The organism is Pectobacterium versatile (assembly GCF_020166435.1).
Classification (GTDB): domain Bacteria; phylum Pseudomonadota; class Gammaproteobacteria; order Enterobacterales; family Enterobacteriaceae; genus Pectobacterium; species Pectobacterium versatile.
The window spans coordinates 1-57,671 of sequence record NZ_JAINZP010000020.1; the positions used below are offsets into that span (position 1 = coordinate 1).

The window sequence follows — 57,671 nt, forward strand, 5'->3', positions numbered from 1 at the left end:
AGGCGAGCGCTGGTTCTATCGTTATGACCCGTTCGGGCGGCGCACCGGCAAGCGCTGTGAGCAGACACAGGAGGAACTCCGTACCCTGTGGGACGGCGACCAGATAGCCGACGTGCGTCACTACCGCAACGGTGAACGCGTTGCCCGCCGACACTGGGTACACAACGGCTGGGAGCTGCTGGTTCAGCAACGGCAGAATACCGACAGACGCTGGGAAACCGACTTTGTCACCAGCAGCCAGAACGGTGAACCCCAGGCCTAGGCTGTGTCCCATAACTATTTTTTGTACAATACGAAGCATAGTTTAACCACAAAAAGTCCTTCAATTTGGCTCGTTACGATTTCCCTGATGATGCATGGTTGCTGATTGCCGCCACCTGAGAACGGTTCTGCTAAAGGAGGTCGGCCTTATCTTGCGCACAGGCGTGTCATGAATGGCATATTTTGGGTTCTTTGTTCTGGAGCACCGTGGAGGGATTTACCCGAACGCTATGGTCACTGGATAAACGATTTACAACCGCTTTAATCGATGGTCAAAAACTGGAATAATGAACAGCCTTTTCAATAAGCCACTTCAAATTCTGGATGAAAAATCACTGATTGACTGGGATGTCATCGCGCTTGATGGCAGTAATATTCGAACCCTGAAAGCCGCGGCGGGAGCCAAAAAAACATCCCGATGAACTCGACGATCATGGGCTGGGTCGCTCTCGCGGCAGCTTTGGCACCAAAATCCATCTGGCGACAGATGGCACCGGATTGCCATTAAATTTCTGTCTGAGTGGTGGGCAAGCCCACGAAAGTCAGTATGCAAAAGATTTGCTCAACCGAGTTGGTGTTATTCGTAAAAGTGGGTGCCTGAAATCGCGTCCAAAAGCGATACTGGATACTCAGGGAAAAGTCTTCTTATTTATTTGAAGATTAAGGGAATAAAGCCAGTCAGGATAAACGCAGAAAACTCAATACACGGTTGTACAAAAAACGTAATGTTGTGGAGCGCTGCTTTGCGGGATTAAAAGAAAATCGTCGCATCGCTACACGCTCAGAAAAAACAGCAAAAAATTATCTGAGTATGCTTAAACTGGGGGAGATCCGGTTATTTTTGAAAAGGCTGTTAAGTTAAGGGACACAGCCTAGAGTAAAATTACCTGATGAGAGAGTCCCAAACAAACCTCGTATAGTAAGCAAAACGCCAAAAGGGAAATGTAAGTCATGATAGATGAGTTGAAAATAAAATGGATTGACAATAAATTACCAGGCCTAGATTTAGTCATTTTTGAATCTGGAATTGTACAATATATAAATATATATTTTATTGAAAATGATTCGTTATTACATTCCTTTAAGAAAGAATATTTTATATCATATGGTGAAAGATTAACCTTCAATGAGCTTGTTAGTAGTCACGATGAAATATGGTCTGAAGTTCAAATTAACAATAGACTATCAGTCAATGAAAATAATATTTTTCTCTGTGGAGAGGGAGAAATGGGAAATGAAGGATTTATTGTTAAAACAGATGTAAATAACAATATAAAAATGATAATTCACTCAACAACATCTAACCCATTCATAGAAATAAGAAGAATAAAAGACAGCATTTACTTTAAATCAACGGCAAATTTTCATGTTGTTGTTGATTTGTTATCTGATGATATCAAGATCTGCAATGAAGATATTTAATGTCATTAAAAGTCATATCACCTTGCTATCAAACATATCGTTTGATATTGGATTTAATACTAAATACAAAGTCTACTCACGTTACTGGTCTTAAACTCATATACGGGCAGGATATTGAATTTTTTTGACGTTCTAATTAATTGAAAAGAAACTGTCGATATTAGTTAAAGATAAAGCTGGAAGTGATCGTAAAACGATCACTTCCAGCTTTATTTTATCGACCCTGTAAATAATTCTGTGTAACTGCCACCGTATTTTTGTCATGTGAATCTCCTCTGTTACTGAGTTTACTCACTTAGCCACGTCTCCACTATTGCTAGGTAGGAGCAGACAACAACGGCTTTAGCTCAAATCCACGTCTTTAGTGCCAAACAGCCAAGTGATTATAAACCCAGCCAGGTACGAAATAACAATCCCGACCACGTACACCACCATGCCAGCAAATATCCCCTGCTGGGATGTCATCAAAGGAATGGAGACCAGACCTGACGGGCCAAAGACGGTATTCAGACCGACCGGCAGCCCCATCCATGCGACCAAACCGATAAAGAAGCCGCCCACTCCACCACCGATGCAGGCCGTGACGAACGGCTTCAGGCGCGGCAGCGTCACGCCATAAATCAGCGGCTCACCAATTCCCAGCAGGCCAGGAATGATCGCTCCTTTAATTTGCGTTCGCAGCACCGACCCTTTTGGCGAGCGCACAAACAGCGCCAGCGCAGCGCCCACCTGCCCTGCTCCAGCCATTGCCAAAATCGGGAACAGGGAGTTAAAACCCTGCGCATCCATCAACGCGAAATAGACCGGTACAAAACCCTGGTGAATGCCGAACACCACGGCAATCAGGAACAATCCTGCCAGAATGGCGGTGCCAAACGGATTACCGTTGAGATGCAGGAACAGCCAGGACATGCCTTTAAACAGCTCGCCACCCACTGGCATAATCACCACAAAGGTGATCGCCCCAGTAATAAGTAACGTAAGGGTCGAGGTGAGGATCATATCCAGATTATCCGGAACGATCTTACGCACCTGGCGCTCGATCCACGCGCCGAGAATACAGGCCAGTAGCACACCGATAATGTTCCCGCGTGGGTCGATAGACAACCCGAAGAAGGTATCCATGCCCGCGTAGTACCCTCCCGTGCCCTCCGGCACATAGCGCAGGATAAACAGCGATGCGATGATTGCACCGTTCACCCCTGTGCCGCCAAACGCTTTCTGGGTATTAAAGCCGATAAGAATGCTCAGGAAGGTAAACAGACCGATGCTGAACACCTTCATATAAGCGATGAGCTGCGTCAGCCAGACCGCGGGGGCAACGCCCTCCACCACCAGCGTTTGTTGCAGCAACGTGGCAATCCCCAGCATCAAACCCGCGGCGATAAAACCCGGAATCAGCGGCGTAAAAATGGTGGCAAATTTAGTCAGGAAGCTATGCACCGCGCTGTTCTGTTTCGCCTTCATCTGCTGCTTGTTCTGACTGGCAAGTTTACTCAGATCGGCATTTTCATCCGTCTGCGGCATGGCCTGTTCACCGGCTGTCAGCATCACGTTCATCAGTTCGCTGGCAGTTTGCGCCTTGCCTGGGCCAAGAATGATTTGTAGCTGATCTTCGCTGTTGACGACCCCCATTACCACAGGGATTTTCTTGAGCTCCTCATGCTGCACGCGCTCACGGTCTTTAAGCGTCAAACGCAGGCGTGTCATACAGTTGCCGCACACTAGGATGTTTCCACTCCCACCGGTAAGACGCAAAATCTGTTCGATGGTCGAGCCGGTGATTTTTGCCATAGCTAACTCTTTATCTCTTGTAGCGCTTCACGAATAAATCCCTGATTTTTGCTTAACAGCGCGCCCGCATCTGCCGCAGAAAGACCGCTAAGTATCATCAGAATGGCTGTTTTACAGTGACGATTGCAGGCATCTAGCGCCTGTGCCGCTTCTTCCAGGCTGCAATCCGTTGCCTCAACCACAATGTTTAACTGCCGCTGGAGCAGTTTGGCGTTAGTCGCTTCCACATCCACCATCAGGTTGCCAAATACTTTTCCGCTGCGAATCATGGCACCAGTAGTAATCATATTAAGAACGAGCTTTTGCGCCGTGCCCGCCTTCATACGCGAGGACCCAGTCACGACTTCCGCGCCGACAAGCAGTTCAATGGCAATATCCGCAGCCTGGCTCATTTCACTGTTCGGGTTACACGAGATAGCCGCAACGGTTGAGCCAAGGCTTTTCGCATAGGCCATTGCGCCCAGCACATACGGCGTGCGTCCGCTGGCAGCAATGCCCACGAGTACGTCGCGCGAGTTGAAATTAATATTGCGTAGATCCTGCTCACCCATTTCGCAGTTGTCTTCAGCGTTTTCCACTGCCTGCAAAATGGCTGGGTGGCCGCCAGCAATCAGACCAACCACCTGCTCACGTGGTGTGCCATAAGTTGGCGGGCATTCGCTGGCATCCAGAATCCCGAGTCGCCCCGACGTACCCGCACCGCAGTAAATCAGCCGTCCACCGCAGGCAAACACCTGTACCACCCGATCGACAACCTGCGCGATTTGCACCAGCGTGGCCTCCACCGCCTCCGGCACTTTTTTATCTTCACGGTTTATCACAGCAAGCATGTCGAGCGTTGGCAGAACATCGATTTCCTCGCTGGCTGGGTTGCGGCTTTCGGTAACCAACTGACTTAAAATAATCTCCATCGGGGCTTCCATTTCGTTGTGTTATCAACAATGTTAAGGCGTTATTTATTCAAGAAATGTGATAATTATCACGAGAAATTGTATTCCAGCTCAGTCAAGGCGCTGGAATAAGTGCAAAAAAAAACCACCAAGGAAACAATTAAAATAATTAAATACAATAAATTACCAAAATCGAATCGCCCCCCCTACACTGGAATAATATATTCCCCTCAATGGAGAATTTTTGATGTCTGTCCTTAACGAAATCACCTGGTTACTGCCAGAGTTGGCTGAAAACCAGCAAAAGATAGCCAGATATATTCTGAATAATCCCGAAAAAATTCTGGCATTATCCTCTTCTCACTTTGCAGAAGAGATCGGCGTTAGCCAGTCTTCGGTGGTGAAGTTTAGCCAGAAGATAGGCATGAAAGGTTATCCGGCTCTGAAGCTGGCAATCAGTGAAGACCTGGGTCGCAATGATCTCTACAAAACTTTTCCTCACAAAGCCCTGCATAACGCCATCTCTTCAGAAGACACCTTAATGGTGATGGCACACAAGTTAGCTCATGAGAAAACGGCAGCAATAACCGAAACCACACAGCGATTAAACTTCCCGGTTTTTAAAAAAGTGGTTGAGCTGATCAATACAGCACACCGTGTGCAAATAGTCGGCATCTGGGGTTCGGGTCTGACAGCCAAAGATCTGAGCTATAAATTACAAAAAATCGGTATTCTCAGCCTCGCCGAAGCCGATCTACACGTTCAAATCGCCACCGCCATGACCCTGACACCTAACGATGTGCAAATTGTTATCTCCTTCAGCGGGGCAAGAAAAGATATGCGTATTGCCGCCACGATGGCGAAATCTCAGGGAGCAAAGATCATCGTCATTACCGGCGATAAAAGCACGTCGTTGGCAAAACTGGCGGATTATGTGCTGGAAAGTATCTCCGAGGAGAACCAATGGCGCAGCTCGTCTATTTCTTCACGTACCGCGCAGAACACCGTGACTGATTTAATCTTCCTTGCACTGATGCAGCAGCGAAAAGAAATCGCTAGACCGAAAACGTTAAATGTAAGTATGACGATAAACAATCTAGATGACTAATATCATTATCAGGATAATTCTTACGAAAAAACTATCGATAAAATAATTAGATAACAAAATCCTTCAGCTATTATTCTCGATAAAGAAAGAATTATTCCTGTTAAAAGTCTTTATAAATAAGGCTAAGTAGATTTTTGGCTTCCTATGGAGTGCGCTACTATTCCTGAAATAGAAAAAATGACGAATCATTTATCTGTGATAATTATCACTTTACCATCCAAAATGAAACGTACAATTCGAAAAAGTATTATTCACGGAGACGAAAATGAAAAAGACACTGCCCTTGTTATTATTATTAAGCAGCAGTAGTTTCGCTGCTACATTTACCGACGCACAGCTAAAAAACCTCTGGCAATTCCCTAAAGAAAATGCAGAAAAGCTGGTGGCGGGAATGAGTTTTGAAGAAATGCTCGGACAAATGTTAATGATCGACATTCGTTCATGGAATGAAAATAACGAGTCTGAGAAAAAAAATTTTATCGAGATGAATAACACTGTCAGTAAAATGGTGAATGAGTTTCATCTAGGCTCGGTGATTCTGTTCCGAGAAAACCTCATCACTACGCCGCAGACCGTGGCGTTAATCAATAACCTGCAGGCCGCGCGCAGCAATTTACCGTTGTTTATCAGTACCGACCAAGAAGGCGGATATGTGACTCGCTTGCAGGTCGGCACCGAGATGCCAGGTAATATGGCGCTGGGTGCAACAGGCTCTACGAAAATGGCCGAACAAGCTGGCAGCACACACGGTGCGGAGTTATCCAGCCTGGGGTTCAATTTCAACTTCGGCCCGGTAGTGGATGTGAACAACAACCAGAATAATCCTGTGATTGGCGTACGTTCCTATTCGGACGATCCACTGCTGGTAGGAACGCTGGCGCGTTCCTACATCAAGGGCATTCACCAGTACCCAGTGCTGACCTCGCTTAAACACTTCCCTGGCCACGGCAACGTAACATCCGACACGCACTTTGCGCTGCCAAGCGTGAATACCAATAAAGCCTCATGGCATCAGACAGAATTAAAACCTTTTGTCGAAGTGATGCCATATTCCGATGCGATCATGACCGCGCACGTTGTGGTTCCCTCACTGGATGACGCTCAATTGATCAGCACCAGTGGCGAAAAAATTGGCACCCCGGCCACGCTTTCCACACCTATTCTCACCGGCATCTTACGCGAGCAGCTTCATTACAATGGTCTGATCCTGACGGATGCAATGGATATGGGGGCGATTGCTGGGAACTTCGATAAATCGTGGTCCATCAAACAGGCCATTCGCGCGGGTAATGATATCATCCTGATGCCACTTGAGATTAAAGACAGCGCGAGCATTCAAAAGCTTGGCGAGCTGTATGACTATTTGAAGGCTGAAGCAGATAAAGATCCACAGCTAAAAAAACGTATTCAAGAATCCGCCGAGCGAGTAGTTTATACCAAGCTAAACAAGCGTATTTCTGCAACACCACAAAACGCCGCCAGCGCTGAAAAAATTGTCGCGTCACCTGCGCATAAACAGCTTGAAAACACAATTTCCGAGCAGGCTATTACCTTAATTAAAAATGATAATGTGTTACCGTACGCGCTAACTCAGAACAGCCAGATCATAGTTTATTCAGATGAAAAACCGCGTAATGAACTGATAAAAAAGCATCTAAGGCAGATTGCGTATGAATTAAAAATTAATTTATCCGTTAAAGACGAGGTGGTTAAATTAGACAAAGACACGTTATCTGAACAGGAAATTAAAAATCAGCTCGCCGGAAAACAGTTTATTATCCTCACAACTTACAACCTGAAACATAACCCTATAAATGCGCAGCGCATAATAGATGTCGCTTACCAGACAAGCATTCCCCTGGTCGTTATCTCATCGAGAAACCCGTATGACATTGCTTATTTAAACGGTGTGAGTGCCAATATTGCCATTTACGGAATTACAGGATTCGATGTCACGAATAACGTGCGTAACAGCCTGGAAACCAATATTCGCAGCGGCTTACGCACCCTATTCCAAGGACCTTCTGGTAAATCTGACGTACTTGCGAGGCCGAATGGTAAATTACCTGTCGATATTAGAACACCTGACAACAGCCAGATTTTATACCCACGCGGCTATGGCCTGACTACATTATAAAAAGAATAGGGTGGTTAAGAAATGAAGATGATTACAAGGGTAGTGCTGTGCGGAGTCATCGGTCTCACCGGGCCAGCTATGGCCGACGAATATGAAAATGGCTATGACCAAGAGATTATTCGCCTTAACGAAAGAATCAGACAAATAGAAAAGGAAAAAAAAGAGAGTGAGGACAAACTCCAGTCAAAAGTATGGAATGTCGAAACCTATCTAGGCACCGAGCAGGAGATCGACAGCGACCATAACTGGAAATTTACCAAAGGGAGTATGGCGACCTCGCCGTATGTCGGCGCTTGGATATACCAGAATGATTCTTTGTGGCTGTATGACATGCAGTTTTTAAAAACATATCTGGATAACAACAAAGAGTATAACCGCACGCGCTGGCAGGCTGGGGTGACGCGCACGTTTCCTTTCATCATCGATGGTAAAACGGGTAATACCAAGCTGCGTCTTGGTTACCGTAATGACAACTGGCACTTCGCCTCAATAGATAACCCCGCTTTGGCTGCGCCAACCTATCAGGGCGATATTCGCAAGGGCGAAGAACGGCATGAATTCTGGATCCGCCCGCAGGCTTACTACAAATATTCAGACAGCGTGAGCTTTAATGCCAGTCTGTCGTTCCGCCTAATTGACCGCAAGCTCGATTACGCTCGCGCACACGGTGATTACGGTGTTTATAAGCGTGACAGGAGCCAAATTAACGAACATTTCGCTGGGGCGAATTTCGTCTTCACGCCGAAAAAATCGCTGTGGCTAAACTACCTTTATATCGACGAACAGCTAGTGAATACGCTCTATAACAAAGAGCATTTCCTGTGGGCCATTTATCGCAATAAATTCGATAACGGTTTGCTGTTAATGCCTTATACGCGCCTGGCATTAACTAAAGGGACACAAAGCTTCCGCAATTCGAGAAACGAAGAAATTGTTTATAAAGAAAAGGATCGCAGCCGTTATGGATTCCAGGCGATATATCCGTTCACCAAACAGACCTCCATTTTTGCCGACATTTATTATCGTCCAGAGCTAACCTGGATGAACGGCGATCGCACCCGCAATAACTTCTGGTTCTGGGCGCTTGAACTGCGCCATAATTTCTGACCTACAGCAACAAATATCGGGAGAAACAGGAAATGAAGCATTTCTTGCTGAATTTATTATTCTTAATTGCCGCCGTAAGCCAGACCGCAATAGCCAGCGATATTGTTGTAGGCGTAGATATTGTTTTAGGCATCGATCGGGAAGATATCTATGGGCCACAGCTTGCCAATAAGCGCGTAGGGTTAATGGTCAATCAAAGCTCGCTAAATAAGGAAGGCCGACACACCATTGATAAATTGCTGGCCGAACAGAATAAGTATGGCTTTAAGGTGACGGCAATATTTTCCGTTGAACACGGCCTCCGCGGCAAAGCAGAAACCGGCTTGGGTGATAATAACTATACGGATGCCAAGACCGGCCTGCCGATAATATCGCTTTATGGCAAAGACGGAGACGGGCGCGATCGCGCCCATCCTACCGAAGAGCAGTTATCCAATATCGATATCGTGATTTACGATTTGCAGGATGTGGGCGTGCGCTTTTATACCTACACCGTTTCCCTACATCACATGCTCGAAAGCCTGCAGCAGTATCATAAGCAACTAATGATTTTCGATAGACCAAACCCGCTCGGCAAATATGTCTACGGCCCGATTATGGAGGAGAAAAATATCTCTGGCATCGGCATGCACCCAGTGCCAATGGTACACGGCCTAACCTCTGGGGAATTCGCCCGCATGATCGTGGGTGAAGGCTGGCTGACGCATTTCGATGACAGGAGCTGGAAATCCTTCGGCAACAAAGCGTATCAGTTTCCTGAGCAGGATCTTAAGGTGATTGAGATGACGAATTATAGCCACGATGCGCCGTATTCACTGCCAGTTCCCCCCTCCCCTAACCTGCGCAGAGACCTGTCGGTCCAGCTCTATCCGTCCTTAGGGTTGTTTGAAGCGACCAGCGTGAATACTGGCAGAGGGTCGGAGCATCCGTTTGAGCAACTCGGCTTTCCGAGCCGCCAATTCTACGTCAACACCTGCTACCACGTAGACGGCAATCAACAAAAATTAGGCTGGCCACAGGCTGGGAAAGAGGTGTGCGGCCAGAGGTTCAACGCCGCAGAGCTGGACTCTATGAGGCCGACGATCCGTTATTTTGTCGACTGGCGCATGCGTTTTAAAGAGGCGGGGTACGCAGTGGCGGTAGCGCCGGAACAAGAAGCAAATTATCTGGACTATCAGGAACAGGCGTTCTTACTGCGCCCCACCTGGCTTGCAAAACTCACCGGCACCAGCGAACTGCCTGCTTTGCTGGTCGAAACCGACGAGAAAAAACTCACCCTGGATGAAACCGTAGCGTTTATTGAATCACACTGGCAATCGGGTATTGACACGTATATGAAACTACGAGAGAAGTACAGAATCTATCACTAATCCCACGTTGACGTTTGGAGTAGAACAGGCTGCCCCATTTATGGGGCAAGTAAACGTTAAGCCAGAGACCGACGAAGGCACCGCGTAGCGGCATAATTCGTGCCGAAAGCCAAGGAGCACGGGGCGAGCAACGCTTGAGCCGCCTCGTGTCGGGCGCGTGCTACGAGGTAGCATGAAATCGGGTACTTTGTCTCTTCGTTCGCATAAAATGGACAAAGAGACAGAGTGCATCAGCTTTCTTAGTTCAGGAAAATTAAAACTAAAACAGTTTTTTCGCTGTATCCAGCCAATCGCCTTTGAAAGGACGCTTCATGTTCTCAATGGCATCAACGATGTCGTGATGCACCATTTTCTCATTCTGGATACCGACACAGCGACCGCCGTAGCCCTGCTGTAGCAGCTCAATAGAGTAGGCGCCCATGCGCGAGGCCAGAATACGGTCATAGGCAACCGGTGAGCCGCCGCGCTGAATATGGCCAAGTACGGTCGCACGGGTTTCGCGTCCCGTTTCTTTTTCAATGTATTTCGCTAGCTCATCGACGTCGCACACCAGTTCGGTGATCGCCACAATCGCATGCTTTTTGCCTTTTTCGATGCCCGCTTTGATTTCACAGACCAGATCTTCCGGGCTGAATGGCACTTCAGGCAGAACGATGAACTCACAGCCGCCAGCAATCGCCGCCGCCAGCGTCAGGTCGCCGCAGTGGCGTCCCATGACTTCAACAATGGAAATACGCTGGTGTGAAGAGGAGGTATCGCGCAGGCGGTCAATCGCTTCCAGCACGGTTTCCAGCGCGGTAAAGTAACCGATAGTGTAGTCCGTACCCGCGACGTCATTATCGATCGTGCCGGGCAAGCCGATACAAGGGAAACCCATTTCAGTCAGACGCTTGGCACCCATATAGGAACCGTCACCGCCGATGACGACCAGCGCATCCAGGCCGCGTCTTTTCATATTTTCCACGCAGACCTGACGCACCGCTTCATCACGGAACTGCGGGAAACGCGCGGAACCCAGGAATGTGCCGCCACGGTTAATCACATCCGATACGCTGTAGCGATCCAACTGCTCCATGCGATCTTCGTACAAGCCCTGATAGCCATCATAAATGCCATAAATTTCCAGCCCTTCCGATAGTGCAGCGCGAACCACACCACGAATTGCCGCATTCATACCTGGTGCATCGCCACCGCTCGTCAACACTCCGATTCTTCTAATCATGACAACCTCTGGACTTGTAGATGTAATTTTGCAGGATTCTTCTATCGTAAATTCACCGCCGCCGTGAAACAGGCAGCAACGCCTTATTCTTTTATTAGCATATTATAACAAACACCCGAAGCTGAATTGATTCAGGTCAGGCTAAATTGTGCATAAATTTTCATGGCGTATCACGTTTTTAACATAAAATGCTGAAACATAGCCGACTACGCCGTCAATCTGCCACGCTGATTTTCCGGCACAGCAGAAACCGGATCCTGATGGATAATAATATCGGCACCCAGAAACTGTTCACGTAATGCTTGCTCCAGATCGTCTGCAATTTGATGTGCCTGTACCAGCGGCAGCGTGTCATCCATTTCCAGATGCAGTTGAATAAAGCGCGTTGGGCCGGAACGTCGGGTACGCAACGCATGTGCGCCGCGAATGCCCGGCCAGTTCACAATCACCTCAGCAATAGCGCGATGCTCGTCCTCCGGCAGCGCGCGATCCAATAGCGATTGCACAGCGTCATACCCCATGCGTAACGCGCTATATAAAATATAGCCGCCAATCCCCAATGCAAACAGGGAGTCGGCGCGCGTAATGCCTTTCCAACTGAGCGCCAACGCCACCAGAATCGCGCCGTTCATCAACAGATCGGACTGATAATGCAGCATATCCGCACGCACCGCCTGACTGTGCGTACGCTTCACGACCCAGCGCTGGAACGATACCAGCAGCAGCGTGACCACCAGCGCAATGAGCGTCACCCACATGCCCACTTCCGGCGCGTGCAGCGTCTGCGGCTCCAGCGAGTGTTGCAACCCCGTCAGGATCAGGAACAGCGCCGAGCCGGAGATAAACATGCTCTGCGCCAGCGCGGCCAGCGATTCCGCCTTACCGTGGCCGAACGCATGCTCAGAATCCGCCGGTTGCAGCGAATAGCGCACCACCAGCAGGTTCACCAGCGACGCGGCGATATCCACCAGCGAATCAACCAACGACGCCAACAGACTCACCGAGCCAGTGTGCCACCAGGCAAACACCTTCATTATGAACAGCACCAGCGCCACAGCCGTTGCGCTCACGGCTGCCAGCGTCACCAGACGTGCATAGTGTGGATTCATCATGCCCTCACGTAAGACGATGCCCTTACATACAATAACTAGCTCAGGTCGTCGCTTGTATTCAGTTCGTTAATGACGTTTTTAACACACGGGAATAGCGGACAAACGTAAAAATACAGCACACGGTCGCTAATATCGCCATCGCCGCGCCAATGAAGCCGATGTCGGGCAGGCCCAAATGGACAATCACCTGATTGCCCAGCAGCGCACCGCCGCCGATCCCAATGTTATAAATTCCCGAATAGAGCGCCATCGCCACGTCGGTGGCATCCGACGCCAGCGTCAACACCTTGACCTGCATCCCCAGGCTCAGCGCCATAATGGCGATCCCCCAGACGATACACAGCGTCGACAAGCTCCAGCCGCTGAATGATAAAGGCAGCAAGAGCAGTAAACACACCGCCAGAAACGCGAACGAGACAATCAGGAAGCCCGCCGGATATTTGCTGCTGTAGCGGCTGAACAGCATGCTGCCAATGATGCCAGCACCGCCAAAAACCAGTAGCAAGATGGTGGTGAAGTTTTCACTCAACAACGCCACTTTCTGGATAAACGGCTCAATATAACTGTAGGCGGTAAAATGTGCCGTTACGATCATGACGGTCAGGCCGTACACGCAGAGTAACGCCGGACGTTTAAGCAGGAGAGGCAAGCTCTTCAACGAACCGGAATTGCTGCTCGGCAGCACAGGCAGCAGCCTCATCAGACCCAGCATAATCCCTGTAGCGATCAGGCCAATCAGGACAAAGGTCACACGCCAGCCCAGATACTGCCCGACCACGCGCCCCAGCGGTAACCCTAGCACCAGCGCCAACGCCGTGCCGGTCGCCAGCAAGCTTAACGCCTGCGCTTTTTTGTCCGCCGGTGCCAGACGCACCACCAGCGATGCCGTAATTGACCAGAATACCGCGTGAGCTAGCGCCACGCCGATACGGGCGATCACCAACACCCAATAGTTCCAGGCCAGACCGGATAACACATTGCTGATGGCGAACAGGATAAAGATTTTGATCAGCAGGCTGCGCCGCTCCATATCGCTGGACATCAGCATGCAGGGCAGCGACATCAGCCCAACCACCCAGGCGTAAATCGTGATGATCAGCCCGACCTGCGCGGCGCTCATGGAAAAGCTGGCAGCGATATCTGACAACAGCGCGACAGGGGCAAATTCAGCGGTGTTAAAAATGAATGCCGCCAGAGAAAGGCTGACGACGCGTAACCAGGCGGTCGAACGGGAAGAACGGGTCATTGTATTGATATCAAAAGTTAAAATAAAAGAATGCGCCCCCTGTCGTGGCAGAGGCTAACGCGATGAAGCAATGGTACAGGGAAAGTATGACATCACCGTGTAATCGGCGAGCGGCCAAGGGTATTTCAGCGTGCTTTTATGAGGATGTCAGCCAAAAGCCTAAAGACAGGTAAGGGAACATTCATGAGCATCATTTTTGATGCCCATATTCTACGCTTTACCACTCCCTTACGCTGTCTTTTTTCGCGCTTTTCTTGCTCTGCCTTTATCCTATTCTCTGCTGGAATAATGGACGTTACGCTGGTGAAGATTCACGTAGCACAATCGGCAGCGCAGTTTGAAAACGCTGAAGCCTGTCGCAAAGAAAGACGATCCGCAGCAGGCTATCCACTTCCGGCTGGGGTTGCGCTAAATAGTGCGACAATGCATTTTCAACCAGCGTTAAGCCCAGCTCATTGGCCGTTTTCATGCTGTGGTGTAACTGCTCTCTTTGCGTTGAGGTTAAATGTCGACGTCCGGTGCAGGCCTGCGCGTCCAGCACATCAAGAATTGGGTGACAAACCCGCTGTGCCAGCGTGGGCAAGGGACGCTGCACCGTTTTACGCTGCTTTCTCTCCGCAAATAGCGTTTGAATATGGCTAATAAAACTGGGCACGGTTTTCTTGGTCTTGATAGTCTGAAAATCTAAACAAAACGCGGTCACCGCGCTGCCATCACTCACCAGAAGAGAATAGGGCTGGAGATCAATGTCATTCCCACGGCGACGGGGCTGAACCAGCACTGCTACAATCGCCCACTTTTGCTGAGTGGCCTGTTTGAGCCTGTCTATGCGCTGATGCTGCGTTTTTTCCCAGTTTAGGCTCAGATACAGCGCATTATCCGCGTCATCAAAGACCGGCCAGACCACACGCTGCTCCACCTCATTCCAGACGACAGGTTCATAGCGGTTTACATGCAGCAGCAGAGGCTGTGGGTAATCCTGATTCTCTTGCTCAAAATAGTGAAACAGCTGCGACCAGTCGGCAATGCCGCACGTCGATTTACACTGCGCATAGGCGACGGCAGGCCACGGCGAGCCCTCAAGATTCGCGTAACTGTCACCGCCTGCGGCCAATTTCCCATCGTCAGAAAAACGCGGGTGGTGCAGCGTAAAGGGAGCGCGCATGATGTGTTCGCCCAGCTGTTTCCACATGGCCTGCCCCTGCCATACGCCCTGCTGACTAAACGTCACATCATGGTAATCAGCCCGCGCTTGCGTACAGTGCACTAATTGCTGGTTTTCACTATCCCAAAATGAAAAGGTGGCACCGCGCGCACCGCCTTCGGTGACCCACCACTGCGCGCCCAATGGTACAAGCGATAAGGCTTCCGGCTGTTGTTGATACTGCCGCCGTACCTGCCCGCGCAGGTGCAGCAAGCGCTCAGGCGTCGCCTGCTCAAGCTGGTATAGATACGCCGACAGACGGGCAATGAACAGCAGCACATCACGCTCTTCCAGACTGTAATGCCTGTCCGCCAATAGACCGACCTGTCCGCTCACATTGCGCAGGTAGCCCGCCAGCCGGGGCAATCCTTCCGCACGCGCGGACATATTCAGCAAGTGAAGCTGTCGCGCACTGCTTTTACTGATGTGCGACAGCCCCTGATTCATGATGTCCTGGATAAACGCATTAAGCGTAGCAATCAGCGTACGTTCATCAGCATGGAGCGCCCGCACCTGCGTTTCCTGAGTCAGACAATCCTCGGGCCACGGCCAGACACGCTGATTGGCGGCAAAGAGGCAGGCAATGGCGGCAAGATGCAAGGCAGGCTGCTTCTCCCGCAAGAAATCCGACAACATGCCAGCAAATCCCGCCCCAGCCAGATAGATAACGGGACTTTCCAGCGTTGGCAGGTGAATTTTAAGCTGGTTGGGTAGCGATTCCGTCCTCACCGATTCTTCTGCCCACATCTGTACCCATTGCGCGGCATGCCGAGTTTGCCCTTTGCCGACCTGCTTCATTAGCGCATCAGGATCAAGCTGTAAGATCTCGGCGAGCACATCTATCGGTTTTGCCGTGACTTCCTCAGATGGGGCTTTGGTCTGTTCCGCACCGCATTCAGCATGGGCTTGTAACCACAGCACCGCCGCCAAAATGTGCTTACAGCAGCCCGAGGCTGGACAATCGCACCGTGCGGTTTGTATCCCTTGCGCATTCAGCACCACCTGCTGACCATCGCTGACAAAATGCCCTTCTTGCTCAGCGTCCGTTACCAACGTCACGTTGTCGCCAGCCAGATCTTTTTTTGCCCGACGCAGCAAACCGACATTCGCAAAAACGCTCAGTGCATCGTCATCATAATTCAGATAAAGGGATTGCCAGCTCATCGCATCACCTCCGCCAGCCATTGCGCAAAGTGCTCCGGCGTCAGCGCCGCAACATGCATACCGCGATCGGCCAATTTTTGCCCGATTGCGGTGTCGTATACCGGCTGTGCGGCATCATCAAGCGCCGCAAGCCCTAACAGCGTGATCTGCTGACTGTGCATGCGTTGCACGCAGCTGAGCAGGCGATTCAGCGCACCGCCTTCTTCAAAATCGCTGATTAACGTCACGATGGTGCGTTTCGGGTTTTGTACTTGCTGTTCGCAGTACTGCATAGCCTTCGCAATATTCGTCCCGCCCCCCAGTTGCACCGTCATCAGCACGTCAACCGGATCGTGGGCAAGATGCGATAAATCAACCACCTGTGTATCAAATACAATCAGTGAAACCCGTACCGCCGGCAATGCCGCCAGAATGCTGGCGCAGACCGCCGCGTACATCACTGAACTGGACATCGAAGCACTTTGGTCTACGCACAAAATGACATCCCACGGCATATGACGCTGCATGCGTGAATTAAAATGCGGTGTTTCAATGACCAGCCGATTCTTCTCACGATCAAAATGCTTAAGATTGGCTGCAATCGTGGTGCGCCAGTCGAAATTTTGACTGCTGGGAATCGGTGAACGTCGGAATCGATTCCGGCGACCGGTGAGCGCATTCGTAAACGTCGGCCTCAGCGTGCGTAATATCTCATCGACCACCTTGCGAATAATGTCACGTACCGCTTCACGCGTTTGTTCATTCATCCGTCCACGCAAGCTCAATAACGCCTTAGCCAGCGCGGGCGTGGGTTCCATCGCTTGCAGAGCCTGCGGGTCGTTGAATAAATGCGAGATTTCATAGCGTTCAATCGCTTGCGACTGCATTCGTTCAAACGTGCTGCTGGGGAACAATTTACGCGCCTGATTGAGCCAGTTAACCGCCGTCAGTTGAGACTGATCCAAAGAGCCGTGCCGTCCTCCTTCCTGCTTAAGCCCACGACGCTGATATTCACGGCGATAGAGATAATCCAGAGTACGCTCAACTTTCAGGTCGTGTGCGTCAAAGGCCGCTTTACCTAATGCCTCGTCGGCATAGTGGCCCAGAATCAATCGCCAGCGTTTGCCGTTTTTTTCTTTATCACCAGACTGCGGATCTTGCGCACTCATCGGGCTGCACCCTTCTCTTTTTCATACCATGACAGTAAATCGTTTTCCGCCAGTTGCTGTTTCAGCTTTTGGTTTAACTGCATCGTCTGGAGCAGTTCCTGCTCCGTGAAATCCGTTTGCCAAAGATGCATTTCCGGCTCAGAGAAACCACATTGTTCAGCGATATAGTTTGCTAACGTCGCATTCTGCTTCGGTGTGAGTTGGCTGAAGGCAAAGCGAAGATCGGGCAACACATGCAGAAAACGATCATCATCCCACTGCGACATCAGCGCGTTTAACTTATCGACCAAACGCGGGGTTTTGATAATGAGCTCAGGGGCGGCGCGCATTAACCCCACAAAATAGCGAACCGCCTGCTCAGGGTCGCTGCCCTGACTAAAGACGTTCGATAGATGGTCATCAAGCGTTTGTTCATCAATTTCATCACCGAGATAGCGCAGCGCATCAACCGCCCCTTTTAACAAAGGCACGTCCTTTAACGCTGGGGCGATCTGCTGCAATTGGTGGTAAAAATCGCGGCTGGCGGTACTGGAGGGATCGAGCGTAGGCATAAATTCAATCAGCTCACGCAAGGCAAGCAATGCGGTAAAATGTTCTTCCTGCTGTGACTCATCACCCGCGGTGATGGTCGGTAAGCAAAACAATGTCTGTGGAATCAGCTTAAACAGCAGTTGAGTTAGCTCAGGCTGATTGCGTAAGCCAAGAAAGTCACGCCCGCGCCAGAGATGAATCAGGCTATGCCCGCATTCAACGAGCGAACTTAACCGAAAATCATTGTGTATATCGTCATGCAATAAACGGAATAGCCCAGCTACACGCGACGGTAACCCCAACAGCGCCGCCTGAATCAGCACACGTACCGCATTCTTGCTTGACCGATTCTGCCCCTGTTCCTCTAACTGCTTTTCCAAATAGAGTAATTTATCGATGGCTATCGCTTCGAGCTGGCTTCCCTTCTCCGAGAGCGTAATCAATCGCCCTTCGATCGACGGTGTCCACGCATAGTGCCACTCTTCAAATAGCAGGTCGAGATTGTGACCGCTCAAAAAATCAGGGCCATTACTGCGCGTTGCAAAACCCACTTCAAGGAAGCTTAACAGATGAAGAAAGCGGCTGCGGGCACGATGCTGCAGGTTGCGATAGATATCCAAACGGCTCAGTTTGACGAGCGTGTCATCAAGTTTAAAGCGGTGATATTTCGCTAATCGATAGGTTTCATCAACCAGCGGAGGCGTCGCGCTGCCTGCTGGAATCTGCCCTAACGCATGGCCGGAGAACGCCTTTTTGATCTCAAGCCACAGATCGCTTTGCGCATCATCAATACTGCCTTTGATAAAACTACTTTGTAGCCCATCCAGCAGGTCATAACGACCGGGGCCTTCATGCCCGCGCAATGCCGCTAAGCGAACACTCTGCTCTACCGCATTTTTTACCGTGATATAGCTGGGGGGATCGTCAAAAGATTTAGCGCGGAGCAGGCTGGCAACCTCCGACAAAAAACGCATCCCCATGTTATTGCGGTGTTCCTGCGTCGTGAGCGCTCGCCCCGTTTCCGCCAGCCGGTCGCCCCGCTGCGCCATGAGCATTTGCCAGCTTCGCTGATAGTACGCGGGCGCAGGCATGCCAGAGGCATACCCATTGAGCGCATCTAATCGGTCAAAGCTGTAGCGGATTAACCACGCACTGTCGTTTTCCGCCTGCTTCAGCTGTTTTTGGTACTGCTTCTTAGCAGCATCCGTGAAGGCATTGAACGATTTAGCGTCGTGAGACAGCCCTTCGAGCAGCGCCAGCGAATGAAAACCCCCAGTCACGACCAGAATTTTCCCCGTTGGATGTTCAGCACGAACCTGCATGATAGCGGCGAGCATATGCGCCTCGCGCTGTGCAGATCCCTCCGCTTCCAAAACCTGAGGCTCATAGTCCAGTCGCGCTAACGCACACCAGACTAGCGTATCGCGGAAAAGTTGTTGCCAATCGGTCAGCGCCTCAATCGAACGTAATTCAAATAAGTGCTCCCACAAATCATCGTGATCGCGGCAATAGCATTTTTTTGCGAGTACCGAAATAAACTGACTGTGGGCGAGATAACGCTCTGCTTGCAGGCTCTGACTGACGTCATTCTGACGTTCCTCAATCGCGATTTGCTCAACCCACGGCAAATCAATAAAGCGCAGCGTCGCGTTGTGACGATGCCCTGCGTGCAGCGCAACCCATTCAGGCGAGTAGTCACAAAAAGGGAAAAAAGCGCTGCGCGTGGTTGCTTGCGGCGTTTCTCCCTCTTGCGACTCGCGGGCTTGAAAGTCAGCCTGCCCCATCACCGCGATAGGAGGCTTCGCGTCAGGGTGAAGCAAATCGGGCAACAGGTGATTAAAACTGACCGGTGCCTCAATCAGAATGTGATCGGGGCGGATATCATCAATCAATGACAGCAGGCCGTAGGCACAAGCTGGGCTATGGTGGCGAACCGGTGCAAAATAGATCTGCTGCGACTGCAAAAAATCCCATGTTGCCAGCGCCTGTTCCATCCGTGCGGGCAATACGATGTTCGAAAGACTCACCAGCGCGTTTCCTCATGAAAAAGTGTCCGTGAAGTAATCAGTAACAATGGACTACAGCCTAATGCCGATCGTTTAAGAGCCGAGATACACGGAGCGACCACAGGGCGAGGTGTCCCTGCGGGAACCTCATCCCTGTGTTTCTCCTAATATGAGGCTTAAGAGTGACTAGCATTAGGCCACGGTCTTACTTCCAAAACTGTCGTGAGGCATCATAAAACGCTTTCCAATCATCGCTGCTTTTTGCCCTTTCTCGCGCCACGTTATCAACGTAGTAGCGCATACGTTTTGCATCGTCAGGATTATCTTTTAGTACCACACCGATAATCTGGCGAGCGATGGCGCCCGCATTCAGCGTGCTATCGCCCAAATAATGCGCCTCAAGCGCGGAGGCATAGGCAATGTTGACCGCTTCCGCACTCGACATCACCGCATCTGGCGTTTTGATGCTGCCACCGTCGCGCGTATTGCCCGAGCGCAGTTCCTGGAATGTGGTCACCAGCAGTTCAATGACGCTCGGTGGTACGGTGACAAGCGCGGCCAGATCGCCCAATTCACGCGTAAGCTGCGTTTGAATAAGCGCAATTTCGAATTCGGGGTCTTGAATCGGCCTGACGGTTTCAAAGTTAAAGCGCCGTTTTAATGCGGCTGACATTTCATGTACGCCGCGATCGCGCAAGTTCGCCGTGCCAATCAGGTTAAAACCGGGCTTGGCACTGATCCGCCCTTGCTCACCCATTTCAGGAATCATCAGCTGTTTTTCAGACATCAAAGAGACCAGGACATCTTGTATTTCCGGCGGGCAGCGGGTGATTTCCTCAAAACGGACAATCCTGCCCTGCATCATCCCCTGATAGAGCGGTGAACCGATAAGCGCGCGCTCGGTGGGGCCTTCAGCAAGCAGCAGCGCATAGTTCCATGAGTACTTGATATGGTCTTCCGTTGTTCCCGCCGTACCTTGAATGGTCAAGCCGGAATCTCCCGAGATCGCCGCCGCAAACAGCTCAGACAGCATGGATTTTGCAGTTCCGGGCTCGCCAACCAGCATTAACCCCTGCTTCCCCAGCAGGGTGACAATCGCCCGATCGACCAGCGCGTTATCACCAAAAAACTTCGCGGAAATAGCTAAGGCATCATCGCCTAAAATAAACTGACGCACCGCACGCGGTGAACGCAGCCAGCCCTGCGGCTTAGGGTTATTTTTATCCGCGTTGGTCAGGCGCGTTAATTCATCGGCAAAGCGGATTTCAGCCTGCTGACGAAGCACATTGCTGGCTGTCGGTGAGTGTTTTTCCATGTTCGTGTCTCTGTTCACCACAAAATAATGAATGGAGCCAGCACGTGGCGTGCTGGCTCCATAACTAGATTACCAAGGCGTTTTGCTTTCCCAGTCGGCATCGTATCCCGAGCAGGCCTGTGCGACTTTCAGGTAATCGGCATAGCTTTCTGCCAGTAAAATAGGCGGGACGTCCCGTAATGTCAGATTGTTGCGATCCCAATAATTTTGCTGATTTTTCTCAAAGCTCAAATCAAACAAGACCGCTGGAATATTTTCTTCTGGCACATAGCTACCGCTAAACCCAATATTGACGTACAAGTCCAAGCTACTGAAATGCTTGTAATAATGACTAAACGACCCGCCATCTTCCGCTTGCGCACGCTGGTATCCCATTTTGGTTAAAACACCGCGCAGCGTGAACGTATCGGTCAACCAGCCTTTTTTATCCTCAATTTCAACCAATTTACTCTCGAGTGCGGGCAGCGTGTTCACCATCTGCGAGAACAAGAACGTCACTTTATAATCGTTAAAATGCGCAAGCCAGGCCTCACGCGTCTCGTTATCGACAATCGCGGCATGTGCAAGCTGAATCACCGTACCGCTTGATAATTCAACCTCATCATCCTCAAGATTAATTAAGCTGCCGTCATCCGTTGGCCTGAAGGTGTTGAGCACTTGCTCACCCTTCACCTCTTGCCACACCAAGCGTTCGATTAACGGACGCATCACCGGATGACTCATGATGTAAGTCTGCCAGTCCTCGCTTGACCATTGGCGCTGAGCACACATCGATTCATACAAGCGTGCAGTTTGCAGATCGATCACCTGTTTTAGCTCTTGTTTGCTTGATGAGAATAGCTTTTTCGCTTCTTTTATCTGCTCTTCGTTATCCGTTTTACGCGCCGCAGGCAGGGCTTTAATCTCTTTGCCTTCTGGGTTCAGTAGCACTAATTTCTGTTTGCTGTCCATGCGTGCAGTAAAGGTCCGCTCGCCGTATTCCAGCACCAGTATGCCCGTTTCATCCAACCCCGCTGTAGGGATCGTGCGATCGGCCAGCTCATCGGCACTCCAGCCATTGCGGTCGGCAATCTCTTTGACTAACTCACGCGCCTTTCCCTGAATCGCCGCGGTACGGTAGCGGCGTGAAAGGGAGAGCAACAATTGGATAATGAGCGGATCGTCGCTAATCGCCATCGCGCTGATCATCGCTTCGATCTGTGAACGACGCTGATAATGGTCACGTGTGTAATTGCGTAATGCAGAGACAGCAACATGGCCTTCGATATGGCTAATCAACGCCAGCATGCCTTTCTCGGTGATGGCAGAACCTAAATAGCGCCGTAAGACTTCATGCTTTATTTCTTCAGTCGCCTGCTCCAACGTGTAATGCTCATATTTTTGGTAATACTCAGGGTAAAGTTCAAGATAACGTTGATAGCTTTTTAAGCGTCTCGGCGCATCCTTATGTGCTTCCAGCATCGCTTCTTCCAGTGACGGATTTTTTACGTCCTGCGTGATAAAGGTATGTAAAATAAAGTGGCCCAGCATCTTCTGGCTTTCTTTAGCTAATAAGCCAACATAGCGCTGTAATAACGTATTACCCGCGGGCATTTTTAATTTTACCGCCAGAATGATCCACCACTTGATGATGTCAGCATCGACGATTTTCCCGTTTTCCCATTTCAATGATGGTATCGCGTTATAGTCAAACCAGCTCATGCTCGCGGGAGGGCTTGTCTTCAACCCCTTTAATGCTTCTTCACGCAAGATTTTTTCTGACAAATAGGAAGAAATATCCTCACCAAACTGCTCTAACGCCGCCAGCAATGCAGCACGGACGGTTTCTCTCTTCTCTTTTTTTAACAACGTATAAAGCGGTGCGATGCTGTCTTTATGTTTTATCCGCGCAAGCCATTCAATCGTGGTAATACGGATTTCTTGTTTCGCGGAATGTAGGCTTTCCTGTGCATTCACATGTACGTTCGGCAATTTTTCAAGCAGTTGCTGTGCACTGATGCGAAACGTTTTATTTTCGCCTAATGCCAGCTCCATAATCCGTGGAATAAACTGTACAGGAATGGCAGGATATTTACCGAGCAGCTCAAAGGCATGGCTTAATTCAAATTTTCTATATTGGCTATCGCTCTTATTAGGCAATAAGCCTAACGCTTCGGAAATATAATCGGGATAGAGAGAGAAAAATGGCCAGAGTTGCTCCGATTTAGAAAAGATCTTCAGCCCATTATGATAAGTCTCTAAACAGAGCGCAGCGACTACTCGTGCGGGTTCACGGCAGGCTAATTTTTGTAAAACATCTTCAAGCTGACGTAATTCTAATGTCGCAATAATATGAAATGGAATTTCACTTTCCATTTGATATGAATTTAAACTGAGGTTGTTTTTTTTATTATTTGAAATAATCCTCATAGCATGATAAAGCGTAAAATCAGGAAGATTTCTAATGCGCTTTTTATATTGAATAATACTAATATCTTCTTTAGACAGACGAACATCGTCAGTATTCAATACGTCGATCAAGGTACGGCAGTGTTCGACGGTGATTTTTTGGAATTCTTTATAATATTTTTGTGCCCATGTATATTTATTCTGGCCCGATACATTCTCAGCTATCTCTTTTTCAGCACTGACTCGTGCTTTTTCCAGCATCTCGATAAAATTTTCGACAAGAATATCTCTTGCGCTTTCAGGCAGCGGCGTATCAACAAGCAACGTTAGCTCAGGTAATTCAGGAAATTCAATATCTTGTGCCGTATCGACAACGTCAAAACGCGTCATCGCACTCTCAATATTTTTTATGACGGCTTTACTTTTTTCTAGCTGCAAGGCGCGTTCTAAAATCGCTTTATTTTCACCCTGACGAGCAAAAAGATCGGCAGCCAGAGATCGCTGTTTTGGCGTTCCGTTAAACAGAATATCGCTTAAATGGGCTTTAACATCGTCAGCAGGAAGAATGTTTAGCAGCGGCTCAGCTTCAACACGTACCGTTTTTTTTTGATCTATTGCCAACTTAACAATCACATCTGAGAACAAAACGCGCAGTGTTTCCCGCTCGGACAAATACTTCAGAAACTGAACCAACCCAGATGCAGAAAGTTTTTCAACCAATGTTGTGCGAACAAACTGCGCATGATGCTCAATGTATATCTGTAAATCAGGAAGTTCAAAGAAAATACTTAGTCCTGAATTATAGTATTCTGATATTTCTTTTCTATCAAAAATAACAAATAAAATATTCTCACCTGCATCATGACTCTGCTCATTGGCAATCAGTTCAGTAAGAAGTTGAATGCTCCAGCCAGCACGATGCGTTAATTTCATTTTCTCATTGGATGTGCTTTTTAACGTAGTGGACAGCGCATCACAGAGTAAATAAATCATCCAGCTTGGCACTTCATTGGTTATCAGTTTTACATTTTTACCCTGACATGCCGCAGCCAATACCTTCGCGAAACGTACCGTTTGTTCGTTCGTTAACTCTTTACCTACCATGGAATAGAGTTTATAGCGCGAATTTCTCGCTTGCCTTATTATTTTATTATATTCGCTGGAGTTAAAATGGTTATTCTGAACATACCACCAATCAAGCGTCCCAGGCTTATCCAGAAGCACGATCGTTTTACTGGCATCCAGCTGATTTAGAGCATAAAGAACCTCAGGTTCAGTACCTGTCATGACATAGTGAAATAGTTTTTTTGGCAAAACTTTATCAAGTTCTGCAAGCGGAAATAGGGATTCTTGCAGCAGTTTCTCTGTTGACGTTACTTCTTTATCGCCAAAAATGGATAAAAAATCGAATAATTTCTTTGTCATGCCAGCGCCTAATTATGTATAGATAAACAGTACTTTTTTAGCATGAATTGTGATTATTCTCAATTTCAAAAATCATCTTTTTTTACAAATTTTAGTTTTCCTTATTTTTGTTTTTATAGTGAATAAATCTAGTTAATGTAGATTCAATCCAAATTTTTAGTCGAAAATAAAATTAGTTGAAAATATCGCAATATTAATGAAAACATCAGAAATTGCGTGGCTATTTTCAGATAAAAAAAACCCGCCGAAGCGAGTCGCAGCAATACAATCAAAGGATCATTTGCTCTGGGCGACAGTGATAAATCTCAGACAATTTCTCTCGGGTTTTTTTCTGAGGTCGTGAGTCTTTCGCTTCCCATTGCGAAACCGCTGATTGCGTTGTCCCTAGCTTTTCGGCTACATCATATTGTGATAATCCACGATAGGTACGCCATGCCGCAAGCAAGCTAACATCATCACGGAACATGATTTCTACCACATCATTAGGCACGGTTTCGTCGTCGTACTCATCGGCAACATAAGGAATATCCTCATAGCCTGAATCGCTATCAGACAGCAACTTTTCATACTCGCTGATAGGTAGAACAACAAACTGAGGCTTGCCGTTCACGTCATTGATAAATTGTGGTTTTGACATAATTTCATCCGGGTGTCAGTGAGTCGCGGTGTATGTCATCAGGAAACTGGCGGATTACCCAGCCTGATAGTTAGTAAGTCGTTGAGGTTCTGCGTTTGACCGCCTGAACCTCACAGATAACGGGCTCACCTTGAACAATCTCGAAAATTACTCTGTAGTCTCCCACTCATAACCTGAATTTTCTCGCTTCACCCTTCAGCGCCATAATGTCCAGGTTTACAGCAGGAAAACTACGTAGTTCAGCAATTTTCTCACTTATGGTGTCCTGATATCTGCGGTCTATCGTTAAACGTTGCTTCAACGCCTTCCTTGTCCAGATGACCTTTACCATCAGTTTCCTTGATTTTTTAAAGTGCATATCCGCTCAGAATGAGCAAAAAATAAGACAATTAACTAATCAATGCAATAAATATCTAATTAAAACCTTATCATTAAGCGTTCATATCTATCCTCATCACAGCGAGCTATTTCGCTGGAGCGGAAAATCATCTATATGAAGTCAAAACACTCCATATGCCTGAAAAATCCCAAAAAAAAGCCCTCCATCATGGAGGGCAAAAAGACAGGGATGGTGTCTATGGCAAGGAAAAACAGGGTGTGTACCTACTACACATGACTACTCGGACTGCACTACGCTTACTACAGACTACTTACTACACTAGCGCTACTACTCGGGATTCTTTGTCTCGGTATGGCTTGTCGTGCCTGGTGCTGGCGCGGCCATCTGGTTAAACATGGATATCTGCTGCTGCATCTCTTTCATGCGTTGTTGATGCTTCAGCTCTAATATCTCTTTCTGCGCTGGCGTCAGCAGGTTATACATTTGGTTGCGCACTCGGGTCATCTGAATCTGACGCTCAAGCTGCACACTCATCATTCGGGTTATCTGCGCTCGCACCGCCGCTTCATCAAACGTTTCTGCCGTCACCAGCTTATGCATGGCTTTAACATCTTCGGCATTAAACGCCGGTTTGTCCTGACGACTCTGGTGCATCAAATCACGCATTTGCTGACGCTGTTGCTCGGTCAGCCTCACGCCATCGAACATACCTTGCTGGCCGGGTGCGCCTTTTGTGGCGGAATCATCGATATGCCAGCCGCTCGCCGGGGCGTCTCCACTTTCTGCTGCAAAGGCGGTAAAAGTGCCTAACATAAGCAGTGAAGCAAGAGATAAGGTTGCGAACTGTTGCATCAATAACTCTCCAGTGCGGTACGTCATTTTGTGAATCAATGAACAGGAGTCTACGCATCTTGCTGCAAACATGCGTCAGAGGATGTAAAACTACGTAAAGTCATGGAATAGCGCTAATCTATGTCGTATTTTGCCCTTGGAGGTAGAGAAAACATGAATAAAATTCTGCTGGTTGATGACGATAGAGAGCTGACTGCTTTACTGAAAGAATTGCTCGAAATGGAAGGTTTTAACGTCGTTGTCGCCTACGACGGCGAGCAGGCGTTACAGATATTAGATAACACCATTGACCTGTTATTACTGGATGTGATGATGCCGAAGAAAAACGGTATCGATACATTAAAAGAACTACGACAGCAGCATCAAACACCGGTCATTATGCTGACCGCCCGCGGCAGTGAATTAGACCGCGTTCTTGGCTTGGAACTGGGTGCCGATGATTATCTGCCGAAGCCCTTTAATGACCGAGAACTGGTGGCGCGAATTCGCGCAATTCTTCGCCGTTCCAACTGGACCGATCAACAGCAGGCGGGTGATAACAGTGCACCGACACTGGAAGTCGATGGCCTGCGTCTGAACCCCGGCCGACAGGAAGCCAGCTTTGACGATATCGTGTTGGATCTGACTGGCACCGAATTCACGTTGCTCTATCTGCTGGCACAACGGCTAGGACAGGTGGTTTCCCGCGAGCATTTAAGCCAAGAGGTGCTGGGGAAACGGCTGACACCGTTTGACCGTGCGATCGATATGCATATCTCGAATCTGCGGCGTAAATTGCCAGAACGTAAGGACGGTCTGCCCTGGTTTAAAACGCTGCGCGGACGAGGCTATTTGATGGTGTCGGTTGCATGATCAATAGTTTGACCGCTCGTATCTTTGCCATTTTTTGGTTAACGCTGGCGCTGGTACTTATGCTGGTTCTGATGGTACCCAAGCTAGACTCGCGCCAGCTTACCGCCTTGCTGGAAAACGAGCAGCGGCAGGGCATCATGCTAGAACAGCATATTGAAGCAGACCTCGCCAACACGCCAGCCAACGATCTGCGCTGGTGGCTACGGCTGTTCTGGGTGCTGGAGAAGTGGGCGCCGCCGGGGCAGCGCCTTTTTTTGGTGACCAGCGAAGGCCGGATCTTTGGCGTGGAAAAGCATGAAACACCGATTGTGCGTAACTTTATCGGGTTGTCGGATAATGCCGATCACCCACAAAAGAAAAATTACGGCCGTATTGAGCTGCTCGGTCCCTTTGCGATTCAAGATGGTGATGACAACTACCAGCTTTACCTGATTCGTCCCGCCAGTAGTCCGCAGTCAGACTTCATTAGCCTGCTGTTTGACCGTCCTTTACTGCTGTTGATCTTCACCATGCTGATCAGTTCACCGCTGCTCCTTTGGCTTGCCTGGAGCCTGGCAAAACCCGCGCGCAAGCTCAAACACGCTGCCGACGAAGTCGCCAAAGGCAATTTACGACAGCACCCTGAATTGGAATCTGGCCCGCAGGAGTTTCTGGCTACGGGCGTCAGTTTTAACCAGATGGTCAGCGCGCTGGAACGGATGGTCACCGCACAGCAACGTCTGCTGTCGGATATCTCTCATGAGCTGCGCACGCCGCTGACGCGCTTGCAACTGGCTACAGCGCTGCTGCGTCGGCGTCAGGGAGAAGGCAATGAGCTGAACCGCATCGAGACGGAAACGCAACGGCTCGACAGCATGATTAACGATCTCCTGGTGCTCTCACGCAATCAGCACAAGAACGAGCTAACCCGTGAGTTCCTGCGTGCCGATGAACTGTGGGGCAATGTGCTGGACGATGCCGCCTTTGAAGCCGAGCAGATGGGGAAAACGCTGGAAGTGCCCTATCCTCCGGGGCCGTGGACGCTCTTTGGCAACCCAGCCTCGCTCGACAGTGCGCTGGAAAATATCGTGCGCAACGCGCTGCGTTATTCTCACAACCACATCGAAGTGGCCTTCTCGGTGGATAATCAGGGCATCACCATCAAAGTGGATGACGATGGCCCCGGCGTGAGCCCGGAAGATCGCGAACAGATTTTCCGCCCCTTCTACCGTACGGATGAAGCGCGTGACCGCGAATCCGGCGGCAGTGGTTTAGGGCTCGCCATTGTGGAAACCGCCATTACACAGCACAAAGGCTGGGTAAAAGCGGAAGACAGTCCACTGGGCGGATTACGACTGATAATCTGGCTGCCGTTGCATCAACGGTAAATCAGGCAGGCTATTTTCCCACCACCGACGTTTCCCTCTATAACACGCTCTCAGGTGCCCGACATGGGCACCTGTCACTTTCTGTTTATCTTCTCAAGGTTATACTGGATTGAGTTTTTTAGGCGATTGCGTAGAGTGATCGCCACTCATGCCGAAAACAGGCAAGACCCGTGTTGAATGAAGGATACAAACCATGAAAGGAGTAACGCTGCTGGCTGGCGTACTGACCGCGTTAATGAGCAGCCAGGCATTCAGTTCCAGCGATGGAGTGTGCGGCTTTTCCGACTCGGAATGTGGCGTGTCCGCCCTGCCCTATTTGCAGCCGGGCAACGACACGCGTGCTAACCTGATGTTGCTGCAAAGCCGTCTCCACAACATGTCGCTTCCGTTACCCCATCCTTTGCCCGATCAAACGCGTTCACGTATCGACCCTTTCACAGCCTACCGGGTCATGGGGATTGCAGCCACGGAAGAGGTTCCTTCGTCAGGTTCAGCGGAGGATATCACGGCAGATGCGCCTTACCTTTCGACACTGAATAAAGCGAAGCAGCTTAACCTTCCTTTAGCCGTTCAGGGCACGATCTCCACGTTTTCGCCTGACGATAACGAAGGACGCCATATTTCCAATGCGCTCTCCACGCTGGAAGCGTTTTTCGATGTCCTGCTGGCTGACACACAGCTCACCAATGAGCAACGCACGCTGCTGGCACATCAGCGGGTGAATCTCCTCAACCCGCTGTATACCAAAGAGGCGCTGAACGAGGGTCTTGCAAGTCTGCCGGACGAAGGACATGCCGGCGCACTTAATCAGTATCTGTTCGCGGTTCTCGCGTTTTATCAGGGACACTTTGATGAGGCGGAAAGCGGCTTTGAGGTGCTAACGTCCTCATCGCAGCCGTGGGTGGCGGAAACATCGCGCTATATGTTGATTCGCGTAGCAATCAATAAAGCGATGGAAAACGCGCTTGATGAATACAACATGTTTGATGCCAGTAAAGCCGATAAAGCGGCTGCACAGCAGGCCATTCAGCATATTGGCGACTATCTGAAACAGTATCCTGACGGGCAATACATCGAGTCCGCTAACGGGCTGTACCGCCGCGCTTACTGGATTCTGGACGATGTGAATGCCCTGGCGACAACGTACCAACACGAGCTGAACAACACCACCGACGTCGAAACCCTCCTTGAATTGAGCGACGAGATCGACAACAAGCTGCTGGAAAATCGGCAGTTCACCAGCGCGCCGGGCAGCCCACCGTTGACGATGGTGCAAGATCTCAAGCGCTTGCGTTCAGATGACGGCTGGCTGGCATTACCCGCCTTATCCACTGACGAGCTGGCCGCGCAGAAGCCGCTGTTTGCGCAAGACAACATGCAGGACGCGTTCAGCTACCTTCAGGCAGCGCAGCTGTTTTATGGTCAAAAAGATTACGCTGCCGTGGTTAACAGCGTTCCCGCAACACAGGCGAACGATCTGACTGATACCGTGCGTTTCAGCCTGCAAGTCTTACGCGGTCGGGCGCTGGTGCGTCTGGAGCGCTGGGATGAGGCGGAAACGCACTGGCGTCAGCTGTTAACGCGCAATATGGGGTACACGCAAAATCAGTTCCTGCAACTGGCGCTGGCGGAAACGCTGGTCAAGGCAGGTCATCCAGAGCGGATCTTTGCCGCCGACAGCCCAGTGAAAAATCTGCGTTTCCGTTCAGCCGTGCTGAAAATTAGCGCCAACGCCGCTCTGTTACGTCAGCAAACAGGCCCGCAGCAAACCCATGAAGAACGGGCTATCGCACTGCATACGTTGTTAACCAAGTCGCTAACCCACGGTGATTACGCCAGCTATCTCAAAGATGTTCAGTTGAGGAAAGACATTGCGCCGCTAGTCAGCAGTGAAAATCAAAGCTGGAATCAGGAAGATTTAACAGCATTTGACTGGGACGGCAGCGATACCGAAGAAGACTACCAATGCCCAGCGCTGGGTAGCGTGGTCGAGACGCTGAATCAACGCCCCAATGATGCCCGTTCGATTAACTGCCTCGGTGAGTTTTTCCTGCGCACCAATAACAGCGTGGGCTTCGACTGGGGAGAAGGCAGCATGTTGAGTGGACTCACCAACGCGCCAACGCAGTTCGTCGGCACCGAATATAACCGTTTGGATGGGTATATGCGGGTGATTGCCGACCCGAAAGCGCCGCCGGAAGACAAAACCTATGCCCTGTATCGCGCGGTTAACTGCTATGCGCCAAGCGGCTATAACGACTGTGGTCCGCAGGACATCAGCAAGGCAACCCGCAAAGCCTGGTTTACCCAACTGAAAACCAAGTACAAAGGCAGCGTGTGGGCAGACAAGCTCGATTATTACTGGTAACGCCGTTAATCGTGCTGGCCGGCCTGCTCTCATTCTGTACGCAGGCCGCTTCCGTTAACGCAATCCCTTCAGCCATCAACACGGCGCACCCCATCGTCGACGCAACACGCTATCAGGATTTCTGGCTGTGGGCGGCGGTGCGGCCCCAGCCGATTCTGCATCAGGCACAGACGCTGTACCTGCATCAGGGCGAAGTGGCGCGCCGTCAGGGCAAGGTCGTGTTCCTGCGTCAGGGGATCCCGCCCAGCCAGCTGCGCGTTAACCGCGTCTGGCTGGCTTTCCGCATGACCACGCTGGAGCTTTCCGATCGCCACCTGAACCGGATACTAAAGTTACGGGAAAAGTGGCAGCGTCAGGGGAATCAAGTTGCTGGGATTCAGATCGATTTTGACGCGAAAAGCTATCAATTGGCAGGCTATGTCGCGTTTCTGACGCAATTACGCGAGCGTTTACCCGAAGATTGTCAGCTCAGTATTACGGGGCTGCTCGACTGGTCGAAAACTGGTGATGTTGCGGCGTTGAACCGCTTACAAGGCAAGCTGGATGAAGTGGTGGTGCAAACCTATCAGGGTCGCAGCACCATTACCAACTACGCCGAGTACCTGCCCGCGCTGATGAAGCTGACCCTGCCTTTCCGAGTCGGGCTGGTACAACACGGCAAGTGGGAACCGCAGTGGCAGCAGCGCCTTGCCACTTCACCGTATTATCGCGGGGAAGTGGTGTTTCTGGTGAATCCGCCCCTGAAAAAATCCGCCACCGGCAGATTGTAGCAAGGTAAGCTATGGCTACAGGCAACCACCGAAGCCATTTTGCCGCCAGGCTTCATAGCTGATAATCGCCACGGCATTCGACAGATTCAGGCTACGGTTATTAGACTGCATGGGAATGCGGATACGGAAATCCGACTCAAAGCCGTTACGAATCTCGTCTGGCAGGCCGGACGTTTCCGATCCAAACAGCAATACATCACCTGGCTGGTAGCTCGGTTGGTCATACGGGCGGCTGCCTTTGGTGGTACAGGCGAAGATACGTTTGCCGGGAATCGCAGCCAGAAAATCCTGATAGTTTTTATGACGGCTGACGTTCGCCAGATCGTGATAATCCAGTCCCGCACGGCGCAGCTTTTTCTCTTCAAAATCAAAACCCAGCGGTTCAATCAAATGAAGCGTACAGCCGTTGTTGGCCGCCAGTCGGATAATATTGCCAGTGTTCGGTGCAATTTGAGGCTCATAGAGCGCGATATGGAACATGAGATAGCGTCAACCACGAAGAAAAATTCCGCCGCAGTATAACGCATTCCCACAGGGCAGCCCAAAACCTGTGCACGCAGGATTGCGGATTACTCTGTACTTATGCCAGTCGCTTAAGAACCGAGATACACGGAGCGACCACGGGGCGAGGTATCCCTGCGGGAACCTCATCCCCGTGTTTCTCCTAAAAATGAGCTTAAGTAATCGACATCTGCTTACTCTGCACGACGTTTTCATCCGCAGCGATTACACTTAAGTGAATACATCAGGATAATGTGCTGATGAAAACACGATGCGGGCATGTATACCCTAAATAATTCGAGTTGCGTGAAGGCGGCAACCGGGCGAATCCCCAGGAGCTTACTCAGGTAAGTGACTGGGGTGAGTAAGGGCGGCCAACGCACAAGCAGCTTGAAGTATGACGGGTATAGCCTGCGTGGAGGTTTAATGAAACACCCTAAGACACTATTGGCCTGTGCAGCCCTGCTCAGCCTACCGCTTCTGGCGAGTGCCAATACGCCGCAAGCACCCACGCCTCAACAGCAGTTTGAGAGCGGCATAAGCAGCCAGAAACAGTTGCAGCAAAATATGCAGCAGAACCAGAAATTACAGCAACAGCAGCTAAATAATCAGCTCCAGCAGCGCAACCAGCAGTTGCAGCAACAGCGCCAGCAGCAGCTACAACAGGATTTACAGCGGTCACAGAGAACCACTCCGCCGCCGCCAATTAAGCAGAATCCCTGATGCGATGATGGCCTTATAGCCGCACACCCATCAGCGTTAAAATCAACGGCGTGGTTAACGCCGCCATCGCCGTTGATAACAGCAGGCTTGATGCCACCGGGCCGCCCAGCACATCGAACTGACGCGACATCAGATAGACGTTGACGCCCACCGCCATCGACCCCAGCAGCACAACTGCTCGCGTTTCCATTTCCGGCAGGCCGAGCGCGATAGCAATCCCCCAGATCACCAGCGGCTGTACCAGCAGTTTGATCGTACAAATCGCTGTGCTGATCTGCCAACCGTCACGCACGCGGTATTCCGCCAGCCCCATTCCCAGCGCTACCAGCGATAGCGGTGCAGCAATCTGCCCCAGCATGGCCAGCGGTTGGTCAACATACGACGGCAGCGGCAGGCCCGTCAGGCTAAATAAGGTCCCGGACAGAATGCCGATGATCAGCGGGTTCTTCAGCACGCCCAGCGCGGTTTTGGTAAAGCCCTGTAGCGACAGCGCCCCGTTACGCGCCCATTCCACCGACACCGTCACCAGCGTCCACAAAATAAGCCCGTTAAACACCACCACCAGCGCGACCGACGGGATCGCCTCTTCGCCCAGCATCAGCGTGGCAATCGGCAGCCCCAGCATCACGTTGTTGGAGAAGATGCCGCTCAACGCAAACAGCGAGCCAGAGACACCATCAAGATGAAAGATTTTGCGCGCCACGATGCGGCCCAGAACAAACACCAGCAAACAGCCACCAAAAAAGGCGATCAGCAGTCGGGCATCTACCACCGGACGTTTGGAAAAATCCGACATCAGGCGGAATAGCATGGCGGGCATAGCGACGGAGAAGACAAAGCGCGTCATGCCATCGGTAACGGTGGTCGGCCATTTACCGTAGCGAATCAGGCTATAGCCGAGCGCGATAAGAACAAAGAGGGGTAACGATAGAAAAATCTGGTGCCAAAGCGAAACAATAAATGCGGGCATGAAGCCACTTCCTTATTACCGGCACCAAGTCAGAAAGAGGATCCGCCGCAATCAAAGATAATACGGAGGTATACCCTAAATAATTCGAGTTGCGTGAAGGCGGCAACCGCGTGAATCCCCAGGAGCTTACTCAGGTAAGTGACTGGGTGAGCAAGGGAAGCCAACGCACAAGCAGCTTGAAGTATGACGGGTATAATAGGCAGACCTCAGCCGGTCGCGAAGTTAGCCCCGATTAAATCTATCCGGTCAGTACAGATACAGTCAACGCCCCAATCCAGCAAAGTTTGCGCGCGATCGGGTTGGTTGACGGTATAAACCAGAATGCGCAAACCCGCAGCTTTCAGATCCGCGACGCGTTCTGCCGTCAGCAGTTTGTGATTCAGGTGAATGGACACGCATCCCAAACGCTGCGTTAACGCCAGCCAGTCCTCTTCCCACTCATCCAACAGCAGCCCGCGCGGCAGTTCCGGTGCGGCCTGCTGCGCCGCTTCAAGCGCATCAATAGAGAATGATGACAGCAGCGGCGCGACCGGATGATCGGCCCACAGTTGGCGCGCTGCCAGCGCAATCACCCGTCCGGTTTCTGTTTCATATCCGGTGGTGGGTTTAATTTCGATGTTGGCCGCCATGCCGTACTGCACACAGCGTTTTGCTACTTCCGATAGCAGCGGCAGGCGTTCACCGACAAATTTATGACCGTACCAACCGCCGACATCCAGCCCGACCAGCTTGTCCCACGGCAGTTCCCCGGCAATACCCCAGCCGTTGCTGGTGCGCTCAAGCGTGTCGTCGTGTAGGAGGAAAATCTGGTCGTCCTGCGACAGCTTGGCGTCAAATTCGATCATCTTGTGACCGAGGCTCGCGCCGACATCAATCGCCGCCAGCGTATTTTCCGGTGCCAGTGAACCGCCGCCGCGATGGGCGACAATGCTCGGGTAAGGCCAGAGTGTTTCCATTATTCCATCCGTAATCCGCTTTGCGAATCAAACAGGTGCCATGATGACGTCGGTAAGTGTAGCCAGAGCGTCGAGCCAATCGCAGGACAGTGCTCATAAGAGAGCCGCGCAATCACATTCTGCCCGCCCCACTTGCCGTGCGCTAAGTTATCCGCGCCCAGCAGTTCGAGTGTTGAAATCTGCAACGGGATACCGCCGGTTTCGCTCGTCGCCAGCTGAATATGCTCTGGTCGAACCCCCAGCGTCAATGCTTTACCGCGCCATTGCGGCTTCGGTTCAGGCAGTGCCAGCGCGATGTCGCCATCGATTTCAAAGCGGCAACCGTCATCGCTAATGCGACCTGACCACAGGTTCATGGCCGGTGAGCCAATAAAGCTGGCCACAAACAGCGATGCCGGGCGGCGATAAATATCAGCCGGTGCGCCGATTTGTTCAGCGATCCCTTTGTTCATCACGATGACGCGCTGCGCCAGCGTCATCGCCTCAACCTGATCGTGCGTGACGTACAGGCTGGTAGTTTTCAGGCGCTGGTGCAGTTGCTGTAATTCGAGCCGCATCTGTACGCGCAGTTTGGCATCCAGATTCGACAACGGTTCATCGAACAGGAACACCGCCGGTTCACGCACAATCGCCCGCCCCATCGCCACGCGCTGACGCTGGCCGCCCGATAGTTCACGCGGCTTGCGTTGCAGCAGCGGCATCAGTTCCAGAATTCGCGCCGCATCTTCCACGCGCTCGCGGATCTGCGCCTTGCCGAAGCCACGGATTTTCAGGCCGTAAGCCATATTGTCGAACACGTTCATATGGGGATAAAGCGCATAGTTCTGGAACACCATCGCAATACCGCGATCTTTCGGTTCCAGATTGGTGACCCGCTGGTTATCAATGTAGATATCGCCGCTGGTGGTGCGTTCGAGGCCTGCCACCATACGCAGCAGCGTCGATTTGCCGCAGCCTGACGGCCCGACCATCACGACGAACTCGCCGTCAGCGACGTCCAGATCGATAGGTTGGATAATCTGTGTTTTGCCATCGTAAGACTTGGTGACGGCCTGAAGTTTTAAACATGCCATAAGCGTTTCCGAAATTCGTCTCGATTTATTTTTCGCTGTCGACCAGACCGCGAACGAACCAGCGCTGCATCAGTAGTACCACCAGCAGCGGCGGCAGCATGGTCAGCAGCATCGCGGCCATCACCTGATTCCACTGGGTCGCGCCATCACCGGAGGCAATCATGCTTTTAATCCCAGCGACCGCAGTACCCAGACTGGCATCGCTGACAATCAGCAGCGGCCACAGGTACTGGTTCCAGCCGTAGATGAACGTGATCACGAACAGCGCGGCCAGATTGGTCTTCGACAGCGGTAGCACCATGTCAAAGAAGAAACGCATCGGGCTGGCACCGTCGATACGCGCCGCTTCCATCAGCTCATCCGGCAGCGTCATAAAGAACTGGCGGAACAGGAAGGTTGCTGTCGCCGAGGCCATCAGCGGCAGCGTTAAACCGGTGTAGCTGTCCATCATGTCCAGCCGCGCGATCACTTCCACGGTTGGGAAAATACGCACTTCCACTGGCAGCATCAGCGTCAGGAAAATCATCCAGAAGAACAGGTTGCGCAGCGGAAAACGGAAATAGACGATGGCGTAAGCGGACAGAATCGATACGGTAATTTTGCCCACCGTGATCGCCAGCGCCATCACGAAGCTGTTAAGCAGCATCAACCCGAACGGCGTGGTGTTGTTGCCCGCGCCGTGCAGCCAGATATAACGCAGGTTTTCCCACAGGTGAGAACCGGGGATGAGCGTCATCGGAGCCTGAAAGACTTCCTGATTATCCAGCGTGGCAGCGACAAACCCCACGTACAGCGGAAACAAGACGGCGAGAATGCCGACGATCAGCATGACGTGGCTGAAAATATCTAACCCGCGACGATTCTCAATCATTGGCTGTTGACCTTAGTAGATAGCGTTGCTTCATTGATAATTCACCTTCCGTTCAACAAAGCGGAACTGAATCACGGTCAGCCCGATAACCAACAGCATCAGTATCACCGACTGCGCCGCTGAACTGGACAGATCCAGCCCTGCGAAACCCTCGCGATAAATTTTGTAGATCAGCGTAGTCGTCGACTGCACTGGCCCACCGGCCGTCGCAGCATCAATAATCGGGAAGGTATCGAAAAAGGCATACACCAGATTCACGACCAGCAGGAAGAAACTCACCGGCGAGATCATCGGCAGTACCAGATTGAAGAAGCGCCGTACGGGGCCAGAGCCATCAATCGCCCCTGCTTCCACCAGCGAACGGGGAATGGATTGCAGCGCGGCGAGGAAGAACAGGAAGTTATAGCTAATCTGTTTCCAGACCGACGCCAGTACGACTAAAAACATCGCCTGACCGCTGTGCTGCGCGTGGTTCCACGTATAGCCCAGCAGCCCGAGAAAGTGGGTGATCAGCCCCAGACCGGGGTTAAACAGGAACATCCATAGCACGGCCGCGACGGCGGGGGCCACGGCATATGGCAGGATGATCAACGTCTGATACAGGCGGCTAGCACGAATCACGTAGTCCACCAGCGCGGCCAGAAAGAGTGAAATCAGCATGCCAAACCCTGCCACCAGAAAACTGAATATCAGCGTGGTGTAAAACGAATCGAGGTAGTAAGGGTTATTGAACAGCTGTCTGAAGTTTTCCATGCCGACAAATTCGCTGGATAGTCCAAACGGATCCAGATTCTGCACCGAATACCACAGCGCCTGACCAGCAGGCCAGATAAAGAAAATCACGGTAATCAGCAGTTGGGGCAACACCAGCACATAGGGCAACCAGCTGCTACGAAAAACGGGGCGGGATGATGTCATGCGGTAACTCATTGCAAACAGAAAAGAAGCAGGCCGATTCCCTTCGGCCCGATATTACTCGACAAAAATGTATTACTTCGTCGACTGCTCGAAGCGACGCAGCAGCGCGTTACCGCGTTCTACCGCGCTATCCAACGCCTGCTGTGGCGTCTTCTTACCTGTCCATACGCTTTCTAATTCTTCATCCACAACGGTACGAATTTGCGGCATGTTGCCCAAACGCAGACCTTTGGTGAACGGCAATGGTGGCTTGTTCAACATCTGACGCGTAGCGATATCCGCACCAGGGTTTTTCTCATAGAAGCCCTGCTTCTGCGTCAGTTCGTACGCCGCAGTAGTGATTGGCAGGTAACCAGTTTTCTGGTGCCATTCAGCCGCATTTTCTGGCTCGGCGAGGAACTTCATAAACTCAGCAACGCCTTTGTAGGTCGCGGCATCTTTACCGCCCATCACCCACAGGCTGGCTCCGCCGATAATGGCGTTCTGCGGCGCGCCTTTCGCATCAGCGTCATACGGCATCATGCCAACACCGTAGTTGAACTTGGCATGTTCGCGAATATTCGCCAGCGAACCGGAAGAGGCCGTGGTGATAGCGCAATCGCCGTTGTAGAACTTCTCGGTCGGCTCATCCTTACGCCCGAAATAGGTGAAGTCACCCTTCTTGTTCATGTCCTGCAACAGCTGGATATGTTTGACCTGCGTTGGCTTGTTGAATTCCAGCACGGCATCGGTGCCGTCAAAGCCGTTGTTCTTGCTCGCAACTGGCAGACCATGCCAGGCGCTGAAGTTTTCAATCTGAATCCAGCCCTGCCAGCCGCTGGCGTAGCCGCACTTCATCCCAGCAGCACGCAGTTTGGCGGTGTACTCAGCCATCTGCTGCCAGGTTTTCGGTGGTTGCTCAGGGTCTAAACCGGCTTTCTTGAAGGCATCTTTGTTGTAGTACAGCACCGGCGTGGAGCTGTTAAACGGCTGCGACAGCAGGTGACCGCTCTTCGCATCGGTGTAATAACCAGAGACAGTCGGCACAAATACCGACTCATCGAAATTAATGCCTGACTCTTTGAAGACTTCATAGACTGGCTTGATGGCTTTACTTGCCATCATGGTCGCCGTACCGACTTCATAGACCTGCAAAATGGCGGGCGCATTCCCCGCGCGGTAGGCCGCAATCCCGGCAGCCAGATTCTGTTCGTAGTTGCCTTTGTAGACCGGCACAATTTTTACATCGCTGTGCGCTTTGTTAAAGCGGTCAGCCAAAGAATTCACTTCTTTCCCTAATTCGCCTTCCATGGAGTGCCAGAAAGGAATTTCTGTCGCGGCCTGCGCACTGGCGCTCATCAGCGCTAATGCCACACACGCCGCGGCGGTGCGAATAGCATGTGTTTTACGAATTGTGTTGTTGAACATGCCTGTCTCCTGCAATCAATTAAATGCGCCATCATTACGGCGTTTTTTATGCGAAGGTAAACATGACATGAGTGCATGACAGAAAAATAACTGGAAGATGACGGAAGAATGACAGAGAAAAGCCAAAATTACGCAGAATATGCATTTGTTCTGATATACGCTGAATAATTCGAGTGGCAGGACAAAACGTTACCGTTTTGAATAACACGAAGTGTTGACCCTTTTGAAGAATAACAAATATACGCGTCGCGGGTACAGTTATAGCAAGTGGTCGAATCGTGGGGCAGGTGTTCCTTTGCCCCAACCGTATTTCGTTTAATAGCGAGTCTATTTTTGCGGCGAATTAGCCTTCCCGTATCGCCTTTTCAACTTCTTCCGCCAGAATCGCAATACCGCGTTCGATTTTTTCCGGCTCCGGCACATAATTCATGCGCATGCACTGGTGAGCGTGCAGCCATTCTTGATCCAGACCGGGGAAGAAATGGTGACCCGGCACCATGAGGACGCCGCGTTTTTTCAGGCGTTGGTACAGAATTTCCGTCGTGATAGGGAGATCCTTGAACCACAGCCACAGGAATATCGCGCCTTCTGGCTTATGAATCAGACACTGCTCGGGCGACAGGTAGCGGCGAATGATCGCAATAGTTTCCGTTACGCGCTGCTGGTAGAACGGACGTATGACGTCATTAGATAAGCGCAGCAGATCGCCACGCTGAATCATCTCATGTGCCAGTGCCGGGCCGATTGCGCCCGGAGACAGGCTAATGATGCCGTTCATGTTGCCGATGGCGGAAATCACCTTTTCATCCGCAATGACGATACCGCAGCGTGAGCCGGGCAGACCCAGCTTGGACAGGCTCATGCACAGGATGATGTTCGGGTTCCACAGCGGCGTGGCATCGCTGAAGATGATGCCGGGGAAAGGTACGCCATAGGCGTTATCAATCAGCAGGGGAATGTTGTGCTGCTGCGCCAGAATATCCAGACGCATCAGCTCGTCGTCGGTCAGCACGTTACCAGTTGGATTGGTCGGGCGGGATACGCAGACCAGCCCGATATCATCGGTAATCGACAAGTTATCGAAATCGACGTGATATTTAAATTGCCCTTTGGGCAACAGTTCGATCTGCGGACGAACGGAGATGAACATGTTGTCGTCCAGCCCGGAATCCGAATAGCCGATATATTCCGGTGCCAGCGGAAACAACACCTTTTTCAGACTGCCATCACTGTGGCGACCAGCAAATAAGTTAAATAAGTAGAAAAACGCACTCTGACTGCCATTTGTCAGTGCAATGTTCTGTGGTCCAATCTGCCAGCCCAATTCATTACTCAGTAGCTCGGCCAGCGCCTTAAGCAGCGTATCCTTACCTTGCGGGCCGTCGTAGTTGCATAGTGCTTCCGTTAACTTCCCTTGTTCCAGCATATCCTGACACAGCTGTTTGAAGTAGCTGTCCATCTCCGGAATATGTGCCGGATTGCCGCCGCCCAGCATGATGGCGCCTGGCGTACGCAGCCCTTCGTTCAGGTCGTCCATTAATTGGGTGATGCCAGCGTGGCGCGTGAATTTCTTACCGAAAAGAGAAAAGTTCATAGTTTAGTTATCAGTGGTCGTACACAGGTTATCGGCAACCATAGCGCTTGCGCCAATAGGGTGCAATGTGGTTAAAAAGCAACCTATCGGTTTTTTATTCTATATATTCATTAAAATTTAGCATTATTTTCCAATGCAAATAATGGGGAGACGGTTTTACAATGTTAGAGGCTGCTGTTCCTGTGGTCTACGCCAATATCGTTTAATAGAGGTGATAGCCCACTTTCTCTTTCCATGATTTGCTGCTGCCTGTCAGACGCGGATTCGCCACCGTCTCATTCCGCTCCAGCGGCCAGTATTCCCCTGTTGCCGGAGCGCGTCGTTATAAGTTTTCCAATTGGTGATTTTGAACTTCTGCTTTGCCACGCGCTATCAGAGTTGAGAGGGATCTGAACCTGTTTCCCGAGGAAAATTCAATTTATTCAACAAAACTGCACACACATTGAATATTTTTATCAACGAACAGTAAGAAAATGACTATGAGCGATAATTTAATGAAATTAACATGGGAAAAATGTAATTTCATTACGCATAAAAAGGAGCTTTTTTATGCGTAATGAAACTTTAACTAATACATCCTATAAATTATCAACCTTAAATATCAATAGCCGCGAGGATAAGGTTAGAAGGCCGAATGAAATTAGCAATGTGTCATCCGGCCTTACATCCCAATTAAAAGATATTAATAACAGTTATGAACAATTATATCATGGTGTAAAGAATGAAATTTCTACTGAACGATCAACTCAATTTTGGAATTATCTATGGCCATTTAGCAGCGCTCAGCCTGCTGAATTAAATGATGATGGAGAAGGTGTTCCACTGACAGAAATACTTATTGAAGGAGAGCTTATTCGTCTGCAAGCAGAGTCACTCAAGGATTCAAATAATAAACAAGAATCTTGCCGTGGGTGGAAAGGAAGTTATTTAAAACGTGGTCTAGTGGGGATGGGGTTATTGACTGGGGCAGGTGTTATTGGGGGAATATGGCATTATGCAGGAAGGAACGGTTATAATGAAAGTAAGGACGATTTTGCATTGCCGACATCAATAACCCCTCTCTCAAATCTCGTCGCTTCTTGCCATAATTTTCAGATGCCTTTTGACAGAACGATACTACCCTCTGACTTATTTATTGCTAGAAATTGCGAATATAACTTAGAAATGGATTTTATTAAAAATGTGGTTACACAATCACTTGATTTCATTCCAGATTTTAATCCAATCGTCAGAGAAAAGCGTTCAATTTCTTTAAATAATATAAATATTCCTTATCTAATCCTTACTATCGTCCAGGATCAGACGATCGACTGGCGCGTGCGAAATGAATTTGATCTTATTTTTCGTCAAGCAGACGATTCACCAGATGTCAGAAATGCAAAATCTTCAGAGGAGAAACATATTAAGCTACTTCTTAAAACCATCCAGATAACCCAACAATGTATAGATAATAATAAATATGGGTATGTTAAATACAACTCATTCGAATCGTTTTCAGATATTCTAAAAAAACTCTGGACTACTGCAAATAACTTGCCTGATCTTTATAGTAAGAACGCGGTGGAAAAATTTAAAGAAAATTATGGTGATATATCTACTACGACAGAACTTCATAATTCATCAGATACCTCTCACGGGACGACAGTTCCTATTCCCATAACAGAGCCTCAGATTATTGATAATACGGTGGGAAATGATACCTCTGTTGGTGCCCTAGTAGAAGGAGCGGTAATCGCCAGCGCAGGAGGAGGAGTAATTATCAGCGCAGGGACGGCTGCCTGCACTAGTTGTGCAGATATTGGCCCAGTTGCCAGTGATGCCGGAGATGGTGCCGGAGGTATTGCTGTAGGTCTTGTCGGAGGTGCTGCCGGGGGTATTGCTGTAGGTCTTGTCGGAGGTGCTGCCGGAGGTATTGCTGTAGGTCTTGTCGGAGGTGCTGCCGGAGGTGCTGCCGGAGGTATTGCTGTAGGTCTTGTCGGAGGTGCTGCCGAAGATGTTGCAGGAAATGCTGTTGAAGGTGCTGTCGTAAGTGCTGCTGAAGATGTTGCCGGAAATGCTGCCGGAAATGCTGCCGAAGATGCTGTCGAAGGTGCTGTCGAAGGTGCTGCCAAAGATGTTGCCGAAGGTGCTGCCAAAGATGTTGCCGAAGGTGCTGCCAAAGATGTTGTCGAAGGTGCTGCCAAAGATGTTGTCGAAGGTGCTGCCGAAGATGTTGCAGGAAATGCTGTTGAAGGTGCTGTCGTAAGTGCTGCTGAAGATGTTGCCGGAGGTGCTGCCGAAGATGTTGTCGAAGGTGCTGCCAAAGATGTTGTCGAAGGTGCTGCCAAAGATGTTGCCGAAGGTGCTGCCAAAGATGTTGTCGAAGGTGCTGCCAAAGATGTTGCCGGAGGTGCTGCCAAAGATGTTGTCGAAGGTGCTGCCAAAGATGTTGCCGAAGGTGCTGCCAAAGATGTTGTCGAAGGTGCTGCCAAAGATGTTGTCGAAGGTGCTGCCAAAGATGTTGTCGAAGGTGCTGCCAAAGATGTTGTCGAAGGTGCTGCTGAAGATGTTGCCGAAGATGCTGTCGTAAATGCTGCCGAAAATGTTGCCGGAAATGCTGTCGAAGATGCTGCCAGAAATGCTGCCGAAGATGTTGTCGAAGGTGCTGCTGAAGATGTTGCCGAAGATGCTGTCGTAAATGCTGCCGAAGATGTTGCCGGAAATGCTGTCGAAGATGCTGCCAGAAATGCTGCCGAAGGTGCTGTCGTAAGTGCTGCTGAAGATGTTGCCGGAGGTGCTGCCGAAGATGTTGCCGAAGATGTTGCCGAAGATGTTGCCGAAGGTGCTGCCGAAGGTGCTGCCAAAGATGTTGTCGAAGGTGCTGCCAAAGATGTTGCCGAAGGTGCTGTCGAAGATGTTGCAGGAAATGCTGTCGTAAGTGCTGCTGAAGATGTTGCCGGAAATGTTGCCGAAGGTGCTGCCAAAGATGTTGTCGAAGGTGCTGCTGAAGATGTTGCCGAAGGTGCTGTCGAAGGTGCTGCCAAAGATGTTGTCGAAGGTGCTGCCAAAGATGTTGCCGAAGGTGCTGTCGAAGATGTTGCAGGAAATGCTGTCGTAAGTGCTGCCGAAGATGTTGCCGGAAATGCTGTCGTAAGTGCTGCCGAAGATGTTGCCGGAAATGCTGTCGAAGGTTCTGTCGTAAGTGCTGCCGAAGATGTTGCCGGAAATGCTGTCGAAGATGCTGTCGAAGATGCTGTCGAAGATGCTGTCGAAGATGCTGTCGAAGATGCTGTCGAAGATGCCGTCGAAGATGCCGTCGAAGATGCTGTCAAAGATGCTGTCAAAGATGCTGTCAAAGATGCTGTCAAAGATGCTGTCAAAGATGCTTTCAAAGATGCTTTCAAAGATGCTATCGAAGATGCTGTCGAAGATACTGCCAAAAATACTGAGGCGATGAAAAATAAGTTTGAGTATGTGTTTTCAGATGTTTTAAGGGATATTAAAAAACAATTGAGTGAGCATGATACCGGTAGCCTAAAAAAAAGTAGTGACCCTGGTGGTATAAATTCTGATAAAAAAATGGAGAAACTAAACCTGCGCAAATGGAATGAGTTACCATCCCATAATGTCAACCTACCTAAAATTGATTCCGAAGAGAATGAAATCCCACAAATATGGCATGATACAAGCATGCATGATGAGATTGAGGTTGATGTGGGTTGCATGGAAACTGTCACGGATTCCACAACTATACTGACCACGAATGGATTAAGCGATTGTTCAGCGTTAATAGTATTATCGGACTGGAATGGGGTTTCTTATGGGGGCCGCACTCTGATTCATCTAAACGGTAGTAATGTTTCATTTGGCCTGAAATATGGGGCCGATGCTAGCGGATTGATCTCTGAGCTCCGTAATAAAATAGTTGGAGGCGGAAAAGTTATCTTGGTTGGAGGGGATCAGAGTGAGTCAGATAGGAGCCTTAGTTTTATCATAGCTCAAAAACCTTTGTATGAACTTGTTAGTACCCCCAGCATATCCTTAACTATCGCTTGTTCTGCTCAAGTTTCTGTTTATCCAGATGGAACATTCGGTCTTGGAGATATAGAAGACAGAAGAGGAGTGTTAACCAGGGAAAACGTTAGAGATATACTATCTTACGTTCGGATATTGGAACCAGAGCTACAGCCAGACGCGAATCCTTCATGACAAAAGACAAAATGCTGGCGGACGGTTTGCCGATGTGACGATATTGATGTGAGTCCGGCAAAATGGATTACTATCTGGGCAGGCCGTTGCGCTGTCCGGATAGCAAGCAGGCCCAAAGCGTTAACATCAACATCAAGGCCCTAACACGTGGTGAGTAGCGCATCTGGTCATCGATGCGACGATAGCCTGAAAAGGAAGAAAATTAAACCGGCTATCCCGCCGCGCACAGTGGGGGGGGAATACTGGCCGCTGTAGTGGAATGAGGTGGTGGCAAATCAGCGTCTGACGGGCAGCAACAAATCATGGAAAGAGAAAGTGGGTTATCACCTGTATCCAGTGGCGGAAACGGCGATGTCGCGGCTAAAAAAGGTGTGCGGCGGACGCTGCGGAACTACGATGCACAGGTAGGTGACCGTCTGAGCGATCACCTTTAATACGATGGCAGTTACACAGAATTATTTACAGGGACCTCTATCTGCGCTGCGCTATTCTGATTTTTTATCAATTAGCCCAAGTAAATACATATCATAGAGAAGATCTGATTTTTCTTCCTCGGTGATATATTGGATGAGACTATCCAAACCCTGATTTGAGATGAGTATTTTTATACTGTTACGTAAATTTTTTTCAACCTGTTGTAGTCCCCTTCCTGCCATTAAAACCAATGTGACCACGTCGAGCATTAGGTTTTCTATATCTAATTCATAAGCATTTTCAAACTGATAGTATGCATATCCGATCTCTGATTCATGTTCGGCCCATTTTTCATCTCGGCGATTAAACGACTCAATTTTATTCCTGCAATAGATATAATAATACCTTAAAAGAGAATTTTTAATTTCTTCATAATTAACTCTTTCCTCTGTCATTTTTTTCTCCTAGTCTCAATGCAATCCCGTTATTGTCGAGTATTTTTACTTCAATCCTAGGATATCTTTGCTGAAATTGCTCTACAACTCCTAAACAACTTCCACAGGCTGGGCGCTCTGTAAAGATAGTAACCGTTCCTTTAGCTGATATATTACCACCTAATTTTTCTGAAATATCATCCAGTATCTTATATTCTGAATCCGTATTTATGGCTATTATAAACCCCTTATTGTTAGGTATCTCTTGGTATTTGAAACTCTCACTTCCTTTACCAACTAAGCCATTACTGGATACATTCACACCACTATGCACAGCCAGCGTTTTTGGAATGCCGAGGGTATTAATATCCACGACAGCAACATTACCACTACGTTTGGGATCTGATGGTAGTCCTGCTCTTAAATCTGTCACCTGCTGCCTAAAACCTGCCGCTTGCTGTATGGTCTTCTCATTAATCAGATAACTTTTCCAACCTGCGGTTGGCGTCACGAGGCTTTTTGACAGGTACTGATTACCAACGCCTGCCTTGCCGATGCCCGCGAATGTACTCGCTATCGAAATACCAAAACCTAAAGTTTATTTAGCCTCAAGATGAGGCCTATTAATTTTTGCTAGTAGCGGCCTACAAGGGCCGCTCTGTCTGCTCTATTCTGATTTTTTATCAACTAATCCTAATAAAGACATATCATAGAGAAGATCTGATTTTTCCTCCTCGGTGATCTCCTCTAACAACTGTTCCAGAGGATGTTCAGCGAGAATTTTTTCTATCATCTCTCTATGATATTTTGCGGATTTTTCTGGCCCTCTTCCTGCAATCATAATTAAAGATAAAACCTCAAGCATTAAATTTTCAATGGGGAAATCATAAGATCCCTCTGCTTGATCATAGGCATAGCCAATCTCTTGAAAGTAAATATTTTCTATTTCTTTCCCTTTATTTTTAACAAATATCATGTTTCTACAGCAGTCATAATATTTAATTAAAAATGACTCTTTTATTTCTTTGTAATCAATGCGTTCCATTTTCTAATTCCTTCTCACAGGGATAAGTCTTACACCATTATTATCCAAAACGTCAACTTTAATTCCAGGGTATTTTTTCTGAAACTGTTCAATAACACCTAAACAGCTTTCACATGCTGGTTTTTGTTGACCACTACATTTTATGATTGAGTTTGGTTATCGTCTGGATGGCCATTTCTGATAAATGGAATTTATACCTAATGGTGAATAATCTTGTAATTTAATTGATATCAATTGGTTATAGGTTGACGTTTTTTGATATTCATATTTATCCTCCCCATGCCTATGGGTTGTTTTTAATTATTACACAACATCCATGAATTAAACTTCATGGATGTTGTCTGAATTACTCTTAAATTATTATTTTGGACCTTCCCACAGGAGCTTCGACTTCATTTCCTGTGGAACCATTTCAAAAAGAGATGATATAAGTTCTTTTTGACCGCTATAAGCTATTGAAATATCATCACTACAGTTTTCAATATAATATCTTGCCTGATTGTTTAGAAAGTAAATATCGTGATCTTCAAAATCTGGCGTCAAGATCGTGTAAGCTAGATTATGGACAAGTTCCGCTTCATAGTAGCATGACAAATCAGATGATTTTTTATGTTGTTGCATGTTCCTGATATAAGGAATAGAAAGTAACAACATTTTTATATATATTTCGTTCTTTTTTAATTTGTTCATTTTATTTCCTTTTTGGCATAAGTTTTGCATCTGCAGGAACTGTATTTGTTTTAGTCCACACACCATTTTTCAATAAACTATTTACAAAAGTTGCATCTCCAGTTTCTTTATAGAGTTCTAGGGCTGCAGCCATCCGGTGATTCCCCTCAGAAACATAGTATCTACCATTGTTATCTACGAAACCAGCGATTATACCCTTCGGATCTGAGTATAAGTATTTTCCATTTTGCATATCATTTTTTATAAAATCGATCTGATGAGGTTCCCTTAGGCCAACCTGAAGACTTTTTATGTTTGGCAAAGAACCTCTTGATGATAAAGATCCTATTTCTGATATATAACCTTTTATCACAGGTGATAAATATTTTCCTGCTAAGCCGAATAGCGCATAACCTGCTAACTCCCCTGCAGCGTCTTTAGCAAAAAGAGTTAAACCACAGCTATAGCTAATATCCATGCCGCAACTGTTAAATCGTTCGTAAGCATTTAAACCCATATCTCTAAACTGATTAGACAAATCGAATCCAATCTGTTTTTCCAACTCATTATATCCAGAAGCTGTAGAAATCCCATAAAGCATGTCATTAATACAGGTGGCATTACCTGCAGCTCGGCATCCTTCAAATATCTCTTGGTTCTTTACTGATATTTGATTCATTTCCTTGCGTACATTACTCTCACAAACGCTGTCTTTACATGCAGCGTACTTCTCGGCGAGTGTTTTTGGTTCCTCATGCATTAAGAAGTTAAATTGCAGGACACTTTCTGCAGCGCTAGCACCGCTATTAACACCACTGGCTTTGCCAGTAATAGCGGCTCCCGCTAAAGCACCAATAATTCTGCCAGTAGAGGTTATCTGTATTTCTCTTAAGGCTGGGTCAACGAAAGTGTTACCTAAACTGATTGCCGCTAGCTCTGCTGCTAACGCACCAGCCGCAGCGCCTTTAGCATTGCCCCCTCCGATTTCTGCTGCAACACCCGCAATAACCGCATGGCTGATTACTCGTCTCGGGTCATCCATTGGCAAGCCTAGGACTTCACCCTTATCCCCGATAAATTTCGCTCCTTCCGCATTGATCTGGCTGCCGATGTTACTTAGAAGCGCCGTGGTGAAATTATCCTTAAAGCTACCGCCATTAATCGCGGTGCCGAGGCTGGAGCTGATCACTGATTGTCCGGCAACCCGTTGCGCGACTTTGCTCCAGTCACCGTTGCTGAGCATGGGCAGTTTAGCCTTGGCGGGATCGATAACGGTTGTACCGTTAGTTGCCTGACTAAACTGCATGACTTCATCGAAGCCTGCTAATGCACCGCCGATCACCATTGAGGTAACCAGTGATTTGACAGAATCGCTGCTGCTCATGGCCTGGAACGTTTTAGACAGGTTGCCTTTGTTATCAACCAGTGCAACTGCCGCCTGCGAGGTCAGCGCTGTCATGCCTGAATAGGCTGCGCCGCTTACGACAGCGACTGTTGTCGCGCTAGCCCCAGTTCCCACAGCACCAGCAGCCAACTGACCTGCCGTTGCTGCCAGTCCTGTGCCTGCGGTTACCGCCGCAACAGCGATTGCAATTACTGCACCGACCACTGGGTTTAAACTCTGAGTCGTATGGTTCCAACTACTATAGGCATCTTGTACTGTGTTCCATTGCACATCTTTACGGGTATTTAACCCTTTCAGCCACGTCGCCCCTGGAGTATTGCTGAGAATCAGTAATGCATTTTGCAGCGATTGAGCATTGCGTGTTTTTACGGCAGCGGAAACTCCTGTCGCTGCATCAACGGTAAACTGTCCACCCGCGTGGATTGATGGCAATAGCCAGGTATCTTTGGTGTATCCCCTGTCGGAATTTTTAATGAAGAAGCCTTTCGATGTGGTGATAGTCTGCTCAAACGTGGTGTTTTTTACCGCCTTAAAGATGACCTTGCCTTGAGTGCTGGTAAGTTTAGCGTTTTTGCCAGCTTCAATTATGCTGGCTTCATAGATACTGTCATCACGACTTAATAGGTTGATATCACTTCCAGCGGTAAACTCAGTCACCTTTTGGCTAACATTATGGTAAGTCTGCTTACCCTTTTTCTTTTTGCCATACCAGGTGCGACTGCTGGATTCTTTTTCATAGTGATTGGTTTCCTCCATGGCTTGTGCGTACAGGAATCCCCCTTTAGCGGCCACATCCATTGCACCTTTTGCAAGTAAACTCGTAGCCTGAAATAAGATGCTACTGCTAGATAAAAGTGTCAGTACACCACCGCTGTTTAATACGACATTTTGTTGTGTTATCGATTCATTAAACTCTTTATCACCTTCTCGCACTGAATGATTCTGTAGTGCATTGAGTTCCACTTTACCATTGCTGCTTAAGGTCATATCCCCTGTTGACGTTAATGAACTGCCGGATGCAATAAGATCGCCGTTTGTGGCAAGAGTAAGATTTTTTCGCGCATTAATCTGAGTAGTAACATGGCGGTCATCTCTATTATCTTCATCTGGTTCGGCAATCGCAGAATATGCCGTTGAAAGTAATGAAATTGTGTTGCCTGCGAGGAGAGTAATGTTGTTGGCAGATAAATTTGCTGATTTAATATTAATTGTATTTCCTGCATTTATCAGTAAATCCCCACCCGTATTAAGTCGGCTTGATAATGAAGGTGTGCGTGTAGACGGTAAAAATTCGCTGTAGATATTACCTACGGTTTTAGCGTCAATGGTTATCATTCCATTGGCAATTAGATCAATACCTTTTGCGGCAGTAAGAGATACGCCCGATAAGGTAAGATTACCTTTTGCCTTGGCAAGAATATTACCGTTTGAGAATAAATCATTTAGTTTGAAAAATGCATTTTCAAATATTTTTTGATTATTCTGCTGTGTGGTTTCTATTCTTCGCTGGTGGGTGGTGAGATCATAAATAGAATTAGTGATACTAATGTCTTTTCCTGCAATAAACTCTGTGCTTTTGTTATTACTAAAATTAACTCCTGATAGGTTTATATTTCCTCCTGCATTTAGAGAAAGGGTCTCCTCTGCCTGGAGTGAAGCATATTGGCGATTTCCGGAATCACTAAATAGAGTTGATGAATCAGTTTCGTATACGATATCACTTTCACGACTGGTAATGTTTATGTTTCTTGCTCTTAATAATGAAGTTCTCGATAATATAGATATCCCTGAGCTAATGTTTATATCATTTTCTTTTGATAAAATGTGAGCATTTTTAATATTTGTCAAAGTTTGTGATATCAAGTTTGTGTCGCTATCAGATTCTATTGTTCCATTAATATTCATCGATCCAGCTTGTAATAATACATTTCTCCCTTTAATGTTTATTTTTTCCAATGATGTAAATATTGATGATGCTTGAGATGTTAGTTCTTTGGTTCTGAATATATCAATAATCTGTTTAAAATCTGCAACCACATTCTCAGTTGCATGTACCTTTGCCGATAACAGCTGTTCGCCTTTGAAGGCACTCTCTTTATCTTTGACCTTATAATAAGCAAGAATTAGTGGCATGCCATCATCAAGGAAGGTTGTACTGGCGGATTGTGACGTATTTGAGCGTCTGACAGACTGCTCCTGTGCGGTTTCCGAACGAAAATTCGTTATATGCTCAGTTTGCTTAAACAAGGGGGAAGTATTTAAAAATGTTTGCCCAGTCAGAAATATATTACCAAAGGATTTTAAACTACTGGCGTTATTTTCCAGTTGAGTCGCATTAATATAGAGATTTTTTCCGCCATGAATTTCAGCTTCAGGTGTTAAGGTGGTAAATTCCCCCTCAATCTCTTTTTTAGCAATAGATGGGATATACGTTGTCGCATCGGAAAGTGCGCGAAGCGGTAATTCCTTCTCAACATTAAGGTTGGCGTAAGTTAAGTCCTTCTTCTCTTTTACAACGATCTTATCTCTGACGTTTTTAAGTGAACCCGTCCGAATCACCAAATCCCCGGTATTGGTTTTAATCGTCCCCGAACGGTTTTCGACCTTAACGCCTTTGTTTCCCGTCGCGTCTTTTTGGATCCACAGATTGTTGTTGGCCTGAATGGTGGCCTGTGTGTTGGTCAGGGTATCGTTGAACAGGCGCATATCTTCGCCTGCTATAATATTCCCTTTGTTATTCAATACGGTACTGGCAAGCGTGATATCACGATCGCTTTTCACCGTATTGCCTGCGGCAATATCGACCTGCTGTGCATTCAAATTAAGATCGGTTTTCGCGTGAACATTACCGAGCTGGATTTTACCTTTGCTATCTAGCGTAATGCCCTGTTGAGAACTGGTCAGGTTAGCGACGTTAGCGCCAACGCCGTCTTCGGTTGCCACGAGCCGGATGCGCTCTGCATACATGCCGCCGAGCGCTTTGGTGTCAACTGCCAGCTGTGGTTTGGCACCTTCTCCGGCGATGGGGGCGATTGTGCCGGTTTTGAAATCGACCCGATTGCTGCCTTGAGTCAGCGTCAGGTTTTTCGCATTGATTTTGCCGTTCAGTTCGGTTGCCCGGCTGAGGATATCGACATAATCCGTTGCTGAACCGTCCAGGCCTTTGCCACCAATGGTGATGCTGCCTTTTTTCACTTCCAACGCTTCAAGTGCGCCTTGCTGGTCTAACACCGGTTTCCCTGTCGTCAGCGTGGCGGAAGGCGTATTGATGAACCCACATCCATCACAGGTGATGCCGTTCGGGTTGGCAATCAATACGTTGGCTTTATTCCCGAAGACTTCTATCTTCCCTTGCAGGTCTGAGCGGGTGGAGCCCGTCACCTCGTTGATAATCAGATCGGCCGCTTTGCCATTGAGGTTGGCGTTAGCGTTTACCTGTCCGGCCAGCTGCGATTTCCCAGCAACGGTACTGTTGTTGAGCACAGCACCGGGTGTCCCGACGCTGAAGTCTTTATAGGTGTTGTGAGAAACACCTGCCGCATTTGGTGTTGCGATATTGATGACCGGTACGGCACCCGCGTTGTTGACCTGCGTGCGTGGGCCGTCTGGCGTGAGCGCCGCAAACGCGGGGTGTAACGGTTGGATCGCGGTCAGGTAGATCAGCAGATAGCTAAGTCCACGTGTGGCGCGGTTATTGAATTTTTCCATGTGACTTTCCTTGTTTTCCTTTTGCTGTGAATAAAACGCTTAATCAAAAAGTGCCGTAACGGGGAGGGCGACTTGCCAGTAAACGACAGCGTTATCGGGATGGAGATTGTCTGGGAAATGCAGCGGCACACCGAGCGACACCGACTGGCTTACCCAACGTGAAGACGCGGACAGACCAACGGAAGCGCCGGTCATATTGCCGCCATCAACTTTGCCGGTTTTCCCGGCGATCCATCCGCTATCCACTGCTGTTGTGAGCGTGATATCACCCAGAAGCGGTAGCGTGGCGAATTGCCAGTTCACTTCGTTGCGCCAGTAGAAACCCCGATTGCCGGTCAGCGTTTGCTCTTTAAATCCCCGGACGGAATACTCGCCGCCGAGCGAGACGCGTTCGCTGGTATACAGGTTGTCCGGCGTGGTTTGGCCGTAGAAGGAGGTCAGCAAGTACAGCGAGGGTGCAAGCGGGTAGAAATAGCCGCTGCTGACGCTAAATTTACGGAACTCGCTGCGTGGCAGGCCACTGTTTTCCTTTGTGTCATCCGTCGCGCCCCAGCTCCTCAAGCCGTGGCTCAGCATCGGGTTGAGCGTAAAATATCCACCTGCCAGCGTGGTGCTGTAGCTGAGTCCAATACTGGCGCTGCTGACCGTAGGGCTGCTGACTTCAAGGCGTTCGCCTGCCATGCGGTTCTCGGTGCGTCGACGAGAAAGCGCGCTATCCAGCGCCAGCTTTTGCTTCCCATCCCGATAGAGCGTTCTGTTGAGGCTTAGGCGGTGGGTATTGCTTTGGCCTTCATAGCGATATGCGCTGCTGCCAATCGGGATCGGCTGGAAAAAATCGTTCCAGGCGTATTGATAGCCGAGTGTCCAGTAGCCATAAGGCAAGGACATCCCGCCCGATAAGGCTTTGCTGCCGTAGCGATGGTTGAATGCGCTATCACGGCTGGCGGTGAGCCACCAGCGGTCAGCGAGCCGCAGCGGGTTATCGAGCGTGAGATGAGTGGAAAGCTGTTCGCGGCCCGTGCTTTTTTGTCCGCTGTTGTCCGTGCTGAGAGACAAGGCCACAGGGCGAGATTGCGTGGTGCGTTTTAGATAAACAATCGAACTTCCGGCTTGTTTTCCCGGCTGAATATCAATCGCCACCTGCCGTGAAGGCAAGCGATTAAGCTGTTCCATCCCTTGTTCGATATCGCGCAGATTAAGAATACGTCCTTCCAGCCCGGGGAATGCCATCTTGATTGCCAGTGGTGTTTCCCCTTCCATGCGGATGGCTTCTATTTTTCCCTCGCTGACGCTGATGATGAGCGTGCCTCCAGAGAGGTCTTGCTCCTGTAAATAGGCCTGACTGGTGACAAAGCCGTGATTGAGGTAGGTGTTAGTGGTTTCCCTCACGGCGTTATGGATGGTGACTAAATCAAGGCAGCGATTTTGGTAGCGTTGCTGAAGAGCGGTCCGATCTTTCGTCGAGAGGGCGTCTGCACCGTGAAAGACAATGCTTTGGATAGGGAAGCAGACGGCATCCTTTGCTGTTGATGCTGTGACCGTGGGTATCGTTAAGTTGGTGCTGTTTTCCAACGATAAACGCTGCTGCTTGGCCTGCTCCAATAATGCTTTTTGCTGGAGTTCTAGCGCATCTCGATCCGTTGGGCTGATGGCGGTAGCGGCAAAGGCTGAGCTGCTGAGGCTCAAAAAAATAATGCTTATAAAAGAAAGGGTTTTACACAAAATGAACGCGATCCTTACGTTGATTTACATTTTGCGCTTATATACACAAATGCCTTATTCCGTGGCTAGGTAAAATCGATTTCCAATAGAAATTCGACAGAATACATTGAGAAACTTAATTTATGAGAATAAAAATGATAGTCATTATCATTTTTATATATATGGGCAGATACCTATATCGCAAGATAGAGTAATTTTGATATTTATCATTGGGTTTCCGCTGTTCTGGAAACCCAATGAGGGGGAAGGTTACTTAAAGTCCGCGTACGGTGTAAGCGGCTGCGGTGGGCTGTCGAGATCGCCTTGCCAGCCAGAGGCGGAGTAGCGCAGGTAGATGAGGCCGTGGCTGGGGGTGTAGTCCTTCGCTTGCTGAATGTCGATACCGACACCCAGCGTCCAGTGTGAGCTGAGGCGGCGTTCGACGATGGCACGCGCCGTATAGCCGAAACCGGAACTGCTGCTGCCTTCTTCGATGGCGTCTCTGTCGGTGATCGCAGCGTTGCCAAGCAGGCCGACCAGTGGATAGCGCCGCTGATCTTTGGTGGAGGAACGTGACCACGACAGCGATCCGCCGAGTTCCCACGACCAGTTTTCCGTCCGCTGCCGATAGTTCACCGGCACGCCTAGCGAGAAGTATTGCTGTGGGCTGTAGTAGCCGCCCTGACCGAGCGAGTAACCGCTAAGATCCTTCTGGTAACGCCACCACATGCTGTTCAGGCCGACCGTGACGCGTCGGTTATCCTCGTTAATCAGCTTGTAGTAATAACCTGCCATCGCGCGGGCGCGGTCATTATCGGCCACGTTTTTACCCGTAATCTGGTGGACGCTGAAATCACTCCAGACGCCGTGCGCTTCACCCCGATCGTAGCTCAGCCCGAGGCTGACGCCCGTCGCACGCACGCCGCCCCAGGTAATGCCAGTGCCTGGGTCTTTGGTGCCGCCGAAGGCGAGTAGTGAACTGGAGATCGGGCGGCGCGATGCCGTCGCGGTCCAGCCGATTTGCCGCCAGTCACCGCTGTAGCTTGCGCCGCCGACGACGTCGACGACATCAAAGCCGAGCGGCGTGGTGCCGATGTCTGCTGACCAGCGATCGTTCTTCCAACCTGCGGCGACGCTGGTGCCGGTGGCTTTCTGCGATTTGCCGTCGAAGCAGTCCTGTGTGGCGCAGGTGCCGAAGGTTTCCCGATAGGCACCGTTGCTGTCTGGAGAGAAGGAACCCGCGTTCATCTGTACGGTATCAGTGCGGAAGAAGGCGCGGCCGTTGTACAGCGGCATCTCTATCTGCAACATGGTGTCGTGGGCGCTCAGGTCGGAAACGCCGCCGGTACCGCTCGAACTCCCGTAATCGTGATCAAGGGTGACGGTAATATCCTGCTTGCGGTACAGGTCCGCGGCATCGGCACGGATGCTGCGTTGCAGCCAGTCGTCCCCTGCCTGATTGCGTGTCAGCCGGGTGTAGTCATCGTCGCTTTGCGGCAGAGCGGGCGTGATGCCGCTGGCGACCATCGCCTGTTTATAGTCCTGCTGTGCCTGTTCAGGCTGAGATTGCTGTTGTTCAACGCGTGCCGCATCGCGATAGACCAGAGCCTTGGTCTGACCGACAGGCTCTTTCTGCGCGTCGATTTTTAGCTGGCGGAAAAGCGCCGTCGATTTTTGCGGATCCCCGACGGTTTGCCAGGCGTTGGCGACACGGCGCTGCGCATTGAGCGTATCAGCCGCCTGCATTGGAAGCTGGTTCAGGCGCTGGCGTGCGTCATCTTGCTGGCCCTGCGCGATAAACGCATCGATTTCACCCAGTTGCGCATCGGGATTCTGCGGCTCTCGCGTGCGGATGCGCTGATAATCTGCCAGCGCCGTAGCGTATTCACCCCGAGCCAGCGCCCAGTCTGCCAGCAGGAGATCGATGCGAGTGTCAGCCGGTTGCTGGCGGAGGAAAGCGATAGCGGCGGATTCGTCATCCGCATCGCGTATCGCTTCCGCTTTAGCCAGCGTGGTTTGCATCGTCAAACGCTGAGATAAGTCGCGCATATCGTCGCTCCACTGCGCTGCGGGAAGCGTGTTCAGGTGAGCGAGTGCTTGCTCATCGCGATTGGTCGATGACAGGTAAAGTGAGTAAACGTAATTCTTTTCCGCGCTGGTTGGGGGTATGGACGTCGCACGCTGTACCACGCTGTCCGCCTGCTGCGTTTTTCCTAACTGGCGCAGCGTCTGTGCATAGCGATAGGCCAGCCACACATCGTTCGGATCCTGCTGGTTCGCCTGACGATACTTTTCCTCCGCCTGCGCCCACTGTTGCTGTTCTGAAAGCCGATCCGCCTGCTGTTTCAGGATATTGAGTTGTAGCGCAGTAAGTGTCTCCCGCATCGTGTTCTGCTGGCTGCGCGACAGGCTGTTGAGGTAAGTGAGTGCTTTCTCCGGCGACTGCCGCTGATAAATCCCGACCAGGCCGCGCAAGGCGTTGTCGTTGCCGGGTTCAAGGTGCAAGGCCTGCTGATAGAGCGGCTGTGCGGCGGCATCATTCTTACTGGCAACGGCGACATCACCCAGACCAATTAGCGCATAGGCGTTGGTGTTATCCATCTGGCGTGCCTGCTGATATTTCTGCCGCGCCAGCGGGAGGTTGTTGGCTTTTAGCGCGTTGTCGCCTTCCGCAATCGTGGTCCAATATTGCGTGCTTTGGATGAGCCCTTCCCATTTACCGCTGTTGAGGCGATCAGTATCCGCCTGCAATGCTTTCTGGAACTGTACCAGTGCTTTTGCCCGATCGCCTGCGCGCAGGTAAACCAGACCCACAGCGCCGATCAGCTCAGGGTCGTTGGGTGTGGCGGCCAGCGCCTTATTCAACTCGATAAGCGTGGCGCTATTGCCGCCGCCGTCTTCAATCTGTGCCAGCGCGCGCAGCCGCCCCTGATAAACGGGATCGGCTAAGATTCCCTGCTGGCGGCTGAGCTCTTTACGTGCAGTCTCTGCCTGTTCGCCTTCATCAAATACGGTCAGAAAGCGGTTGAGTTCAGCCACACTTTGCGGCGTGACCAGC

Annotated in this window: 40 protein-coding genes and 3 pseudogenes (1 of these 43 running past the window's edge); 14 read left to right on the forward strand and 29 right to left on the reverse strand. The window is 49.6% G+C overall.

All coding sequences use genetic code 11. From position 1 onward, the window contains the following. From K7X24_RS17550 to K7X24_RS17560, 3 genes and pseudogenes are all read left to right on the forward strand, one after another. A pseudogene (locus K7X24_RS17550) lies at positions 1–259 on the forward strand (hypothetical protein); the annotation flags it as partial. A gap of 68 nt (positions 260–327) precedes the next feature. Next, positions 328–1,123, forward strand: a pseudogene (locus K7X24_RS17555) (IS5 family transposase). Between the two features lie 89 nt (positions 1,124–1,212). After that, positions 1,213–1,683: a hypothetical protein gene (locus K7X24_RS17560; RefSeq protein ID WP_224556221.1), complete on the forward strand. Its 471-nt coding sequence runs from the start codon at positions 1,213–1,215 to the stop codon at positions 1,681–1,683. Between the two features lie 342 nt (positions 1,684–2,025). Here K7X24_RS17560 and murP read toward each other — a convergent pair whose 3' ends face one another. After that, on the reverse strand, positions 2,026–3,477 hold the full coding sequence (gene murP, locus K7X24_RS17565; RefSeq protein WP_224556229.1) for a PTS N-acetylmuramic acid transporter subunit IIBC: 1,452 nt from the start codon (positions 3,475–3,477) through the stop codon (positions 2,026–2,028). A gap of 2 nt (positions 3,478–3,479) precedes the next feature. Further along, positions 3,480–4,388: an N-acetylmuramic acid 6-phosphate etherase gene (gene murQ / locus K7X24_RS17570; RefSeq protein WP_224556233.1), complete on the reverse strand. Its 909-nt coding sequence runs from the start codon at positions 4,386–4,388 to the stop codon at positions 3,480–3,482. A 226-nt stretch (positions 4,389–4,614) separates the two neighbouring features. On the opposite strand from murQ, the gene K7X24_RS17575 reads away from it, so the two are divergent. From K7X24_RS17575 to K7X24_RS17590, 4 genes are all read left to right on the forward strand, one after another. Next, the gene (locus K7X24_RS17575; RefSeq protein ID WP_198999133.1) at positions 4,615–5,475 is read left to right on the forward strand and encodes an SIS domain-containing protein; all 861 of its coding nucleotides are present in this window, start codon (positions 4,615–4,617) and stop codon (positions 5,473–5,475) included. A gap of 265 nt (positions 5,476–5,740) precedes the next feature. Next, entirely contained in the window at positions 5,741–7,612 is a 1,872-nt protein-coding gene (locus K7X24_RS17580; RefSeq protein ID WP_224556234.1) for a glycoside hydrolase family 3 protein, read from the forward strand. Between the two features lie 27 nt (positions 7,613–7,639). Then, positions 7,640–8,719 (forward strand): hypothetical protein, encoded by a 1,080-nt coding sequence (locus K7X24_RS17585; RefSeq protein ID WP_224556235.1) that lies wholly within the window; start codon positions 7,640–7,642, stop codon positions 8,717–8,719. A 32-nt stretch (positions 8,720–8,751) separates the two neighbouring features. Next, positions 8,752–10,089, forward strand: a complete 1,338-nt coding sequence (locus tag K7X24_RS17590; RefSeq protein ID WP_224556236.1) for an exo-beta-N-acetylmuramidase NamZ domain-containing protein — start codon at positions 8,752–8,754, stop codon at positions 10,087–10,089. Positions 10,090–10,348: 259 nt separating this feature from the next. Here K7X24_RS17590 and pfkA read toward each other — a convergent pair whose 3' ends face one another. The 11 genes and pseudogenes from pfkA to cpxP all read right to left on the reverse strand — a co-directional run bounded on the left by pfkA (position 10,349) and on the right by cpxP (position 26,679). Further along, positions 10,349–11,311, reverse strand: coding sequence for a 6-phosphofructokinase (gene pfkA / locus K7X24_RS17595; protein ID WP_012821982.1), 963 nt, complete (start codon positions 11,309–11,311; stop codon positions 10,349–10,351). 206 nt (positions 11,312–11,517) lie between these two features. After that, positions 11,518–12,420, reverse strand: coding sequence for a CDF family cation-efflux transporter FieF (fieF, locus tag K7X24_RS17600; RefSeq protein ID WP_224556394.1), 903 nt, complete (start codon positions 12,418–12,420; stop codon positions 11,518–11,520). A gap of 61 nt (positions 12,421–12,481) precedes the next feature. After that, a complete protein-coding gene (locus K7X24_RS17605) occupies positions 12,482–13,669 on the reverse strand; it encodes a sugar transporter (RefSeq protein ID WP_224556237.1) in 1,188 nt (395 codons plus the stop codon). Between the two features lie 295 nt (positions 13,670–13,964). After that, entirely contained in the window at positions 13,965–16,037 is a 2,073-nt protein-coding gene (locus K7X24_RS17610) for an SWIM zinc finger domain-containing protein (protein WP_224556239.1), read from the reverse strand. Further along, positions 16,034–17,185, reverse strand: a complete 1,152-nt coding sequence (locus tag K7X24_RS17615) for a VWA domain-containing protein (RefSeq protein WP_224556241.1) — start codon at positions 17,183–17,185, stop codon at positions 16,034–16,036. Before K7X24_RS17615 ends, K7X24_RS17610 begins: the two co-directional genes overlap by 4 nt. Then, on the reverse strand, positions 17,182–19,743 hold the full coding sequence (locus K7X24_RS17620; protein ID WP_224556246.1) for a DUF5682 family protein: 2,562 nt from the start codon (positions 19,741–19,743) through the stop codon (positions 17,182–17,184). The genes K7X24_RS17615 and K7X24_RS17620 overlap by 4 nt, the downstream gene beginning before the upstream one ends. A 184-nt stretch (positions 19,744–19,927) precedes the next feature. Beyond that, on the reverse strand, positions 19,928–21,037 hold the full coding sequence (locus K7X24_RS17625; RefSeq protein ID WP_224556248.1) for an ATP-binding protein: 1,110 nt from the start codon (positions 21,035–21,037) through the stop codon (positions 19,928–19,930). A gap of 69 nt (positions 21,038–21,106) precedes the next feature. After that, positions 21,107–24,850, reverse strand: a complete 3,744-nt coding sequence (locus K7X24_RS17630; protein ID WP_224556250.1) for a DUF4132 domain-containing protein — start codon at positions 24,848–24,850, stop codon at positions 21,107–21,109. Between the two features lie 268 nt (positions 24,851–25,118). After that, entirely contained in the window at positions 25,119–25,487 is a 369-nt protein-coding gene (locus tag K7X24_RS17635; protein ID WP_224556252.1) for a helix-turn-helix domain-containing protein, read from the reverse strand. Positions 25,488–25,557: 70 nt separating this feature from the next. Further along, a pseudogene (locus K7X24_RS17640) lies at positions 25,558–25,818 on the reverse strand (type II toxin-antitoxin system RelE family toxin). A 336-nt stretch (positions 25,819–26,154) separates the two neighbouring features. Then, positions 26,155–26,679, reverse strand: a complete 525-nt coding sequence (gene cpxP / locus K7X24_RS17645; protein ID WP_224556254.1) for a cell-envelope stress modulator CpxP — start codon at positions 26,677–26,679, stop codon at positions 26,155–26,157. Positions 26,680–26,832: 153 nt separating this feature from the next. Between cpxP and cpxR the strand changes: the two genes are divergently transcribed. The 4 genes from cpxR (at position 26,833) to K7X24_RS17665 (ending at position 32,036) form a co-directional block, all read left to right on the forward strand. Next, positions 26,833–27,531: an envelope stress response regulator transcription factor CpxR gene (cpxR, locus tag K7X24_RS17650; RefSeq protein ID WP_224556260.1), complete on the forward strand. Its 699-nt coding sequence runs from the start codon at positions 26,833–26,835 to the stop codon at positions 27,529–27,531. Then, positions 27,528–28,898: an envelope stress sensor histidine kinase CpxA gene (cpxA, locus tag K7X24_RS17655; RefSeq protein WP_224556264.1), complete on the forward strand. Its 1,371-nt coding sequence runs from the start codon at positions 27,528–27,530 to the stop codon at positions 28,896–28,898. The genes cpxR and cpxA overlap by 4 nt, the downstream gene beginning before the upstream one ends. Before the next feature lie 193 nt (positions 28,899–29,091). Then, a complete protein-coding gene (locus K7X24_RS17660; RefSeq protein WP_224556265.1) occupies positions 29,092–31,266 on the forward strand; it encodes a hypothetical protein in 2,175 nt (724 codons plus the stop codon). Continuing rightward, on the forward strand, positions 31,236–32,036 hold the full coding sequence (locus tag K7X24_RS17665) for a DUF3142 domain-containing protein (protein WP_224556266.1): 801 nt from the start codon (positions 31,236–31,238) through the stop codon (positions 32,034–32,036). The genes K7X24_RS17660 and K7X24_RS17665 overlap by 31 nt, the downstream gene beginning before the upstream one ends. 15 nt (positions 32,037–32,051) lie before the next feature. On the opposite strand, the gene K7X24_RS17670 is transcribed toward K7X24_RS17665, so the two are convergent. Beyond that, positions 32,052–32,516, reverse strand: coding sequence for a tRNA (cytidine(34)-2'-O)-methyltransferase (locus K7X24_RS17670; RefSeq protein WP_039486769.1), 465 nt, complete (start codon positions 32,514–32,516; stop codon positions 32,052–32,054). A 447-nt stretch (positions 32,517–32,963) separates the two neighbouring features. Here K7X24_RS17670 and K7X24_RS17675 point away from each other — a divergent pair, with 447 nt between their 5' ends. Then, complete coding sequence (locus K7X24_RS17675; protein WP_224556268.1) at positions 32,964–33,260, forward strand: hypothetical protein; 297 nt, start codon at positions 32,964–32,966, stop codon at positions 33,258–33,260. 13 nt (positions 33,261–33,273) lie between these two features. On the opposite strand, the gene K7X24_RS17680 is transcribed toward K7X24_RS17675, so the two are convergent. The 7 genes from K7X24_RS17680 to K7X24_RS17710 form a co-directional block, all read right to left on the reverse strand. Next, complete coding sequence (locus K7X24_RS17680) at positions 33,274–34,230, reverse strand: AEC family transporter (protein WP_102118141.1); 957 nt, start codon at positions 34,228–34,230, stop codon at positions 33,274–33,276. A gap of 206 nt (positions 34,231–34,436) precedes the next feature. Next, positions 34,437–35,186: a glycerophosphodiester phosphodiesterase gene (ugpQ, locus tag K7X24_RS17685; protein ID WP_224556271.1), complete on the reverse strand. Its 750-nt coding sequence runs from the start codon at positions 35,184–35,186 to the stop codon at positions 34,437–34,439. Beyond that, positions 35,186–36,259 (reverse strand): sn-glycerol-3-phosphate import ATP-binding protein UgpC, encoded by a 1,074-nt coding sequence (locus K7X24_RS17690; RefSeq protein ID WP_102118139.1) that lies wholly within the window; start codon positions 36,257–36,259, stop codon positions 35,186–35,188. Before K7X24_RS17690 ends, ugpQ begins: the two co-directional genes overlap by 1 nt. Before the next feature lie 25 nt (positions 36,260–36,284). Then, positions 36,285–37,130: a sn-glycerol-3-phosphate ABC transporter permease UgpE gene (gene ugpE / locus K7X24_RS17695; protein WP_039491922.1), complete on the reverse strand. Its 846-nt coding sequence runs from the start codon at positions 37,128–37,130 to the stop codon at positions 36,285–36,287. Positions 37,131–37,160: 30 nt separating this feature from the next. Next, positions 37,161–38,048: a sn-glycerol-3-phosphate ABC transporter permease UgpA gene (gene ugpA, locus K7X24_RS17700; protein ID WP_224556273.1), complete on the reverse strand. Its 888-nt coding sequence runs from the start codon at positions 38,046–38,048 to the stop codon at positions 37,161–37,163. A gap of 72 nt (positions 38,049–38,120) precedes the next feature. Beyond that, entirely contained in the window at positions 38,121–39,455 is a 1,335-nt protein-coding gene (gene ugpB / locus K7X24_RS17705) for a sn-glycerol-3-phosphate ABC transporter substrate-binding protein UgpB (protein WP_010303220.1), read from the reverse strand. 343 nt (positions 39,456–39,798) lie between these two features. Further along, positions 39,799–41,049, reverse strand: a complete 1,251-nt coding sequence (locus K7X24_RS17710) for a valine--pyruvate transaminase (RefSeq protein ID WP_224556274.1) — start codon at positions 41,047–41,049, stop codon at positions 39,799–39,801. Between the two features lie 549 nt (positions 41,050–41,598). Between K7X24_RS17710 and K7X24_RS17715 the strand changes: the two genes are divergently transcribed. Then, a complete protein-coding gene (locus K7X24_RS17715) occupies positions 41,599–45,237 on the forward strand; it encodes a hypothetical protein (RefSeq protein ID WP_224556275.1) in 3,639 nt (1,212 codons plus the stop codon). A 302-nt stretch (positions 45,238–45,539) separates the two neighbouring features. Next, positions 45,540–45,671 carry a hypothetical protein gene (locus K7X24_RS22030; protein WP_263485484.1) on the forward strand — a complete coding sequence of 44 codons (132 nt, stop codon included), beginning with the start codon at positions 45,540–45,542 and terminating at the stop codon, positions 45,669–45,671. 51 nt (positions 45,672–45,722) lie between these two features. Here the strand turns inward: K7X24_RS22030 and K7X24_RS17720 are convergent, their stop codons facing one another. The 8 genes from K7X24_RS17720 to bcsC all read right to left on the reverse strand — a co-directional run. Further along, positions 45,723–46,106 (reverse strand): hypothetical protein, encoded by a 384-nt coding sequence (locus K7X24_RS17720; protein ID WP_224556276.1) that lies wholly within the window; start codon positions 46,104–46,106, stop codon positions 45,723–45,725. Continuing rightward, a complete protein-coding gene (locus K7X24_RS17725) occupies positions 46,087–46,596 on the reverse strand; it encodes a deaminase domain-containing protein (RefSeq protein ID WP_224556277.1) in 510 nt (169 codons plus the stop codon). The genes K7X24_RS17720 and K7X24_RS17725 overlap by 20 nt, the downstream gene beginning before the upstream one ends. 156 nt (positions 46,597–46,752) lie before the next feature. Beyond that, positions 46,753–47,130: an Imm2 family immunity protein gene (imm2, locus tag K7X24_RS17730; protein WP_224556283.1), complete on the reverse strand. Its 378-nt coding sequence runs from the start codon at positions 47,128–47,130 to the stop codon at positions 46,753–46,755. Between the two features lie 3 nt (positions 47,131–47,133). Then, positions 47,134–47,277, reverse strand: a complete 144-nt coding sequence (locus K7X24_RS22205) for a deaminase domain-containing protein (protein ID WP_411909732.1) — start codon at positions 47,275–47,277, stop codon at positions 47,134–47,136. Positions 47,278–47,490: 213 nt separating this feature from the next. Continuing rightward, positions 47,491–47,820, reverse strand: coding sequence for a zinc ABC transporter substrate-binding protein (locus K7X24_RS17740; RefSeq protein WP_103157840.1), 330 nt, complete (start codon positions 47,818–47,820; stop codon positions 47,491–47,493). Between the two features lies 1 nt (position 47,821). Further along, positions 47,822–52,912, reverse strand: coding sequence for a DUF637 domain-containing protein (locus tag K7X24_RS17745; protein ID WP_224556296.1), 5,091 nt, complete (start codon positions 52,910–52,912; stop codon positions 47,822–47,824). A 39-nt stretch (positions 52,913–52,951) separates the two neighbouring features. Then, positions 52,952–54,634, reverse strand: a complete 1,683-nt coding sequence (locus K7X24_RS17750; protein ID WP_224556299.1) for a ShlB/FhaC/HecB family hemolysin secretion/activation protein — start codon at positions 54,632–54,634, stop codon at positions 52,952–52,954. 249 nt (positions 54,635–54,883) lie between these two features. Next, a protein-coding gene (bcsC, locus tag K7X24_RS17755; protein WP_224556311.1) for a cellulose synthase complex outer membrane protein BcsC crosses the window boundary here: on the reverse strand, positions 54,884–57,671 show its 3' portion. 692 nt of this gene lie beyond the right edge of the window; only the last 2,788 of its 3,480 coding nucleotides appear in the window; the start codon falls outside the window, past its right edge; its stop codon occupies positions 54,884–54,886.

What these genes read in the sequence shown, in the direction of transcription:
- K7X24_RS17560 (WP_224556221.1), top strand. Translation starts at nt 1,213, where the DNA reads ATGATAGATGAGTTGAAAATAAAATGGATTGACAATAAATTACCAGGC.
- murP (WP_224556229.1), bottom strand. Translation starts at nt 3,477, where the DNA reads ATGGCAAAAATCACCGGCTCGACCATCGAACAGATTTTGCGTCTTACC.
- murQ (WP_224556233.1), bottom strand. Translation starts at nt 4,388, where the DNA reads ATGGAGATTATTTTAAGTCAGTTGGTTACCGAAAGCCGCAACCCAGCC.
- K7X24_RS17575 (WP_198999133.1), top strand. Translation starts at nt 4,615, where the DNA reads ATGTCTGTCCTTAACGAAATCACCTGGTTACTGCCAGAGTTGGCTGAA.
- K7X24_RS17580 (WP_224556234.1), top strand. Translation starts at nt 5,741, where the DNA reads ATGAAAAAGACACTGCCCTTGTTATTATTATTAAGCAGCAGTAGTTTC.
- K7X24_RS17585 (WP_224556235.1), top strand. Translation starts at nt 7,640, where the DNA reads ATGATTACAAGGGTAGTGCTGTGCGGAGTCATCGGTCTCACCGGGCCA.
- K7X24_RS17590 (WP_224556236.1), top strand. Translation starts at nt 8,752, where the DNA reads ATGAAGCATTTCTTGCTGAATTTATTATTCTTAATTGCCGCCGTAAGC.
- pfkA (WP_012821982.1), bottom strand. Translation starts at nt 11,311, where the DNA reads ATGATTAGAAGAATCGGAGTGTTGACGAGCGGTGGCGATGCACCAGGT.
- fieF (WP_224556394.1), bottom strand. Translation starts at nt 12,420, where the DNA reads ATGAATCCACACTATGCACGTCTGGTGACGCTGGCAGCCGTGAGCGCA.
- K7X24_RS17605 (WP_224556237.1), bottom strand. Translation starts at nt 13,669, where the DNA reads ATGACCCGTTCTTCCCGTTCGACCGCCTGGTTACGCGTCGTCAGCCTT.
- K7X24_RS17610 (WP_224556239.1), bottom strand. Translation starts at nt 16,037, where the DNA reads ATGAGCTGGCAATCCCTTTATCTGAATTATGATGACGATGCACTGAGC.
- K7X24_RS17615 (WP_224556241.1), bottom strand. Translation starts at nt 17,185, where the DNA reads ATGAGTGCGCAAGATCCGCAGTCTGGTGATAAAGAAAAAAACGGCAAA.
- K7X24_RS17625 (WP_224556248.1), bottom strand. Translation starts at nt 21,037, where the DNA reads ATGGAAAAACACTCACCGACAGCCAGCAATGTGCTTCGTCAGCAGGCT.
- K7X24_RS17630 (WP_224556250.1), bottom strand. Translation starts at nt 24,850, where the DNA reads ATGACAAAGAAATTATTCGATTTTTTATCCATTTTTGGCGATAAAGAA.
- K7X24_RS17635 (WP_224556252.1), bottom strand. Translation starts at nt 25,487, where the DNA reads ATGTCAAAACCACAATTTATCAATGACGTGAACGGCAAGCCTCAGTTT.
- cpxP (WP_224556254.1), bottom strand. Translation starts at nt 26,679, where the DNA reads ATGCAACAGTTCGCAACCTTATCTCTTGCTTCACTGCTTATGTTAGGC.
- cpxR (WP_224556260.1), top strand. Translation starts at nt 26,833, where the DNA reads ATGAATAAAATTCTGCTGGTTGATGACGATAGAGAGCTGACTGCTTTA.
- cpxA (WP_224556264.1), top strand. Translation starts at nt 27,528, where the DNA reads ATGATCAATAGTTTGACCGCTCGTATCTTTGCCATTTTTTGGTTAACG.
- K7X24_RS17660 (WP_224556265.1), top strand. Translation starts at nt 29,092, where the DNA reads ATGAAAGGAGTAACGCTGCTGGCTGGCGTACTGACCGCGTTAATGAGC.
- K7X24_RS17670 (WP_039486769.1), bottom strand. Translation starts at nt 32,516, where the DNA reads ATGTTCCATATCGCGCTCTATGAGCCTCAAATTGCACCGAACACTGGC.
- K7X24_RS17675 (WP_224556268.1), top strand. Translation starts at nt 32,964, where the DNA reads ATGAAACACCCTAAGACACTATTGGCCTGTGCAGCCCTGCTCAGCCTA.
- K7X24_RS17680 (WP_102118141.1), bottom strand. Translation starts at nt 34,230, where the DNA reads ATGCCCGCATTTATTGTTTCGCTTTGGCACCAGATTTTTCTATCGTTA.
- ugpQ (WP_224556271.1), bottom strand. Translation starts at nt 35,186, where the DNA reads ATGGAAACACTCTGGCCTTACCCGAGCATTGTCGCCCATCGCGGCGGC.
- K7X24_RS17690 (WP_102118139.1), bottom strand. Translation starts at nt 36,259, where the DNA reads ATGGCATGTTTAAAACTTCAGGCCGTCACCAAGTCTTACGATGGCAAA.
- ugpE (WP_039491922.1), bottom strand. Translation starts at nt 37,130, where the DNA reads ATGATTGAGAATCGTCGCGGGTTAGATATTTTCAGCCACGTCATGCTG.
- ugpA (WP_224556273.1), bottom strand. Translation starts at nt 38,048, where the DNA reads ATGACATCATCCCGCCCCGTTTTTCGTAGCAGCTGGTTGCCCTATGTG.
- ugpB (WP_010303220.1), bottom strand. Translation starts at nt 39,455, where the DNA reads ATGTTCAACAACACAATTCGTAAAACACATGCTATTCGCACCGCCGCG.
- K7X24_RS17710 (WP_224556274.1), bottom strand. Translation starts at nt 41,049, where the DNA reads ATGAACTTTTCTCTTTTCGGTAAGAAATTCACGCGCCACGCTGGCATC.
- K7X24_RS17715 (WP_224556275.1), top strand. Translation starts at nt 41,599, where the DNA reads ATGCGTAATGAAACTTTAACTAATACATCCTATAAATTATCAACCTTA.
- K7X24_RS22030 (WP_263485484.1), top strand. Translation starts at nt 45,540, where the DNA reads ATGGAAAGAGAAAGTGGGTTATCACCTGTATCCAGTGGCGGAAACGGC.
- K7X24_RS17720 (WP_224556276.1), bottom strand. Translation starts at nt 46,106, where the DNA reads ATGACAGAGGAAAGAGTTAATTATGAAGAAATTAAAAATTCTCTTTTA.
- imm2 (WP_224556283.1), bottom strand. Translation starts at nt 47,130, where the DNA reads ATGGAACGCATTGATTACAAAGAAATAAAAGAGTCATTTTTAATTAAA.
- K7X24_RS17740 (WP_103157840.1), bottom strand. Translation starts at nt 47,820, where the DNA reads ATGAACAAATTAAAAAAGAACGAAATATATATAAAAATGTTGTTACTT.
- K7X24_RS17745 (WP_224556296.1), bottom strand. Translation starts at nt 52,912, where the DNA reads ATGGAAAAATTCAATAACCGCGCCACACGTGGACTTAGCTATCTGCTG.